General features: G+C 69.9%; 47 protein-coding genes (2 of these 47 cut by a window edge). 12 read left to right on the top strand and 35 right to left on the bottom strand.

Going from position 1 to position 57671, the window contains the following annotated elements; all coding sequences use genetic code 11:
* From miaB to ssb, 4 genes are all read right to left on the bottom strand, one after another.
* Positions 1-1322, bottom strand: the 5' portion of a protein-coding gene (miaB, locus tag K343_RS0113590) for a tRNA (N6-isopentenyl adenosine(37)-C2)-methylthiotransferase MiaB (protein WP_154662570.1). 55 nt of this gene lie to the left of the window's left edge; 1322 of the gene's 1377 nt are visible here — the first part of the coding sequence; its start codon is at positions 1320-1322; its stop codon lies beyond the left edge, outside the window.
* 163 nt (positions 1323-1485) lie between these two features.
* On the bottom strand, positions 1486-1923 hold the full coding sequence (locus K343_RS0113595; RefSeq protein ID WP_028008556.1) for a low molecular weight protein-tyrosine-phosphatase: 438 nt from the start codon (positions 1921-1923) through the stop codon (positions 1486-1488).
* Positions 1924-2083: 160 nt separating this feature from the next.
* Positions 2084-3058 carry an NADPH:quinone oxidoreductase family protein gene (locus K343_RS0113600; protein ID WP_028008557.1) on the bottom strand — a complete coding sequence of 325 codons (975 nt, stop codon included), beginning with the start codon at positions 3056-3058 and terminating at the stop codon, positions 2084-2086.
* A gap of 131 nt (positions 3059-3189) precedes the next feature.
* Positions 3190-3672: a single-stranded DNA-binding protein gene (gene ssb, locus K343_RS0113605; RefSeq protein ID WP_028008558.1), complete on the bottom strand. Its 483-nt coding sequence runs from the start codon at positions 3670-3672 to the stop codon at positions 3190-3192.
* 328 nt (positions 3673-4000) lie between these two features.
* Between ssb and K343_RS0113610 the strand changes: the two genes are divergently transcribed.
* Both K343_RS0113610 and K343_RS0113615 read left to right on the top strand, forming a co-directional pair.
* Positions 4001-4453, top strand: coding sequence for a (2Fe-2S)-binding protein (locus K343_RS0113610; protein ID WP_028008559.1), 453 nt, complete (start codon positions 4001-4003; stop codon positions 4451-4453).
* Between the two features lie 4 nt (positions 4454-4457).
* The gene (locus tag K343_RS0113615) at positions 4458-6695 is read left to right on the top strand and encodes a xanthine dehydrogenase family protein molybdopterin-binding subunit (RefSeq protein WP_154662571.1); all 2238 of its coding nucleotides are present in this window, start codon (positions 4458-4460) and stop codon (positions 6693-6695) included.
* 77 nt (positions 6696-6772) lie between these two features.
* Here K343_RS0113615 and K343_RS22120 read toward each other — a convergent pair whose 3' ends face one another.
* Both K343_RS22120 and K343_RS0113630 read right to left on the bottom strand, forming a co-directional pair.
* On the bottom strand, positions 6773-7951 hold the full coding sequence (locus K343_RS22120) for an MFS transporter (protein ID WP_043112762.1): 1179 nt from the start codon (positions 7949-7951) through the stop codon (positions 6773-6775).
* 183 nt (positions 7952-8134) lie between these two features.
* Positions 8135-8521: a YbaN family protein gene (locus K343_RS0113630; RefSeq protein ID WP_028008561.1), complete on the bottom strand. Its 387-nt coding sequence runs from the start codon at positions 8519-8521 to the stop codon at positions 8135-8137.
* A 151-nt stretch (positions 8522-8672) separates the two neighbouring features.
* Here K343_RS0113630 and uvrA point away from each other — a divergent pair, with 151 nt between their 5' ends.
* Positions 8673-11510, top strand: a complete 2838-nt coding sequence (gene uvrA / locus K343_RS0113635; protein ID WP_028008562.1) for an excinuclease ABC subunit UvrA — start codon at positions 8673-8675, stop codon at positions 11508-11510.
* 196 nt (positions 11511-11706) lie between these two features.
* Positions 11707-12417 (top strand): SIR2 family NAD-dependent protein deacylase, encoded by a 711-nt coding sequence (locus K343_RS22125; protein ID WP_043112764.1) that lies wholly within the window; start codon positions 11707-11709, stop codon positions 12415-12417.
* On the opposite strand, the gene K343_RS22130 is transcribed toward K343_RS22125, so the two are convergent.
* Positions 12407-13309 carry a LysR substrate-binding domain-containing protein gene (locus K343_RS22130; protein ID WP_051278398.1) on the bottom strand — a complete coding sequence of 301 codons (903 nt, stop codon included), beginning with the start codon at positions 13307-13309 and terminating at the stop codon, positions 12407-12409. The genes K343_RS22125 and K343_RS22130 overlap by 11 nt on opposite strands.
* Positions 13310-13422: 113 nt before the next feature.
* On the opposite strand from K343_RS22130, the gene K343_RS0113650 reads away from it, so the two are divergent.
* Positions 13423-14460, top strand: coding sequence for a YeiH family protein (locus tag K343_RS0113650; protein ID WP_043112765.1), 1038 nt, complete (start codon positions 13423-13425; stop codon positions 14458-14460).
* Here the strand turns inward: K343_RS0113650 and K343_RS0113655 are convergent.
* The 7 genes from K343_RS0113655 to K343_RS22135 all read right to left on the bottom strand — a co-directional run bounded on the left by K343_RS0113655 (position 14424) and on the right by K343_RS22135 (position 22875).
* Positions 14424-15461 (bottom strand): hydrolase, encoded by a 1038-nt coding sequence (locus K343_RS0113655; RefSeq protein ID WP_043112766.1) that lies wholly within the window; start codon positions 15459-15461, stop codon positions 14424-14426. The genes K343_RS0113650 and K343_RS0113655 overlap by 37 nt on opposite strands.
* A 160-nt stretch (positions 15462-15621) precedes the next feature.
* Positions 15622-15951, bottom strand: a complete 330-nt coding sequence (locus K343_RS0113660) for a high-potential iron-sulfur protein (RefSeq protein ID WP_028008565.1) — start codon at positions 15949-15951, stop codon at positions 15622-15624.
* Between the two features lie 128 nt (positions 15952-16079).
* Entirely contained in the window at positions 16080-17450 is a 1371-nt protein-coding gene (locus K343_RS0113665) for a heavy metal sensor histidine kinase (protein ID WP_028008566.1), read from the bottom strand.
* Complete coding sequence (locus K343_RS0113670) at positions 17447-18136, bottom strand: heavy metal response regulator transcription factor (protein ID WP_028008567.1); 690 nt, start codon at positions 18134-18136, stop codon at positions 17447-17449. The genes K343_RS0113665 and K343_RS0113670 overlap by 4 nt, the downstream gene beginning before the upstream one ends.
* Positions 18137-18424: 288 nt before the next feature.
* Positions 18425-20044 carry an Aq_1262 family (lipo)protein gene (locus K343_RS0113675; RefSeq protein ID WP_028008568.1) on the bottom strand — a complete coding sequence of 540 codons (1620 nt, stop codon included), beginning with the start codon at positions 20042-20044 and terminating at the stop codon, positions 18425-18427.
* A gap of 5 nt (positions 20045-20049) precedes the next feature.
* Positions 20050-21309, bottom strand: coding sequence for an alkaline phosphatase family protein (locus K343_RS0113680; RefSeq protein WP_028008569.1), 1260 nt, complete (start codon positions 21307-21309; stop codon positions 20050-20052).
* A 150-nt stretch (positions 21310-21459) separates the two neighbouring features.
* The gene (locus K343_RS22135; RefSeq protein ID WP_051278402.1) at positions 21460-22875 is read right to left on the bottom strand and encodes an alkaline phosphatase family protein; all 1416 of its coding nucleotides are present in this window, start codon (positions 22873-22875) and stop codon (positions 21460-21462) included.
* Between the two features lie 385 nt (positions 22876-23260).
* Between K343_RS22135 and bcsB the strand changes: the two genes are divergently transcribed.
* Entirely contained in the window at positions 23261-25504 is a 2244-nt protein-coding gene (gene bcsB / locus K343_RS22140) for a cellulose biosynthesis cyclic di-GMP-binding regulatory protein BcsB (protein ID WP_161628894.1), read from the top strand.
* A gap of 12 nt (positions 25505-25516) precedes the next feature.
* A complete protein-coding gene (locus K343_RS0113695; protein WP_028008570.1) occupies positions 25517-29053 on the top strand; it encodes a cellulose biosynthesis protein BcsC in 3537 nt (1178 codons plus the stop codon).
* Here K343_RS0113695 and bcsG read toward each other — a convergent pair.
* The 9 genes from bcsG to K343_RS0113740 form a co-directional block, all read right to left on the bottom strand.
* On the bottom strand, positions 29047-30624 hold the full coding sequence (gene bcsG / locus K343_RS0113700) for a cellulose biosynthesis protein BcsG (protein WP_028008571.1): 1578 nt from the start codon (positions 30622-30624) through the stop codon (positions 29047-29049). The genes K343_RS0113695 and bcsG overlap by 7 nt on opposite strands.
* Before the next feature lie 7 nt (positions 30625-30631).
* Entirely contained in the window at positions 30632-33175 is a 2544-nt protein-coding gene (bcsA, locus tag K343_RS0113705) for a UDP-forming cellulose synthase catalytic subunit (RefSeq protein WP_028008572.1), read from the bottom strand.
* Positions 33172-33912: a cellulose biosynthesis protein BcsQ gene (bcsQ, locus tag K343_RS0113710; protein WP_028008573.1), complete on the bottom strand. Its 741-nt coding sequence runs from the start codon at positions 33910-33912 to the stop codon at positions 33172-33174. Before bcsQ ends, bcsA begins: the two co-directional genes overlap by 4 nt.
* Positions 33913-33919: 7 nt before the next feature.
* Positions 33920-34135 carry a hypothetical protein gene (locus K343_RS0113715; protein ID WP_028008574.1) on the bottom strand — a complete coding sequence of 72 codons (216 nt, stop codon included), beginning with the start codon at positions 34133-34135 and terminating at the stop codon, positions 33920-33922.
* Positions 34132-35712, bottom strand: a complete 1581-nt coding sequence (locus tag K343_RS23505; RefSeq protein WP_161628895.1) for a BcsE family c-di-GMP-binding protein — start codon at positions 35710-35712, stop codon at positions 34132-34134. Before K343_RS23505 ends, K343_RS0113715 begins: the two co-directional genes overlap by 4 nt.
* Positions 35709-35900 (bottom strand): cellulose biosynthesis protein BcsR, encoded by a 192-nt coding sequence (bcsR, locus tag K343_RS0113725; RefSeq protein WP_028008576.1) that lies wholly within the window; start codon positions 35898-35900, stop codon positions 35709-35711. Before bcsR ends, K343_RS23505 begins: the two co-directional genes overlap by 4 nt.
* A gap of 85 nt (positions 35901-35985) precedes the next feature.
* The gene (locus K343_RS0113730; RefSeq protein WP_028008577.1) at positions 35986-37380 is read right to left on the bottom strand and encodes a TAXI family TRAP transporter solute-binding subunit; all 1395 of its coding nucleotides are present in this window, start codon (positions 37378-37380) and stop codon (positions 35986-35988) included.
* Between the two features lie 315 nt (positions 37381-37695).
* Positions 37696-38343 (bottom strand): Vgb family protein, encoded by a 648-nt coding sequence (locus K343_RS0113735; RefSeq protein WP_028008578.1) that lies wholly within the window; start codon positions 38341-38343, stop codon positions 37696-37698.
* Between the two features lie 44 nt (positions 38344-38387).
* The gene (locus K343_RS0113740; RefSeq protein WP_028008579.1) at positions 38388-39608 is read right to left on the bottom strand and encodes an ATP-binding protein; all 1221 of its coding nucleotides are present in this window, start codon (positions 39606-39608) and stop codon (positions 38388-38390) included.
* A 355-nt stretch (positions 39609-39963) separates the two neighbouring features.
* Between K343_RS0113740 and K343_RS0113745 the strand changes: the two genes are divergently transcribed.
* Both K343_RS0113745 and K343_RS22150 read left to right on the top strand, forming a co-directional pair.
* Complete coding sequence (locus K343_RS0113745) at positions 39964-40731, top strand: DUF899 domain-containing protein (protein ID WP_028008580.1); 768 nt, start codon at positions 39964-39966, stop codon at positions 40729-40731.
* Positions 40732-40738: 7 nt separating this feature from the next.
* Positions 40739-41509, top strand: a complete 771-nt coding sequence (locus K343_RS22150; protein ID WP_043112768.1) for a DUF2182 domain-containing protein — start codon at positions 40739-40741, stop codon at positions 41507-41509.
* 72 nt (positions 41510-41581) lie between these two features.
* Here the strand turns inward: K343_RS22150 and K343_RS0113755 are convergent, their stop codons facing one another.
* Entirely contained in the window at positions 41582-43039 is a 1458-nt protein-coding gene (locus tag K343_RS0113755; RefSeq protein ID WP_028008581.1) for a bifunctional 2-methylcitrate dehydratase/aconitate hydratase, read from the bottom strand.
* A 407-nt stretch (positions 43040-43446) separates the two neighbouring features.
* Here K343_RS0113755 and K343_RS24565 point away from each other — a divergent pair, with 407 nt between their 5' ends.
* On the top strand, positions 43447-43869 hold the full coding sequence (locus K343_RS24565) for a hypothetical protein (protein ID WP_154662573.1): 423 nt from the start codon (positions 43447-43449) through the stop codon (positions 43867-43869).
* Positions 43870-43951: 82 nt separating this feature from the next.
* Positions 43952-44872 (top strand): hypothetical protein, encoded by a 921-nt coding sequence (locus K343_RS22155; protein WP_043112769.1) that lies wholly within the window; start codon positions 43952-43954, stop codon positions 44870-44872.
* A 148-nt stretch (positions 44873-45020) separates the two neighbouring features.
* Here the strand turns inward: K343_RS22155 and prpF are convergent, their stop codons facing one another.
* The 9 genes from prpF to prpB all read right to left on the bottom strand — a co-directional run bounded on the left by prpF (position 45021) and on the right by prpB (position 53681).
* Complete coding sequence (prpF, locus tag K343_RS0113765) at positions 45021-46223, bottom strand: 2-methylaconitate cis-trans isomerase PrpF (protein ID WP_028008583.1); 1203 nt, start codon at positions 46221-46223, stop codon at positions 45021-45023.
* Positions 46224-46229: 6 nt separating this feature from the next.
* The gene (locus tag K343_RS0113770; RefSeq protein WP_028008584.1) at positions 46230-46805 is read right to left on the bottom strand and encodes a DUF6933 domain-containing protein; all 576 of its coding nucleotides are present in this window, start codon (positions 46803-46805) and stop codon (positions 46230-46232) included.
* Between the two features lie 195 nt (positions 46806-47000).
* The gene (locus K343_RS0113775; RefSeq protein ID WP_051278408.1) at positions 47001-47339 is read right to left on the bottom strand and encodes a type II toxin-antitoxin system RelE/ParE family toxin; all 339 of its coding nucleotides are present in this window, start codon (positions 47337-47339) and stop codon (positions 47001-47003) included.
* Positions 47336-47575 carry a type II toxin-antitoxin system ParD family antitoxin gene (locus K343_RS0113780; RefSeq protein ID WP_028008586.1) on the bottom strand — a complete coding sequence of 80 codons (240 nt, stop codon included), beginning with the start codon at positions 47573-47575 and terminating at the stop codon, positions 47336-47338. Before K343_RS0113780 ends, K343_RS0113775 begins: the two co-directional genes overlap by 4 nt.
* Positions 47576-47648: 73 nt before the next feature.
* Entirely contained in the window at positions 47649-48098 is a 450-nt protein-coding gene (locus tag K343_RS0113785; protein WP_028008587.1) for an SRPBCC family protein, read from the bottom strand.
* 115 nt (positions 48099-48213) lie between these two features.
* Positions 48214-50823 (bottom strand): Fe/S-dependent 2-methylisocitrate dehydratase AcnD, encoded by a 2610-nt coding sequence (acnD, locus tag K343_RS0113790; protein ID WP_028008588.1) that lies wholly within the window; start codon positions 50821-50823, stop codon positions 48214-48216.
* A gap of 147 nt (positions 50824-50970) precedes the next feature.
* Positions 50971-52128: a bifunctional 2-methylcitrate synthase/citrate synthase gene (gene prpC, locus K343_RS0113795; protein ID WP_028008589.1), complete on the bottom strand. Its 1158-nt coding sequence runs from the start codon at positions 52126-52128 to the stop codon at positions 50971-50973.
* Between the two features lie 28 nt (positions 52129-52156).
* The gene (locus K343_RS0113800; protein WP_028008590.1) at positions 52157-52765 is read right to left on the bottom strand and encodes a DUF1003 domain-containing protein; all 609 of its coding nucleotides are present in this window, start codon (positions 52763-52765) and stop codon (positions 52157-52159) included.
* Positions 52766-52796: 31 nt separating this feature from the next.
* Positions 52797-53681: a methylisocitrate lyase gene (gene prpB, locus K343_RS0113805; RefSeq protein WP_028008591.1), complete on the bottom strand. Its 885-nt coding sequence runs from the start codon at positions 53679-53681 to the stop codon at positions 52797-52799.
* Positions 53682-53922: 241 nt separating this feature from the next.
* On the opposite strand from prpB, the gene prpR reads away from it, so the two are divergent.
* Positions 53923-55548, top strand: coding sequence for a propionate catabolism operon regulatory protein PrpR (gene prpR, locus K343_RS0113810; RefSeq protein WP_028008592.1), 1626 nt, complete (start codon positions 53923-53925; stop codon positions 55546-55548).
* 339 nt (positions 55549-55887) lie between these two features.
* Here the strand turns inward: prpR and K343_RS0113815 are convergent, their stop codons facing one another.
* Positions 55888-56847 (bottom strand): beta-ketoacyl-ACP synthase III, encoded by a 960-nt coding sequence (locus K343_RS0113815; RefSeq protein ID WP_028008593.1) that lies wholly within the window; start codon positions 56845-56847, stop codon positions 55888-55890.
* A gap of 145 nt (positions 56848-56992) precedes the next feature.
* Positions 56993-57671, bottom strand: partial view of an efflux RND transporter permease subunit gene (locus K343_RS0113820; RefSeq protein WP_028008594.1) — the 3' end only. It continues 2426 nt past the right edge of the window; the window shows 679 of its 3105 coding nt (coding positions 2427-3105); its start codon lies off the right edge, out of view; it ends in the stop codon at positions 56993-56995.

Genomic DNA, 57671 nt, shown 5'->3' on the forward strand with positions numbered 1-57671 from the left:
GTGATCTCGACGTCGACGAGCCGGCCGATCAGCGTCTCCGGTCCTTCGAAGTTGACGACGCGGTTGCACGAGGTGCGGCCGGCCATGCGGCCTTCGCCGCGCCGGGCCGGACGCTCGACGAGGATGCGCTGCGTGGTGCCGACCAGCGCCTGGCGGAAGGCGTCGTCGAACTGGCGGATGCGCGCCTGCAGGATCGCCAGGCGTTGCTCCTTGACCTCCTGCGGTACGGTGTCGCGCAGATTCGCGGCCGGCGTGCCGGGGCGCGGGCTGTAGTTGAACGAGAACGCGCAGTCGAAGCGCGCCTCGGCGATCAGGTCCATCGTCTGCATGAAGTCGTCGTCCGACTCGGTCGGAAAGCCGACGATGAAGTCCGACGACAGCGACAGATCGGGCCGCGCCGCGCGCACGCGGCGGATCTTGTCGAGGAACTGCGCGCGCGTATAACCGCGCTTCATCATGCCGAGGATGCGGTCGGAGCCGGACTGCACCGGCAGGTGCAGGTACGACGCGAGCTTCGGCTGCGCGGCGAAGGACTCGATCAGCGCGTCGGTGAACTCGGCCGGATGCGAGGTCGTGTAGCGGATGCGCGCCAGACCCGGAATCTGCGCGAGGTAGTCGATCAGCAGCGCCAGATCGCAGGTCTCGGCTGTGTCGCCCATGCGCCCGCGGTAGGCGTTGACGTTCTGGCCGAGCAGGGTGATTTCCTTGACGCCCTGCTCGACCAGCTGCGCGCATTCGAGCAGCACGTCGTCGAGCGGACGCGAGACTTCGGCGCCGCGCGTGTACGGCACCACGCAGAAGGTGCAGAACTTCGAGCAGCCTTCCATGATCGAGACGAAGGCAGTCGGCCCCGAGGCCACCGGCTCCGGCAGGCGGTCGAACTTCTCGATCTCCGGGAAGCTGACGTCGACCATCGGCCGCTGCGCGGCGCGCGTGGCGTCGAGCATCTGCGGCAGGCGATGCAGGGTCTGCGGGCCGAACACCATGTCGACGATCGGCGCGCGCTCGGCGAGCGCCTCGCCTTCCTGCGAGGCGACGCAGCCGCCGACGCCGATCACGCGGCCCGGCGCGGCCTGCTTCCAGTCGCGCCAGCGGCCCAGCTCGGAGAACACCTTCTCCTGCGCCTTCTCGCGCACGGAACAGGTGTTCAGCAGCAGCAGGTCGGCTTCCTCCGGCTTGTCGGTACGCGCATAGCCGTGCGACGCGGCCAGGACGTCGGCCATCTTGGCCGAGTCGTAGTCGTTCATCTGGCAGCCCCAGGAAATCAGATACAGCTTGCGCTGCGGGCGGCTCGGCGAAGCGGAGGGTACGGCGTCGGACATCGAAGATCGGCCATCGCGGCCGGCGGACATGAGGCCCGACAGTATAAAGGACGGCCGCCGGCGCAGCGGCGGGCGGGGATTCCACCGGGGCGTCACCCGGCTTTCACGGTGCCGCCCTACGCTGCGCGATCGTCCTGCGCGGCCGTCCCGACCGGCGCGCCGCTCAGCCCAGCTTCTTCAGCCAGTCGTCGACGCCGGCGTCGATGTCCGCCCAGGCCTGCTCGAAGGCTTCCTTGGGCTGGCGGTAAGGATCGGCGACATCGGCGTTCTCGCGCCATTTCAGCAGCTTGTGCACGCGGCCGCGCAACTGCGGATAGCGGGCGTTGATCCAGTCGCTGTGGCCCTGGTCCAGCGTCAGCACCAGATCCATCGACGACAGCAGCGGCAGGGTCGCCTGCTGGGCGCGATGCGCGGAAATGTCGAGGCCGTGGTCGGCCGCGACTTCGACGGCGAGCGGGTCGGCCGGAAAGCCGACGAGCGCGCCGGTGCCGGCCGAGAGGATTTCGATGTCACGGCCCTGCAGGCGCTGGCGGAGCAGCCCTTCGCCGATGGGGCTACGACAGATGTTGCCGGTGCAGACGACGATGATGCGATTGAACATGCGATGGCAGCGGCTCGGCCGCAGCGCGGCGCGGGCCAGTCATGAATGGCGGGGCAAGTGTCCGATTCTACCTGCTCCGACCGGACCGCGATGCGCGGCGGCGCCCGCCCGGTCCGAACGCCGCGGCGCCGCCGGCCCGGCACCGCAGCCGCCGCGCCGCTCAGGGCACGACGACGATCTTGCCGGTGACCTTGCGGTCCATCATGTCGCGCAGCGCCTGCGGTGCCTGCACGAGCGGATAGCGCTTCGACACGTGCGGCCGGATCTCGCCGGCGGCGTACCACGCGAACAGCTCGCGGAAGTTGGCGGCGTTGACCTGCGGCTCGCGCTGCGCGAACGCGCCCCAGAACACGCCGACCGCCGACGCGCCCTTGAGCAGCAGGCGGTTGGCGGCGAGATTCGGAATCGGCCCCGACGCGAAGCCGATGATGAGGTAGCGGCCGTTCCAGGCGATGCACGACAGGCATTCCTCGCCGAGCGCGCCGCCGACCGGGTCGTAGATCACGTCGGCGCCCTGCCCGCCGGTCAGTTCCTTGACCGCGTCCTTGAGGCTCTGCGTCGAGTAGTCGATCAGCGCGTCGGCGCCGCTGGCCCTGGCGAGCGCCAGCTTGTCGGCGCTCGAGGCCGCAGCGATCACGCGCGCGCCCATCTTCTTGCCGAGCTGCACGGCCGACAGACCGACGCCGCCGGACGCGCCGAGCACCAGCAGGGTCTCGCCGGCCTTCAGCTGGCCACGCTGCTTCAGCGCGTGATACGAGGTGCCGTAGACGAGCGGAAACGCCGCCGCCTCGGCGAGATCGAGCCCCGGCGGCAGCGGCAGGCACAGCGCCGCGCTGGCGACGACCTCTTCGGCGAAGCCGCCGACGTTGGTGAACGCGGCGACCGCGTCGCCCGGCTTCAGATGCTTCACCTTGCCGCCGACTTCCAGCACCGTGCCGGCAACGCCGGCGCCCGGCACGAACGGCGGCTGCGCCTTCATCTGGTACTTGCCCTGGATGATCAGCACGTCCGGAAAGTTCACGTCCGCGCCGGCGACCTTGATGCGCACCTCGGACGGTCCGCAGGGCGGCGACGGCAGCTCCTCGACGACCAGTTGCTCGGGCAGGCCCAGCTCCTTGCAGACGACGGCGCGCATGATGCTCCTCCGGATATTGTTTGAGTGCGCAGTGTACGGTGCCGCGCGGCACGCCGGCCCGCCGGCCCGCAAAAACGAACAGGCCCGCACGAAGGCGGGCCTGCGGGTCATGCGCCCATGCGGCGCGGCACTCAGAACGGAATGTCGTCGTCCTCGAACGGCGCATCCATGTCGGCGGCCGGCGCGGCGGCCGGGGCGCCGCGCGCCGGGGCACGCGCCGGGGCGCCGCCGCCGTAGCCGCCGCGGGCGTCATCGCCCATCGGCGCCGAGCCGCCCGGACGGCCATCGAGCATCTGCATGTCCTGCACGCGGATCTCGGTGGTGTAGCGGTCTTTGCCTTCCTTGTCGGTCCACTTGCGCGTGCGCAGCGAACCCTCGACGTAGACCTTCGAGCCCTTCTTCAGATACTTGCCGGCGATCTCGCCGAGCTTGCCCGGGAACACGACGTTGTGCCACTCGGTCGCTTCCTTCTGCTCGCCGCTCTGCTTGTCCTTCCAGCTCTCGGTGGTGGCGATGGTCGCATTGGCGACGGCGTCGCCGCTCGGGAAGTAGCGCACCTCGGGGTCCTTGCCGAGATTGCCGATCAGAATCACCTTGTTGACGCCACGGGCCATGCTGCCTCCGAGAATCCTTGAGAGCTTCGAGAACGATCGCCGCCTACTGTTGCCCCGGTGCGGACCGCGCCGCGGGCGACGACAAAAAGACCGGCGGAATTAGACCACAAACCCGCTGCGGCGACAGGGCGGCGTTCCCGCAGGCCCCGCCACGGCGGGAGCCCGGAGCATCGGCCAAAAATGTCGCGGGCTTGCCTAAAAGTCCACGTCTGCCGGGCCGGCATCCTCGCGCGCGGCGATTTGGGTAAGCTCGGCCGTTCCAGCCCAGCCCGCCGCCGGCCGCCCGCCGCGCCCGGCGCCGCGTCCGCCAGAAACCCAAGGGGGAGAGATGATCACGCTCAAGGTCAACGGCCAGACCCGCGAGGTCGACGCCGATCCGCAAACGCCGCTGCTGTGGGTGCTGCGCGACGATCTCGGTCTCACCGGCACCAAGTACGGCTGCGGCATCGCCCAGTGCGGTGCCTGCACCGTGCATCTGGACGGCGCGCCGATCCGCTCCTGTTCGTTTCCGGTCGCCGCCGCCGCCGGCAAATCGGTGACGACGATCGAGGGACTGCAGTCCAAGGCGGCCAAGGCGGTGCAGAAGGCCTGGGTCGCACTCGACGTCGTGCAGTGCGGCTACTGCCAGTCGGGGCAGATCATGTCGGCGGTGGCACTGCTCGAACAGAAACCGAAGCCGAGCGACGCCGATATCGACGGGGCGATGGCCGGCAACATCTGCCGCTGCGCGACCTATCAGCGCATCCGCGCCGCGATCCACGCTGCCGCCCGGGAGGCCTGAAGCCATGCGCATGCTCGATACGCTGCAGCAAACGCACCTGCGCCAGACGCTCGCCGAGACGACCCCCGCGCCGGCACTGTCGCGTCGCGATTTCCTCAAGTCCGGCGCCGCCGCCGGTCTGGTCGTCGCCGTGCCGCTCGGCTGGTCGGGCGCGGCACTCGCCGATCCGGCCGGCCAGCCCGGCGTGCTCGCCGCCGACGCGTTCATCCGCGTCGCGCCGGACGACACCGTCACGATCATGATCAAGCATCACGAGATGGGCCAGGGCGCGACCACCGGCCTGGCGACCATCGCCGCCGACGAGCTGGACGCCGACTGGAGCCGGGTCGTCGCCGAGTACGCGCCGTCCGACCCCAAGCTGTACGCCAATCTGGCGATGGGCATCCAGGGCACCGGCGGCTCGACGGCGATGGCCAATTCCTGGGAGCAGATGCGCAAGGCCGGCGCGACTGCGCGGGCGATGCTGGTGCAGGCCGCCGCCGACAGCTGGAAGGTGCCGGCCGCCGAGATCAGGACCGCCAACGGCGTGCTAACGCACGCGTCCGGCAAGCGCGCGCGCTACGGCGAGATGGCCGGCGCGGCGGCGCAGCTGACGCCGCCGACGAACGTGCCGCTCAAGGACCCCTCGCAGTTCACGCTGATCGGCAAGGATCGCAAGGGCCGCCTCGATTCGCTCGCCAAGTCGACCGGCACTGCGACCTACACCATCGACGTCAAGCTGCCGGGCCTGCTGACCGCGGTCATCGCGCGGCCGCCGGCGTTCGGCGCCAGACTCAAAAGCTTCGACGCGAGCGCCGCCCGGCAGGTGAAGGGCGTCACCGACGTCGTGCAGGTGCCGGAAGGCGTCGCCGTGGTCGCCACCGGCATGTGGCCGGCGCTGCAGGGTCGCAAGGCGTTGAAGCTGGACTGGGATCTCGCCGGCGTCGATGCGCGTTCGTCGGCGCAGCTGTTCGCCGAATACCGCGAGCTGGCCAAGCGGCCGGGCGTGCCGGCGAGCAAACCGGAGGCCGCGGCCAGCGCCGCCGCGCCGGCGGCGCGCAGCATCGAGGCGGTCTACGAGTTCCCGTTCCTCGCGCATGCGGCGATGGAGCCGATGAACTGCGTGGCCTGGCTGCATGACGGCCGGCTGGAGACCTACAGCGGCCACCAGCTGCAGACCACCGACCAGATGAACGCCGCCAAGGCCGCCGGCTTGCCGCCGGAAAAAGTCACGCTGCACACCCTGGTGTCCGGCGGCAGCTTCGGCCGCCGCGCCAACGCCGAGGCCGACTTCGTCGTCGAAGCGGTGCACGTCGCCAAGGCGATCGGCAGCCGCGCGCCGGTACGCGTGCAGCGCACGCGCGAGGACGACATGCAGGCCGGCTACTACCGCCCGCTGTACGTGCACGGCGTCAGGCTCGACCTCGACGCGCAGGGCCTGCCGGCGGCCTGGCAGCACACGATCGTCGGCCAGTCGATCGTCGCCGGCACGCCGTTCGCGATGATGATCAAGGACGGCGTCGATCCGACCTCGGTCGAGGGCGCCGCCGAGCTGCCGTACGCGATCCCGAACCACGCGCTGACGCTGCATTCGACCAAGGTCGGCCTGCCGGTGCTGTGGTGGCGTTCGGTCGGCAGCACCCACACCGCATACGTGGTCGAAACGCTGATCGACGAGATCGCCGAAGCCGCCGGGCGCGATCCGGTCGAACTGCGCCTGGCCCTGCTCAAGGACCGGCCGCGTCACGTCGCCGCGCTCAGGCTCGCCGCCGACAAGGCCGGCTGGGGCCAGCGCAAGCCGGCGGCCGGCGTCGCGCGCGGCGTGGCGCTGCACGAGTCGTTCAACACGGTGGTCGCACAGATCGTCGACGTGCGCCTCGTCGACGGCCAGCCGAAGGTCGAGCGCGTGGTGGTCGGCGTCGACTGCGGCACGGCGATCAACCCGGACGTGATCCGCGCGCAGATGGAGGGCGGCGTCGGCTTCGCGCTGGCGGCCGCGCTGTACGGCGCTATCGACCTCGAACAAGGCGCGGCGCGGCAGAGCAACTTCAACGACTACCAGGTCCTGCGCATGCCGGCGATGCCGAAGGTCGAGGTGCACATCGTGCCGAGCGCGGCGGCGCCGACCGGCGTCGGCGAGCCGGGTGTGCCGCCGCTCGCGCCGGCCGTCGCCAACGCGCTCTACCGCCTCACCGGCCAGCGCGTGCGCAGCCTGCCGTTCGCGCGCCAGTCGCTGAGCGTCGCCGCGCAGGCCACCACGTAGCGCGGCGGTCGTGGGCAAAAAAGAAGGCGGCCCGCGGGCCGCCTTCTTTCATTCCGCCTTTGGTTCCGGCGGAGTCTCTACGACGAACTCGACTCCAGCCGGTGCAGCGGCGGCGGCGTCAGACTGATCGCGAAGCTGAGCCACAGCAGCGGCAGCAGGCCGGCCGCCGCGAACGCGCCGCCGATGCCCCAGTGCCCGAGCGCGAAACCGCCGATCGTGCTGCCGGCGAATCCGCCGAGGAACTGGCTGCTCGCGTAGATGCCGAGCGCCGCGCCCTTGTGCTCGGGCGGCGCGCGGCGCGAAATCATCGACGGCAGCGTGCCCTCGAGGTAGTTGAAGGCGACGAAGAATGCCAGCAGCGTCAGGCACAGGCCCACCGCGACCGTGTGCAGCTCCGAGGCCGCGAGCAGCGCCACCGCCAGCAGCACGATCGCGCCGAGCAGCGTCGGCTTGAGCAGACCGGCGCTTTCGACGCGGCGGATCAGCGCGAACACCGGCAGCACCGACAGCAGCAGCACCGGCAGGTACAGCTCCCAGTGGCGCGCGGCCGGCAGGTGCAGGGTTTCCTCGATCGCGTGCGGCGCGGCGATGAACAGCGTCGTCATCATCGCGTGCAGCAGGAAGATGCCGCCGTCGAGACGCAGCAGCTGGGTGTCGGCCAGCGCGCGACGCAGGCTGCCCGGCTGGCTCGGCACACGCGGCACGGTCGGCACCGCGAGCAGGATGCCGGGCACCGCCAGCAGCGCCAGCGCGCCGGTCAGCGTGAAGATGCCGTCGACCCCGATCCAGCCGCTGAGCACCGGCCCAAGCACCAGCGCGACGATGAACGACAGGCCCATGCCGGCGCCCATGATCGCCATCGCCTGCGTGCGCACCTGCGGCCGCGTGCTGTCGGCGAGCAGCGCCGACAGTGCGCCGGAGATCGCCCCCGCACCCTGCAGCGCACGGCCGACGAGAATCCAGTGGATCTCCTGCGCGTGACCGGCGACGAAGCTGCCGAACGCGAACAGCAGCAGGCCGAGCACGATCACCGGCTTGCGGCCGACGCGGTCGGACAGCATGCCGAACGGAATCTGCAGGACGGCCTGCACGAGGCCGTACAGGCCGATCGCCAGACCGACCTGCGCCGGCGTCGCGCCGCCGGGCAGATCGCGGGCGTAGAGCGCGAATACCGGCAGGATCATGAACATGCCGAACATGCGCAGGGCTTGCAGCAGAGACAGCGCGGCGGTGGCGCGCCATTCAAAACGATTCATGAGCTTTCGCTGCGGTAACGGAAAACGACGGAGAGCATGATCCGCGCCAGCGCCGGCGAACCGGTGCGGCGCAGGCTCATGGCCGGCGGCGGCGCTGCCCTGGCCTCACCGCGTCGTGAGACCGGCCGGGACCCGCCCGGCAGGCGCTCATGTTACCGCGTCGCGCCGCGAACCGGCGCGGGCTCAGCCGCCGGAACGACAGACCGCGATCGCCGCCTGCGGTTCCGGGCGCAGCCACAGCCAGACGGCGACCGTCGCCATGATGGCCGTCGCCAGTTCGGCGATCCACAGCTGCGGCGCGGTGGCGAACAGGATCGCCGCGCTCAGCGACATCATCGCCGTCGCGCTCCACTTGGCGCGGCGGCTGACGGCGCCGGTCTGCCGCCAGTTGCGCAGCATCGGGCCGAAGCGCGGATGGTTCTCCAGCCAGTCGTGGAAACGCGGCGAACTGCGCGCCGCCGCCCAGCCGGCGATCAGCACGAACACCGTCGTCGGCAGACCCGGCACGAAGATGCCGACGATACCGAGCGCGAGGCTGAGGAACGCGAGAGCGAGCAAGGCGTAGCGCATGAAGAACTGCTGTCAGGACGATGGCGGCAGCTTAGCGGCTGGCGATGGCGCGGCGCTGCGATTCTGCCGCGCTTTTCGACGAACGGCGCTCTTTAATACGCCGACTGCCGCCCCTATAGTGGAGCGTTCCGACTCCCCGCTTCTCCCCCCGATGGACTCCATCCGTATCCGCGGCGCCCGCACGCACAATCTCAAGAACGTCTCGCTCGACCTGCCGCGCGACAAGCTCACGGTCATCACCGGGCTGTCGGGCTCCGGCAAGTCCTCGCTGGCGTTCGATACGCTGTACGCCGAAGGCCAGCGCCGCTACGTCGAATCGCTGTCGGCGTATGCGCGCCAGTTCCTCGGCCAGATGGACAAGCCGGACGTCGATTCGATCGAGGGCCTGTCGCCGGCGATCTCGATCGAGCAGAAATCGACCTCGCACAACCCGCGCTCGACGGTCGGCACCGTCACCGAAATCTACGACTACCTGCGCCTGCTCTATGCGCGCGTCGGCACCGCGCGCTGCCCGGATCACGGCGTCGCGCTCGAAGCGCAGTCGGTCTCGCAGATGGTCGATCAGGTGCTCGCGCTGCCGCCGGAATCGGCGTGGATGCTGCTCGCCCCGGTCGTGCGCGGCCGCAAGGGCGAGCACCTGGAATGGTTCGAGCAGGCGCGCGCGCAGGGCTTCGTGCGCCTGCGCGTCGACGGCCGCGTCTACGAGCTGGAAGAGCTGCCCAAACTCAACCGCAAGCTCAAGCACGACATCGAGATCGTCGTCGACCGCTTCAAGGTGCGGCCCGATCTGAAGCAGCGCCTCGCCGAGTCGTTCGAGACCGCACTGCGCCTGTCGGAAGGCATCGTCTACGTGGCGCCGCACGGCGCCGCCGCGGGCGGCAGCCCGCCTGCCGAAATGACCTTCTCGTCGAAGATGTCGTGCCCGCACTGCGGCTATTCGCTCGAAGAACTCGAACCGCGCCTGTTCTCGTTCAACGCGCCGCACGGCGCCTGCCCGAAGTGCGACGGCCTCGGCACGCTGCAGATCTTCGACGAGGAGCGCGTCGTCGCCCATCCGGAGCTGTCGCTGGCCGCCGGCGCGATCCGCTCCTGGGACAAGCGCAACCCGTACTACTGGCACTTCGTCAGCTCGCTCGCCAAGCATTACAAGTTCGATCCGGAGAAGCCGTTCGAGAAGCTCTCCGCCAAGGTCCGCAACGTGCTGCTGCACGGCAGCGGCGACGAGCGCATCGACTTCCAGTACCCGGACGAGCGTGGCCGCCTGCAGACGCGCAACCACCGCTTCGAAGGCATCATCCCGAACCTCGAACGCCGCTACCGCGAAACCGAATCCGACGCGGTGCGCGAGGAACTCGCCAAGTACCTCAGCGACAAGCCCTGTCCCGAATGCAGCGGCCAGCGCCTCAACCGCGCCGCGCGCAACGTCTTCGTCGCCGACCGCAATCTGCCGTCGATCACCGAGCTGTCGGTGCGCGACGCCGAGGCCTTCTTCAAGGCCATGAAGCTGCCCGGCCACAAGCAGAGCATCGCCGACAAGATCATCAAGGAAATCGGCGCGCGCCTCGGCTTTCTCAACAACGTCGGCCTCGATTACCTGACGCTGGCGCGCAGCGCCGAGACGCTGTCCGGCGGCGAGGCGCAGCGCATCCGCCTCGCCTCGCAGATCGGCGCCGGCCTGGTCGGCGTGATGTACGTGCTCGACGAACCGAGCATCGGCCTGCACCAGCGCGACAACGAGCGCCTGCTGCAGACGCTGTTCAAGCTGCGCGACCTCGGCAACACCGTGATCGTCGTCGAGCACGACGAAGACGCCATCCGTCATGCCGATCACGTCGTCGACATCGGCCCCGGCGCCGGCGTCCACGGCGGCCGCGTGATCGCCGAAGGCACGCCCAAACAGGTCGAGAGGAACAAGGATTCGATCACCGGCCGCTATCTGTCCGGCGCGTCGCGCATCGAGGTCCCGGACCTGCGCACGCCGCGCCAGCCGGACAAGCACCTCACGATCCGCAAGGCGCGCGGCAACAACCTGAAGAACGTCAGCGCCGAGATTCCGCTCGGCCTGATCACCTGCGTGACCGGCGTCTCCGGCTCCGGCAAATCGACGCTGATCAACGACACGCTGTACGCCTACGCGGCGCGCCAGCTCAACAACGCGGCGACCCAGCACGCGATCTGCGACGGCATCGACGGACTCGATCAGCTCGACAAGGTCATCGATATCGACCAGTCGCCGATCGGCCGCACGCCGCGCAGCAATCCGGCGACCTACACGCAGCTGTTCACGCCGATCCGCGAGCTGTTCGCCGGCGTCCCGGAATCGCGTTCGCGCGGCTACGAGGCCGGGCGCTTCAGCTTCAACGTCAAGGGCGGGCGCTGCGAGACCTGCGAGGGCGACGGCGTCATCAAGGTCGAGATGCACTTCCTGCCCGACGTCTACGTGGTCTGCGACACCTGCCGCGGACGCCGCTACAACCGCGAGACGCTGGAGATCAAGTACAAGGGCAAGTCGGTCGACGAAGTGCTGAACATGACGGTCGAGGAGGCGCTCGAATTCTTCAAACCGGTGCCGGCGCTGCGCAAGAAACTCGAAACGCTGATGGATGTCGGCCTCTCGTACATCACGCTCGGCCAGAACGCGACGACGCTGTCCGGCGGCGAGGCGCAGCGCGTCAAGCTCGCCAAGGAATTATCGAAGCGCGACACCGGCCAGACGCTCTACATCCTCGACGAACCGACCACCGGCCTGCACTTCCACGACGTTGCGCAGCTGCTGAAAGTGCTCGAACGCCTGCGTGACCACGGCAACACCGTGGTCATCATCGAGCACAACCTCGACGTCATCAAACGCGCCGACTGGCTGATCGACCTCGGCCCCGAGGGCGGCAGCGGCGGCGGCGAGATCATCGCCACCGGCACGCCGGAAGAGGTGGCGAAGAACCCGCGCTCGCATACGGGACGCTTTCTCAAACCGCTGCTGAAGCGCTAGGCGAACCTTGAACTGCCCGGGACGTCATGGCGATCACAGCGCAGCCATCTAGTGTGCGGCCCGATCCGGCCACGCCGCCGGAAGGCTGCGCCACCATGCGCCTCGCCCGTCATACCGACCGCGGAATGATGGACATCGCTGAGCCGTCGACCGCGCCAACGACGCGCTCCGCAACGCGGCAATAGCCTCCACGCGCATGGACGACACCCACATCCGCCTCGCCGACTTCCGCTCCGCCGTGTTCTTCATCGGCGCCGGCATGTCGGCCGAGAGCGGTGTGCCGACCTATCGCGGCCGCGGCGGCATCTGGGCGCAGTACGACTACGGCGAGTACGCCTGCCAGCGCGCGTTCGATCGCGATCCGCAGAATGTGCTCGATTTCCACGAGCTGCGCCGCCAGACGGTGCTCGGCTGCCAGCCGCATGCCGGCCATCACGCGCTCGCGGCGCTGCAGGCCGCGCATCCGCAGCTGCACGTCGTCACGCAGAACATCGACGGCCTGCTGCAGCGCGCCGGCGTGCAGGTCGCCGCCGAGCTGCACGGCTCGCTGTGGCGCGTGCGCTGCGCGCGGCACGGCGTGCGCGAGGATCTCGCGGCGGCGACGTACGCGACGCGCGCCTGCCCTGACTGCGGCGCGCCGCTGCGGCCGGACATCACCTGGTTCGAGGATCCGATCGACGAGGATGTGTTCACGCGCGCCGGCGAGCGGATCGCGCAGTGCGAGCTGTTCGTCGCGGTCGGCACCTCGGCCGTCGTCTATCCGGCCGCGAGCTTCATTCCGCTCGCGCAGCGCCATGGCGCCATGATGGTCGAGATCAACCCGGAAACGACCGAAGCATCGAGCCTGTTCATGCGCACGCTGCGCGTGCCGGCGAGCGCGGCGCTGTCACAGCACTTCAGCGCCTGAGGCGCGCCGGCACGACGCCGGGCGCCAGCGCGTCGAGCAGCGCACGCAGGCCGGCGCCGACGTAGGCGTCGCGCCGCAGCACCACCATCAGCGGCCGGCGCAGGTCGAGAAACGGCGCCGGCAATTCGACGAGATCGCCGCGGCGCAGCGCGTCGCCGACCACCAGCCGCGACATGCAGCCGAGCCCGGCGCCGGCCGCCACCGCGCGCACCACGGCCTGCGGCGCGCCGAGTTCCAGCGCGACATCCGGCACGAAGCCGGCGAGCTGGGCGGCGTGCTCGAACATCTCGCGCGTGCCGGAGCCGCGCTCGCGCATGATCCAGCGCGCCGCCGCGAAACGTTTGACGGTCGGGCGCTGTGCGACGAGCGGATGTGAGGGCGCGGCGACGACGATCATCGCGTCGTCGCTCCAGCGGTGCGCGACGACGTCGGCGCGATGCACGCTGCCCTCGACGAAGCCGGCGACCGCGCGCAGCGAAGCAACCTCGTCGACCACCGTCTCGGTGTTCATCACCGCCAGCTCGATGCGCGCGTCCGGCTGCGCCTGCAGATAGGCGGCGAGCCGCTCCGGCAGCAGATAGCCGCCGACCGTGCGCGACGCCGCGATGCGCAGCGTCGGCGCCACGACCGTGGTGCCGCGCAGCGTGGCTTCGATCGTCGAGGCGCGTTCGAGCAGTTCGGCGGCCTGCGCGCGCAGCTGCTCGCCGCGCTCGTTGAGCAGCAGGCGACGGCCGATGCGCGCGAACAGCGCGCCGTCGAGCGCCAGTTCCAGCTCGGCGAGCGCCTGGCTCGCCGCCGACTGCGACAGGTTCACCGCCTGCGCGGCGGCGGTGACGCTGCCGAGCCGGCAGACCGCGTCGAATACTTCGAGCTGGCGCAGGCTGATGCGCATCGAGCTCGCCTCTCTTATCCAGAAAACCGATTCATCTTATACGATAAATCCGTTGGATCGATTGATATCCGCGCCTTAGCCTGCATCCGTTCTCCTCGCCCGCAGGCCGCGCCATGATCCATCACGAACGTCCCCGCTCGCCGTCCGCCGCGCTGCGCGCGACGCTGCCGGGCCTGCTGATCGTCGCCGCAATCGCCGCCGCCGCCATCGTCCTCGACCGCCTGCCCGGCCTCGCTTCGTCGGGCATCGGCGCACTGACGGTGGCGATCGCGCTCGGCATGCTCGCCGCGCATCTGGTGCCGGCCGCGGTGCACGCACGCGCCGGCGGCGGCGCCGCGTTCGCACAGCGCACGCTGCTGCGCGCCGGCGTCGCGCTCTACGGCCTGCGCCTGACCTGGCACGACGTCGCCGCCTGCGGCGTGCGCGGCTTCGCGGCCGACGTGACGATGATCGCGCTGGTGCTGGCGACGGCCTGGTGGGTCGGCACGCGCTGGCTGAAGCTCGATCGCGACACCGCGCTGCTGGTCGGCATGGGCAGCGCGGTCTGCGGCGCCGCCGCGGTGATGGCGACCGAACCGGTACTGCGCGCGCCGCCGCACAAGGTGGCGATCGCGGTCGCCACCGTCACCGTGTTCGGCTCCTGCGCGGTGTTCCTCTACCCGGCGCTCTATCCGCTGCTCGGCTTCGACCCGCAGCAGTACGGCATGTTCGTCGGCTCGACCGTGCACGAGGTCGCGCAGGTCGTTGCCGCCGGCAAGGCGGTCAGCGCCGCCGCCGGCGACGAGGCGGTGATCGTCAAGCTGATGCGCGTCGCCCTGCTCGCGCCGCTGCTCGTGCTGCTCGCGCGGCGCTGCCCGGACGGCGCCGCCACGCAGGGCCGGCGCACGCCGCCGGTGCCGGGCTTCGTGCTCGGTTTCGTCGCGCTGGTCGTCGTGCACTCGCTGGGCCTGCTGCCGGCCGGACTCGAAGCGGCGCTGCTGCAGCTCGACGCGCTGCTGCTGGCGCTGGCGATGGCCGCGCTCGGCTGGTCGGCACGCCTGAGCATGCTGCGCGCCGCCGGCCCGCGGCCGCTGCTGCTCGGCGCGATCCTGTTCGCGGTACTCGGCGTCGGCGGCTACGCCGTCAACCGCGCGCTGGCACTGCTGACCTGAGCCGGCATGGTCTGGTCGAGCCAGGCGGCGATGCGCTGCTCGAGCCAGTACGAGAAGCCGCCGTCCGGGCCGGCGGCGACGAAGCCGACATGACCGCCACGCCGCGACAGCTCCAGCGTCACCGGTGGCGCGAGCTGCTCGGCGCTGGGCAGGATCGAGCGCACCATGAACGGATCGTCGATGGCATTGATCACCAGCGTCGGCCGCGCGATCGTGCCGAGAAAGTGTCCGCAGGAGCAGCGCTCGTAGTAGTCGCGCGCGTTGGCGAAGCCGTTGAGCGGCGCCGTATAGGCGTCGTCGAATTCGACGAAGTCGCGGGCGCGCAGCACGGCGCCGACGTCGACGCCGGCCGCCGCGAGCAGATCGCGCTTGCGCCCGACCATCGCCCGCAGATCGCGGATCAGGCGCGCCTGATAGACGCGCGCGAAGCCGCTGCGCAGCTTGTGCGCGCAAGGTTCGAGCAGGAACGGCGCGCTGGCCGCGACCGCGGCCTCGACCGGCGCGTCGGCGCCGGCCTCGCCCATCGCCTTGAGCACGACATTGGCGCCGAGCGACCAGCCGACCGCGGCGATGCGCACCGCCGGATCGCGCTCGCGCAGGCCCTGCCAGAACAGGCGCAGGTCGGCGGTGTCGCCGTGGTGGTAGCTGCGCGCGACGCGATTCGGGGTGTCAGCGCCGCCGCGCAATTCGAGCGCGGCGACGCGCCAGCCCGCGTCGCTCAGCAGGCGCGCGAGTCCGCGCAGGTATTTGGAATCGAAGCCGCCGGTCAGGCCGTGCACGAGCACGGCGACGCGTCCGCCGGCCTGCGCCGCGCCGGTCCAGCCGACGCGCACGAAATCGCCGTCCGGCAGCTCCAGCGTCTCGATCTCGAAATCGACCAGCGGCGGCGGACGCAGCAGCGTCGGCAGCAGGGTTTGCGCGTGCGGGCCGCGCAGCCAGGGATGCGGACGAAATTCGCTGCGGAGGATGCGGCCGTGCGCGGCCGCGACGGGAGCGTTCATGGCGCCATTATGCCGGCGCCGGCGCGCACATCAGGTCAGCCGGGACGGGTGGCGCGAGGCGAACGACGGCGGGGCCGGTTCGCGGAGGCGGAACGACCGGCGGGCCGTCAGGGCCCGCCGGCGATGGCGCGGCGCGCGACGCGCCGCGCCGTTTCCAGCTTCAGGCCTTGGCGGCCCAGGCGGCGCACCAGCCCTTGCCGGCGACCAGACGTCCGCCGAAAGCGCCGCACGGTGCGTAGTCACCCTTGGCGGCAGCGGTCTGGTACAGCGCGCAGTTCGCGCAGTGGCTGCCTTTCTTGAAGGTCGGCGCCTTGGCCGGATCGACCTTGGTGGCGTCTTCCGTGTAGTTCAGCGCCTTGGCGGTCGGATCGCTCAGCGACAGCTTTTCCTGCGCGACGGCCGGCATCGCGAACAGGCCGCCGGCAGCAACGGCGGCCGCCGACGTGGCGGCGGTCTTCAGGAAATGGCGGCGATCGAGGGTGTGCTTCATGACCCGTCTCCTCGGGGTGGGAGCCCCAGAACGTGGTGGTGGTTGAACAAGGGGACCGATGATGCCGGAGCGCGCGGCGCCCTGGCGGAAGCGTTCTCATTTTTCTTTGCGCAGGCGCAGACACTCGCTCAGGCCGGACGCGCAAGGGTGAAGCCGATGGTGTTGATGCCGTCGCGGCTGCGCGCAAAGACCGTGCCGCCGTGCATCGTCGCCACCGCCTTGACGATCGCCAGGCCCAAACCGTGATTGGCGCCGCCGCTGCCGCGCGAAGGGTCGACGCGATAGAAACGGTCGAACAGGCGCCCGAGGTGCTCCCCCGGGATCGGCTCGCCCGGGTTGGCGACCGCGACCTGCACCGCCTGCTCGCGCGGCTCGATCAGCACGCGGATTTCGGCGCCCGGCGCCGAGTACTGCACGGCGTTCTGCAGCAGGTTGGTGATCGCGCGGCGGAACAGCGAGGTCTCGATGCCGGCGCGCGCATCCCCTTCGACTTCCACGCGCATGCCGGCCTCATCGAGCACCACGTCCATGAACTCGACGGCCTTGCCGACTTCCTCGGCCAGCGACACGCTGGCGCGCGTCTCGGCCTGCGCACCCTGATCGACGCGGGCGAGGAACAGCATGTCGTTGATGATCGCGCGCAGGCGGTCCAGCTCCTCGAGGTTGGACTGCAGCACGTCTTCCAGCTCCTCGGGCGCACGCTTCTTGGCGAGCGCGACTTCGGTCTGGCCGATCAGATTGGTCAGCGGCGTGCGCAGCTCGTGCGCGACGTCGGCGTTGAAGGCCTGCAGCTGCATGTAGGCGCGCTCCAGGCGATCGAGCGCGCCGTTGAACGAAGCCGCCAGCTCCGACAGCTCGCGCGGCAGCGGCTCCAGCACGAGACGCTGCGAGAGGTGCTGCGGACTCAGATGCTGCGCCTCGCGCGACAGGCGGTCGAGCGGCGCCAGACCGAGGCGCGCGACCCAGTGCCCGAGCAGCGCCGCGAGCGCGACGCCGAGCGCCGAGATCAGCGCCAGCGCGATCGCGAAGGTGCGCTCGGTGTGCAGGTACGGCGAGGCGTCGATGGCGACGATGAAGCGCACGTCGGGGCGCTCGCCGCTGGCCGCGATCGTGCGCGCGAAGCTGCGCAGCGGCGCGCGGTGGCCGCTCAGTTCGAGGCGGCTGAAGCCGTCCGGCACCGAAGGATGCAGGCTGTCGAGGCGGCCGAGATCGCCGAAGCGGAAGCGCGGGTCCGCGCTCTGCGCCCAGAACTGCGTGCTGTCGTCGCCCGGCGACAGGCCGGCCAGACGGCCGGTCACGAACTCCCACTTGGCGTAGGTCGTGCAGTGCTCGATCAGCTGCTCGCCGAGGCCGAACTTGGTCGACAGCTCGTTGAGCTGCTGACGCTCCAGCTCGGTGCGCAGCACCTGGTACAGGGCGACGCCGACCAGCGCAAAGATCAGCACGGCGACGGTCGCGAACATCAGCGACAGGCGCCGCGCGATCGACGTCGATGTCACGCGGCGCCGTCCTCGCCGTCGCGCGATTCGAGCACGTAGCCCATGCCGCGGATGGTGTGCAGCAGCTTGTGCTTGAACGGGTTGTCGATCTTGGCGCGCAGGCGCTTGATCGCCACCTCGACGACGTTGGCGTTGCTCTCGAAATTGATGTCCCAGACCTGTTCGGCGATCACCGTCTTGCTGATGATCTCGCCCTGGCGGCGCGCCAGCGCGGCGAGCAGCGCGAACTCCTTGGCGGTGAGGTCGAGGCGGCGGCCGTCGCGCCAGGCGCGGCGGCTGAGCAGGTCGATCTGCAGGTCGCCGACGTTGATCTGCATCGGGTCCTGACCGCGGCCGCGGCGCGTGATGGCCTGAATGCGGGCGACCAGTTCGAGGAACGAGAACGGCTTGACGAGATAGTCGTCGGCGCCGTCGCGCAGGCCCTTGACGCGGTCGTCGACGCGGTCGCGCGCGGTCAGCATGATCACCGGCGTCTGTTTGACCGCGCGAATCGCGCGCAGCACCGCGAAGCCGTCGGCGCCCGGCAGCATCACGTCGAGGATGATCAGGTCGTAGTCGTACTGCAGCGCGTAGTGCTGGCCGTCGGGGCCGTTGTTGGCGACCTCGACGACGTAGCCCTGCTCGGTGAGGCCGCGCTGCAGGTAGTCGGCGGTCTTGCTTTCGTCTTCGACGATGAGGATCTTCATCTGGGGCGAGTCTCGGTTCAGGCGCCGGCCACGAAGGCAGGCACGCCCGCGCGCCGCATCATATCGAGGCGGCGCCGCGGCCGGCACATGGCGGGAGTGCAGCACTGTAGCCGATGCCCGCCGGTCCACCGCTGACGACAAGCTGACGGCGGCGTCACTCGCGCCCGTCGCGCAGCCGTTGGACGGTCGCAAAGACGGCTGGACGCGCGCCGCGGCGGCGGCTCGGCAAACAGCGGCGGCCCGCGGCCACCGGCGCCAGGCGACGCCGGAGCGCGAAGGCGGGAACGCTCAGCCGCCGGCGTTCCAGTCCAGCCACAGGCGGCCGTCGCGGTAGACGGTGCCGTCGGTCTCGCGCAGGCCGGTTTCGGCGCCGTCGATGTGGCGCAGCACGTTCGCCATCGGCGCCAGCACGGCGTCGCGGCCGTGCACGAAGTCCTGCGTCGTGACCAGCGCGCGGTAGGCCTTGTCGAGCGCCAGCGCGCGCTCGCGCGACGGCAGCAGCAGCGCCGGCAGGCTGGCGGCGCGGACCTTGGCCGCGTCAACGCGGCCGTCGACGAACCAGCGCGCCAGCATTTCGTCGTTGGCCCGGTACTCGTCGCCGCCGTGCGCACGGCGCAGGTAGCGCAGGTATTCCGGCTCGTCGCTGCCGGCCTGCGGCGCGTCGACGAGGTCGGCGAGCCGCGCGTAGCCCCAGCCGGCCGCGCCGGGCGGCTTGCGCGGCAGGCTGAAGCTGCCGTCGACGGTGACGCCGGCGCCGCTGTGGCAGCCCATGCAGTACATCTGCTCCTCGCGCGTCTGCAGCCGCAGCCGGCCGTCGGCCTGCTCGATGTAGGCCTGCAGCTGCCAGCCGTACTCGCTGAAGATGCCGCTGAAGGCATCGCCGCCGAAGTACGGCCAGCCGCCGGTCTGCTGATCGCGCGCGTCCTTCTCGTACTGCAGCGCGAGGTGCGCGTCGTCGAGTTCGAAGATCTTGCGCGCGTAGCGCAGTTCCTTCAGGCGCCGCGCGCGCATCTCCGGCGCGTCCGGATCGAGGTAGTAGACGCCGTGCATGAACTCGGTGCCGAGCGGATACGCATAGCGCTTCACCGCGATGTCCTGCGCGGCGCCGGCGTAGTGCGCCGGCAGCGCGGCGATGCGGCGCGCCGTGCCGAGGCGGCCGTCGCCGTCGAGATCGAAGCCGGCTGCGGTCTCGTCGAGCGGCTCGGTCGGCAGCGCCAGCGCGGCATCGCCGCGCGTGTCCGGCACCGCGACGGCGGCCTCGACGATCGCCAGGTTGACGCGGTAGACCGCATCCGCGTCACGGCCGGCGGCATCGCGGCGAAAGGCCGGCGGCAGGCGGACCATGGCGTCGTCGGCGCTGCCGTTGGTGGGCCAGAAGGTGCCGGGGAACGGCTTGTAGCGGTACGCGCGCCAGCCGCTGCCGTCGCGCGCGAAACCGTCGTCGGCGAAGCCGCGCGCCAGATCGAGATCCGGCTGCCAGCGCGGACGCTGCGCCGCCGGCAGGCGCGCCAGCGCCGCGCGCAGCGGCGCGTAGTTGTCCTCGCGCACGTAGCGCAGCGTGTCGGCATCGGCCTGCGCGGCGATCGCCGCGCGGCGGTCGGCGTGCAGGTTGGTCCAGTGATTGACGCGCCCCATCGGGTTCAGCTGGTACTGCGCCTGCAGTTCCCAGTCGTCGGCGCCGTTGCGGTTGTTCTTCGCCGTGTGGCAGACCCAGCACGGATTCGCGCCGCCTTCGGTGGCGGTGTAGCACTGCGGCGGAATGTGCGCGAGCACGTTGCCGACGCGGCCGCGCGCCTTCTCGGCGGCGGCCGCGGCGGTCGGCTCGTAGGCCGGGCCGCAGGCGGCAAGCGTCGCCGCCGCCGCGAGCGTCAGGGCAGCGGCGCAGCGGCGGCGCAGCAGGAACCGCAACGTGCTCAGTCCGCCGGGCGCGCCGGGAAGCTCGGCATCTGCCGCGTGTAGATGTCGGTGCCGAAGCTGCACGGCTGCTTGTCGTGCTCGCAGGGCGAAACCGAATTCGCGGTGTTGCCTTCCTTGGCGTGGCCGAGGTAGTCGAGGCCGAAGATGTCCTCGACGCTGCGCAGCAGCGAATAGTGGTTGTAGGCGAGCGTCGACACCGTGCCGGGCTTGATGAACGGCGAGATCAGCACGGCGCCGACGCGGCCGCCGCCCGGGCCGAGGATGCCCGGCTTGAACAGCAGCTGCCAGCCGGTGCCCTTTTCGCCGCAGCAGGCGTCCATGTCGCCGGAATTGCTCGCGCTGTTCGAGGATTCGTCGTAGGTGACGATGATCAGGCCGTCCTTCTGGTAGGCCGGCGAGGCCATGATGATCGGAATCCACTTCTGCAGGAAGCGGTCGATGCCGGTCAGGCCGCCGACTTCGCCGTCGGCGCAGCTCGAATCGTGGCCGTCGTCGCAGAGATTCGGCGTGATGAAGCTGAACGCCGGCGTCGTGTCGATGCGCTTGAGGTCTTCGGCGAAGGCGTCGTCGAGATTGACGACGTGCTCGTCGCAATACGGCTGGTCGTCGATGACGCTGTGGAAGTACATGAACGGGTTGTGCCGCATCGCGTACTGGTCGTCGGCGGTCGCCGACTGCGTGTTGTCGACGCCGCCGATCGCCGCGTGGCCGCAGGTGCGCGGGCCCTGCGGACGCGTGTCCGAGGCGGCGAGCGCCGAGTCGTAGCGGCTCGGATCGTTGCCCATGTCCTGCATGTAGCCCTTCCAGCTGATGCCGGCGGCGCGGAACTGGTCGGCGAGCATCGGCACGGTGTCGGGATACATGCAGCTCAGGCCCTGGATCTGGCCGTCGCTGTCGATGTTGCTGAGGAAGCTGTCGAAGACGACCGCGCAGTCGGCCTGCGTGTCGGCGTTCGGCCCCTGGCCGCTGACCATCGAGATGTAGTTGTCGAGACTGGCGTGACCGGTCGCGTAGTAGTTTTCGAGCAGCGCGCCCATCTTCGGCAGCTGCGTGGCGAGATACGGCGCCGCGGTATCGGGGCCGAAGGTTTTGTCGTAGCTCTTGTTCTCCATCACGATGACGAAGACATGGCCGACATTGTCGGTCTGCGGCGTCGAGCCGCCACCGGCACCGCTGCTGCCGCCGCAGGCGGCGAGCCCGACCAGACCGAGCGCTGCCAGCAGCGTGCGCAGCGCCAAACCAAACCGCTTGTCCATTCGCTGATTCCCGAAACGACGCAGGGCCGCCTTCATGGCGGCTGTACGGGGCCGGCGCCGTGCGTGCGGCGTCCGGTCCCCTTCCGAACGCCGCACTTTAGCTGACGCGCATGTCAGCCGTTTGACAGCAGACGCCAAGCCGCGCCCCCCTCAGTTCGGCGGCACCAGCCCCGCGTCGAGCGCCGCCTGCACCAGCCCCTGCCACTCTTCGATGTGCTCGGCGTGGCGGCGCTGCACTTCCGCGTAGCGCTCGGGCGTCATCGTGGACTTGGCCGAGGACAGCTGCGAGGAGCAGGACTGGCCGTAGGACGCATCGTCCGGCACGTTGAACGCCGGCGCGTCGAGATTCGGCGCCGACTTGAAGTCGAGAATGTGCGCGAAGTTCATCGACGTGGTGCCGCGCGCGCCGAGCGGCGCGAAGCCGAAGCGCCAGGCAATCATGTTGAGGATCGAGTTCGGATCGATCTGCTGCTTGGCGATGTGGCCGCGCTTCACGCGCGGGCCGATCGCCATGCACGGCACGCGGAAACCCAGGCGGCCGTCGTTGCCGGTGGCCTGGTATTCCTCGTACGTGACCGGCGCGAACGGCGGCTCGACGTGGTCGTAGAAACCGCCCCACTCGTCGTAGTTGATGATCAGCAGCGTCTTTTCCCAGGCCGGGCTGCTGCGCAGCGCGTCGTAGATCTCGTTGAGCAGCACCTGGCCCTTGCGGATGTCGGCCAGCGGATGATCGTCGTTCGAGGTGCCGGCGCCTTCGCCGAGCATCGACGGATCGATGTAGGTGACGTCGGCGAGATCGCCGCTGGCCGCGTCGGAGAGGAACTGCGAGTACGGACGGATGTTGGTGACGCCCGGGTTGTGGCCGGCGAATTCGAGGCTGACCAGCGCCCAGCCGGCGAGGTCGCCGTAGTAGTAGCGGCCGCTGCGGCCGACGCCCTTGAGGCCGTCCCAGACCGTCGGCTGCGAGAAGAAGGTGATGTCGTTGCTCTTCTTGTCGGTCTGGCCGGCGTGCATGTAATAGCGGTTCGGCTGCGTCGGGCCGAGGATGCCGGTGAAGTAGCGGTCGCAGAGCGTGAAGTTCTCGACCACGCCCTTGTAGAACGGCAGATCGTCGGCCGTGTAGAAGCCGATCGGGAAATCGTCGCCGACCGGCTGGGTCAGCAGGAAGCCGTCCATCTTGCCGCCGTTCAGATGCGTGCGGCCGCCGTCGTAACCGTGGTCCGGATCGGCGAGCTGGCAGTTCTGGTAGTCGGTCAGGTGCCGACCCGAAACCGTGCCGCCGTCGCTGTCGAGCAGCTTGAGCTTGGACATGTTGGCCGTCGTCGCGCCCGGCACCCAGCTGAAGTAATGGTCGAACGAACGGTTCTCCATCATCACCACGACGATGTGGTCGATGCCGGAAGCCTCGGGCTCCGGCAGCGGCTGCGTCGCCGAGTCGTCGCTGGAGTCGCCCGAACTGCCGCAGGCCGCCAGACCCGCCGCGCCCGCCGTCGCGGCGATGCCGGCCAGCACCTTGCGCCGCGTCAGATCCACCGGCTTGCCGGCCCCGTTGTCGTTGTTGCCCATCGCGCGTTCCGCCTTGATTCCCGAAAACAGCCAAGCGTAGGCATATCGCTTGTCATGGCCGTGACAGAAGACGCCAGCTTCGCTAGTAAAAATGAATCAGCACGCCGCGATGGCGGCGAACGCGAGCGACGGCGCCCTCGGCCGCGACATCCTCGCGCACGCCGTGCCCGCCGGCAGCGGATCGCGACGCTGCCAGGGCCGCGCGCGCAGCGCCCGCCCGCGGTCCGTCGCAGCGGCGACCGGCGGCGGCGCACGCGCGCCGCAGCGCCGGCGTCTCGCCACCGCCGGTCCGCCGGCATCGGCCTGCGGCTACGGATATGCCGGCGGCTTGGCTACACTGCTGCGACGACGTCGTCCGACGTCCGAACAACAACAGGGGGAATCCATGCCGACCACGCGCCGCGCCCGCTGGCGATCCCCGTTCCTTGCCGCCGCGCTGGCCGGCGTCGTCATGCTCGCGGCGGCGGCGGCGCCACCGGTAACGGAGCCGCCGGCGGCGGAGCTGCCGGCCCGCGACGTGCAGATCGGATTCCCCGAACTCGGCGTCAGCGATCCGCTGGAACTGCGCGGCGTCGAGGGCATCGCCGGCGTGCCGCTCGGCATCCGCCTCGACGAGGTGGCGACGGCGGCCAGCCTGCACCTGCGCTACACCTACTCGCCGGCGCTGCTGCCGGACCTGTCGCACCTGCGCATCCGCGTCAACGACGAAGTCATCGCCGCCGTGCCGCTCGACCATGAGCACGCTGGCGTGGAGGTGGAGCGCGAAATCCCGATCGACCCGGCGTATTTCAGCGACTTCAACCGTCTGCGCTTCGATCTGATCGGCCACTACACGCGCGATTGCGAGGACCCCGCGCACAGCAGCCTGTGGGCGACGATCAGCACCGGCAGCCGCCTCGACCTGCGGTTGCGGCCGCTGCCGCTGGCGCCGGACCTCGCGCTGCTGCCGGCACCGTTCTTCGATCGCCGCGACAACAAGCGGCTCGACCTGCCGGTGCTGCTGCCGGCCAAGCCGTCGAAGGAACTGCTGCGCAGCGCCGGCATCGTCGCCTCGTGGTTCGGCGCCTTGGCCGGCTACCGCGGCGCGCACTTCCCGGTCTCGCTCGACGCGCTGCCGGACGGCCACGCGCTGGTGTTCGCCACCAACGCCGAGCGGCCGCGCGGCCTCGATCTGCCGGCCGTGCAGGCGCCGACTCTGAGCATGCTGCGCAGTCCGCAGCAGCCGCAGTCCCTGCTGCTGGTCGTGCAGGGCGCCGATGCCGCGCAGCTGGCGCTCGCCGCCGAGGCGCTGGTGCTCGGCCAGGCGGCGCTGAGCGGGTCGCAGACCACGGTGCAGAAAGTCGAGCTCGGCCAGCGGCGGCCGGCCTACGACGCGCCGAACTGGGTGCGCGGCGACCGCCCGGTCAAGCTCGGCGAGCTGGTCGACGATCCCGAGGACCTGCAGGCGCACGGCCACGCGCCGGCCCCGGCCCGCGTCAACCTGCGCCTGCCGCCCGACCTGCTGTTCTGGGATCGCGGCATCCCGCTCGACCTCTACTACCGCTACACGCCGCCGGCGGTACGCGGCAATTCGATGCTGTCGCTGAGCCTCAACGATCAGCTGATCCGCTCGTACGCGCTGCGCGAGGCGCCGGTGCCGGGCCAGGACGGCAATCTGCTCGGCAGCGTGCTCGGCGACGGCAGCGTCGTCGATCACCGTCGGCTCGAAATCCCGGCGTTCGAAATCGGCAGCGACAACCAGCTGCAGTTCCAGTACGCGATCGAATACGACAAGCAGGGCCTCTGCCGCGGCACCTTCACCGACCTGCTGCGCGCCGGCATCGACGCCGATTCGACGATCGACATCAGCGGCTTCGCGCACTACACCGCGCTGCCCGACCTGGCCCTGTTCGCCAACGCCGGCTACCCGTTCACCACCTACGCCGATCTGGCCGAAACGGCCGTCGTGCTGCCCGACGCGCCGGGCGCGCACGACCTCGCAACGATGCTGTTCCTGCTCGGCCGCATGGGCCGCATCACCGGCGCGCCGGCGCTGCGCGTGCGCATCGCCGACAGCCGCGACCTGGCCGGCCTGCACGACGCCGATCTGCTGGTGATCGGCCGCGGCCGCAACGGCGACCTGCTGTCGCAGTGGGGACACGAACTCGGCCTGACGATGCAGGACGCGAAACGGCAGTTCAAGGACGCGCCGGCGACGCCGTCGATGAAGGCCGACGCGCTGCAGCCCGATCCGTACCGCGAGACCGACCGCCGCGTCAGCCTGACGACGACCGGCAGCCTCGCCGCCTTCCTCGCCTTCGAGTCGCCGCTGCGCGCGGGCCGCAGCGTCGTCGCGCTGGTCGCCAACACGCCGCAGGCGCAGGACGCGCTGGTCGAGGCGCTCGACAAGCCGGGCATGATCCGCCGCATCCGCGGCGATACCGCCATCGTGCGCGGACAGGAGGTGGCCAGCTTCGCCGGCGAACGCCCGTACTACGTCGGCAACCTCAGCCTCTGGCGCCGCATCTGGTTCCACCTCGCCCGGCATCCGGGGCTGCTGCTGCTGCTCGCGCTGGTCGCCGGCTTCCTCTCCGCGTTCGGCATCTACGGCTACCTGCGCAAGCGGGCCGAGGCGCGCCTGCGCGGCTGAGTGCGCCCGGACATGCGCCGACTGCTGGCCGTCGCCCTGCTCGCCGCGAGCGGCAACGCGCTGGCCGCCGACAGCGCGGACGCGGTGCTGTGGCGCAGCGCCTGGGTCTGGGAGGCGCACGGCCGCGGCGATCTGGCGCTGGACTCCCTGACCAAGCTGCAGCGCTCGCGCCCGGACGACCTCGACATCGCACTGCAGATGGGCCTGCTGGAGCTGCGCTCGGGCCGCTTCGAGGACGCCAACCGGCGCCTCGCCGCGATGCGGGCGCAGGCCCCCGACGCGGCGGCGACGCATGAGCTCGACACCGCCTATCGCGTGTTGACGCGCGACCGCATCAAGCTCGCTTCGATCCGGCGCCTGCTCGAAATTTCCGAATATGAGCAGGCGCTCGCCGCGCTGCGCGAACTGTTCCCGGACGGACCACCGGGCCACGATCTCGGCATCGAGTACTACCGGGTGATCGGCCGCACGCCGAACGGCTGGAACGCCGCCCGCGACGGCTTCGAAAAACTCGTCGCCGACAATCCCACCGATCCGCGCTACCTGCTGGCGCTCGCCGAGCATCTGGCCACGCGACCCGCCACACGGCCGCGGGCGCTGGCCCTGTTCGCCGAGCTCGCCGAGCGCGACGACGTCCGCCACGAGCCGGTGATGAACGCCTGGAAGGAGGCGCTCGAAGACGCCGGCCCCGGCGAAGTCACGCCGGCGATGCGGGCGCGCTACGCGCGTCTGGCGCCGGACGACGCGCCGGCCTTGCAGGTGCCGAGCCGCGCCGCGGCGGCACCCGCCGCCGCAGAAGCGGCCAGCGCCGCCGCGCCGGCGGAAACCGCCGCCGAAGCCGAGGCGCGCAAGGCGAACGCGCTCGCCGAGGCCGAAGCGCGGCAGCGCGCCGCAGCGCAGGCCGCGGCCGAAGCCGAAGCGCAGCGGGCCCGCCGGCAGGCGCAGGCCGAAGCGCGCGCCGCCGCCGACGAAGGCGACCGCCTGCGTGAAAGCGGCGCGCTGGCCGAGGCGCTGGCCGTCTACGAGCAGGCGGCAGCGCGCGAACCGACGCTCGCGCGCACCCTGCTCGGCCGCGTGCGCACGCTGGCCGCGCTGCGACGCTACGACGAAGGCTTCGCGGTCGCCGACGCCTTCCTGGCACAGGCGCCGGACGCGAGCACCGACGTCAGCCGCGCCCGCGCCGTGCTCTACGAAGCGCGCGGCGAGCAGGCGCTCACCGAAGGCCGGACCGAGGCCGGCGTCGCCGATCTCGCCCAGGCCCTGCAGGCCACGCCCGACGATCCCTGGCTGCGCTACGCGCTGGCGCGCGGCTACGCACGGCTCGGCCAGGCCGAGCGCGGCCGCACCCTGATGGCCGAGGGCACCGCGCTCGCGCCGGCCGATGCCGACAGCCGTTACGCGCAATCGCTGTACCTGTCGGCGATCGACGCCGACGCCGACGCGCTGCAGGCCCTGCAGGCGGTGCCGGCGGCGCAGCGCAGCGCCGGCATGCAGCGCCAGTACGCGAGCCTGCAGGTCGCCGTATCCGGACGCGCGGCCGTCGAGGCGCAGCGCGGCGGCGATCTGGCGGCGGCGCAGAACCATTTGCTCACCGCGCAGCTGGCCGCCGGCCATGACCCCGCCCTGCTCGGGCAACTGGCGCAGTACTGGGTCGCGATCGGCGATGCCGAAGCCGCGCTGGCGGTGCTCGACGCCCCGCAGGCGGCGACCGACGCCGCCGGCCGCGCCGAACTCGGCGTGGCGCGCCTGCGCGTGCTCGAAGCCGCCGGTGACGACGCCGCCTTGCGCAAGGCGCTCGATGCGCTGCCGGCCGACGCGCCGGCCACGGTCGCCGCCGCGGCCGCCTCGCTGCGCCGCGGGCTCGTGCAGCGCGAGGCCGACGCCGCGCTCGCCAAGGGCGATCCGCAGGCGCAGCTGGCCGTCTACGAGCAGGCCCTCGGGCAGAGCGGCGACGCCGGCCTGCGTCGCCTGTACGCCGACGCGCTCGCCGCGCAGCAGCGCTGGCCGCAGGCCGAGAGCCAGTACGCGCAGCTGCTCGCCGGCAGCCCGGACGACGCCGGCCTGCGTCTCGACCATGCGCGCACGCTCGAGGAAAGCGGGCAGCGCAAGGCGGCGCGCGCCGAGATCGACGTCGCCCTGCAGCACGCCAGCGGCGACGCCGCGGTGCTGCGCAGCGCCGCGCGCCGCCTGCAGGCGCTCGGCGACTACGAAGCCGCGCGCCGCGCCCTCGATGCGGCCGGCGCCGCCGGCCCGCGCGACGCCGACTGGCTCGCGCAGTCGGCGCGGCTCAGCGAGCTGTCCGGCCACGACACGCGCGCGGTGCGCGAATACCGCGCGGCGCTGGCGCAGCGTCCCGACGACGCCGCGCTCAGCGCCGCGCTCGCCGGACTCGCCGCGCAGCGCCATGCCGAAGTGATCGCCGGCCTCGACTGGCAGAGCAAGGCCGGCGAGCCCGGCTACTCGGACACGCGCAGCCTGCAGCTGCCGGTCGAGATCAGCTGGCCCTGGCGCTACGACGGCCAGCTGTTCGCGCATGCCGACGTCGTCGATCTCGACGCCGGCCGCCTGCCCGGCAATTACGACGACGCCTCGCTCTTCGGCAGCGTGCAGGCGAGCGGCCCGGACGCGGTCCTGGCGTTCCCGTCCGGACTGGAGCAATCGGCCACCGGCGTCGCGCTCGCCGTCGGCTACACCAGCGGCGGCCTGCGCCTCGATCTCGGCACCAGCCCGCTCGGCTTTCCGGTGCAGGACCTGCTCGGCGGCATCCGCTACGACGGCGAGCTCGGCCCGCTCGACTACTCGATCGACCTCGCGCGGCGCCCGGTGACGAGCACGCTGCTGTCCTACGCCGGCACGCGCGATCCGGTCACGCACGAGATTTGGGGCGGCGTACGCGAGAACGGCCTGACGCTCGGCCTCGCGCAGTACGGCGGCGCGCTGAGCTGGCGCGCGTCGCTCGGCGCGTCGTATCTGGACGGCCGCAACGTCGCCGACAACCGTTACATCGGCGGCAGCGCCGGCGCCGACTACCGGCTCTACGACCGCAATGCGCAGCGCGTCTACATCGGCCTCGGCGTCCGTTACTGGGACTACGAGAAGAACCTGCGCTACTACACGCTCGGCCACGGCGGCTACTACAGCCCGCAGCGCTATCTGTCGCTGAGCCTGCCGCTCGAATGGCAGGGCCACAGCGAGCGCTGGAGCTATCAGCTGCAGGCGGCGCTGTCGCACACCAACAGCCGCGAGGACGACGCGCCGTTCTATCCGGACGACGCGGCGCTGCAGGCCCGCGCCGCGCTGTCGCCGCTGCCGCCGCATTACACGCGGCCGGTCTACGACGGCGGTTCGAGCAGCGGCTGGGGCCGCAGCCTGCAGGCGCGCATCGAATACGCGCTGGATGGCGACTGGGCGATCGGCCTGCGCGGCGCGCTCGACCGCTCCGACTACTACGAGCCGAATTTCCTCACGCTCTACGTGCGCCGCCTGCTGCTGCCCGGCACCGTGCTGCGCGCGCCGCCGGAGCCGCCGCGCCCCTACGCCGACTACTGATCGCTGCGGGTGTCGTAGCGCGTCCAGGCGCCGTCCGGCGTGCGCATCTGGTAGTCGCTGCCGACGCGCATCAGCACCGTCTGCTCGTTCTCGGACACCGCTTCGGTCTGCGGCAGGTTGGCCGCCGCCGCGGCGAGCGCCTCGCCGCCGGCAAACGGCGCATCGGCGATCAGATTCTCCAGCAGCTGCGCCACCGCGAGCAGCGCCGTCGGCGTCTCGACGGCGCGCTGCGGCTGCGCGGCATAGCCCGGGCCGATCAGCTTGACGCCGACCGGCGCCAGCGTGATCGCCGGCGTCGGGATCTCGCGCAGGCCGGAAATCTGCATGCGGTCGCCGCGCACCGCGGCGCCGTGCTCGGGCACGACGACGACGACCGCGCGCCGCCCCGACTGCGCAACCAGATCGAAGAAGCGGCCGATATCGTCGAGGAACATCGTCACGCGCCGCTGGTAGCTGTCGTGCGAGTTCGCCGGACGGTAACCGTCGATGCGGTTGCCGTCGTGCAGCGTCACCGTGTTGTAGAACAGCGCGACGCGCGACGCCGGCAGGGCCTGCCGCTTCTGCCACCAGCGCGACAGCACGTCGTAGTCGTCGTAGATCGGCGAGCCGTCGAAAGCGTGCATCGCGACGCGCGCGCCGGGGTCGACGTCCTGGCTGGCGGCGACGCCGAGGTTGGCGCGCACATCACCGACGAAATCGCCGAAATGGCCGTCGTGGTTCATCGTCCAGTGCGGCTCGAAGCCGGCCGCCGCGAGATCGGCCATCAGGTGACACTCGGGCGGGTCCGGCTTGTACAGCGCTGCGTGCGAGGTCTGCCCGCAGGCGCTGCGCAGCACGCGAATCGCCGCCGGCCCGCTGTAGCTCGCCGCCGTATTGAAGTTGCGCAGCAGCAGGTCGAAGCGCTTGATCAGCGCATGGTCCTGCGCGCCGACGTACTGCAGATCGTCCCAGGCCAGCGAGCAGACGTGCACGATCAGCACGTCGAACGGTGCGCTGTCGGCCGGCGGCGGCGTGAAGCGCACGCGGCGCGGCGCTTCACTGGCGTAGAAGGCCTGCAGGCGGGCCGTCAGCGAGGCATCGGTCAGCGGCTCGGTCGCGCCGGCCGGCGCGGCGACGCCGGGCGCGCCCGACGTCGCCACCGCCGGCGCCGCGACGCGCAGCTGCTGCAGCGCGCCGACCGCCGGCACGCTCAGAATGCCGATGACGGCGAACGTCGCCATGCGCAGGCGGTGCGCGAGCAGCAGCCAGACCAGCAGCAGCGCGACGAGCCCCAGCGCCACGTGCGGATTGAAGAAGCGCGACGCCAGCTCCAGCAGATAGGCGCCGGAGAACGTCATCACGTCGCCGGCCGTGGCCAGCACGCGACGGATCGGCGGCAGGAAGGAGTCGTAGTAGAGCAGCGAAAGGCCGAGCGGCACGGCGAGCACCTGGCGGCTCACGCGCAGCCAGCGCCGCCGCAGCGGCCACGCCGTCAGCGCCGCGAAGCCGAGGTTGTAGAGCACGTGAAAGCCGATGTCGCCGCGGTAGTACAGCAGCAGCTTGGCGAAGAAGTAGAAGCTCCAGAATCCCATGGCACCCTCAGGCCGGCTGCGGCGCCGTGGCGGCGCGGCGCGTCGCGACGGCACGCCGCAGACCGCGCAGCAGCGATTCGAACAGGCGCACGTAGCCCAGGCCGCCGAAGCGGATGATCTCGGCGAGACTGGCCAGCGGCCGGTCCGGCGTCGTCTGCTCGTTCCAGTCGAGCCAGGCATCGGCACGGCCGAAGGTGCAGAGCAGCAGCCGGCTCTCCTGCTCGACGCTCATTTCGTCGAGCAGCACGCCGAGATGCTGGCCCTGGACGGCCGCCACCTGCGCGCCGAACGAAAACTCCTGGTCGCCGTGCCGCAGCAGCACCCGCACCGGCGTGCCGCGCGCCAGCTCGACCGGCGCGGAGGCAACCAGACCCAGGCCCTGGATCGAGTAATCGCTGGTCGTGCAGGCCAGCGCGCAGCCGTCCGGCAGATAGAGCGAGGCCGGCACGCGCAGCGGCACGCGCGAGGCGACGCGCACCTGGCGCATTTCCGCCGCCACGCCGAGCGCCGCGCCGAGCATGATCAGGCTGTACGCCGCCCAGGCCATGTTCATCAGCACCGTCGCCGGTTCGAAGCGGTTCCAGTCGACCAGGCGCACGACGCCGAGCGCCACGCCGACGACGTTGGCGACCATCAGCACGAGATACGGCATGGCGATGCGCCAGTCGAAGTAGTCGCGCTCGACGAGGCCGCCCTTGGCGGTGACGTTGAAGCTGCCGGCATGCGGGCGGAACAGCGCCACCGTGGTCGGCCAGGCGATGTACCAGGCCAGCACCGTCTCGTAGGCCTCGGCCCAGAACGAGTGCCGGTAGCGGCCCTGCACGCGCGAGTTGGTGAGATTGGCGAGGAACAGATGCGGCAGCGCGTAGGTGACCAGCGTCGCCGCCGCCGCGTTGATGACGTGCATCTCGAAGTACAGATAGGCCAGCGGTGCGGTCAGGAAGACCAGGCGCGGCAGGCCGTTGAAGAAATGCAGCATGGCGTTGCTGTAGCAGAGCCGCTGGAAGAACGTCAGGCCCGGGCCGAACAGCGGATTGTCGAGACGGAAGATCTGCGCCATGCCGCGCGCCCAGCGGATGCGCTGGCCGACGTGGATCGACAGGCTGTCGGTGGCCAGGCCGGCGGCCTGCGTGAGGCGGATGTAGGCGGTGTTGTAGCCGCGGCGCTGCATCTTCAGCGCCGTGTGCGCGTCCTCGGTGACGGTCTCGATGGCGATGCCGCCGACTTCCTCCAGCGGCTTGCGGCGCAGCACCGCGCAGGAGCCGCAGAAGAAGGTCGCGTTCCACAGGTCGTTGCCGTCCTGCACGAGGCCGTAGAACAGGCTGCCCTCGTTCGGCACGCGGCGGAAGGTGCCGAGGTTGCGTTCGAACGGGTCCGGCGAGAAGAAATGATGCGGCGTCTGCAGCATCGCGCACTTCGGATCGGCGAGCATCCAGCCGACCGTGGTCTGCAGGAACGAGCGCACCGGGATGTGGTCGCAGTCGAAGATCGCGATCAGCTCGCCGTCGGTCTGGCCGAGCGCGTGATTGAGGTTGCCGGCCTTGGCGTGGGCGTTGTCCGGCCGCGTCAGGTAGCGCGCGCCGCACTCGGCGGCGAAGGCGCGGAACTCGTCGCGCCGTCCGTCGTCGAGGATGTGGACGCGCAGCTTGTCGCGCGGCCAGTCCATGCCGAGCGCGGCGAGCACCGTCGGCCGCACCACGCGCAGCGGTTCGTTGTAGGTCGGCACGAAGACGTCGACGGTCGGCCACAGCGCGGTGTCGGCCGGCAGCGACACCGGCTTGCGGTGCAGCGGCCAGCAGTACTGCAGATAGCCGAGCGCGAGGATGAGCCAAGTGTAGCACTCGGCCGCGATCAGGCCGTAGCCGAACAGGCGGTCGAAGTCGGTCTGCAGATCGAGCGTGTGGGTCAGACGCCACCAGATGTAGCGGCTCGACGCGATCAGCGAGAAGGCGATCAGCACCAGCGTCGGCAGATTGCCGGGCAGGCGCCGCAGCATCAGCGCGCTGGTCCACATCAGCGCGCCGAGCAGCAGCTGCTCGGCGTAGCCGAGCGGCGTGGTCGCGCAAACCCACAGCAGGACGGCGCACAGCACGCCGGCGACGACGCGCAGCGGCACGGGCACGGCGTCGACGCGATCGGCGAACCGGTGCAGGCGCCGGCTCGCCGGCCGGAAATCGTAGCGATCGAGCAACTGCTCGAAGCGCCGGAACGGCCACAGCAGCAGATGCAGCAGCGCCGCACAGGCGCCGCCGAGCTCGTGCAGCGCGCGCAGCAGCGGCGCGCGCGGGGCGGGCATCGGCGCGGCGTCGAGCGGCAGACGGAACAACAGCAGCGCCATGATCCAGTCGCGCGCCGAATCCGGCTGCGCGACGCCCAGTTCACGCGCGGCCAGACGCAGCGGCGGCGCGGCCAGCAGCACCAGCCAGGCCGGCCACGGCCGCGTCTGCTCGGCCGGCAGCACGAAGAGGTTGCGCAGCCATTCGCGCAGCACGCGCGGATGGCGCACGCCGAGCGGCGCCGCGAGCCGGCCCAGCAACGCGTCGGCGTTCACGCCGTCACGCCCAGCGAGCGCAGCAGCCACGACGCCAGCAGTTGCAGGTCGGCGGCGGCCTGGCTGCCCGGCGCGTCGACGAGCAGCGCGCGGTTGCGCGCCAGCGCGTCGGCGACGCTGCCGTCGCGGTGCACGGCGTAGGGCGCCAGGCGCTCGCCGAGTTCGCGGCGCAGCAGCACGCGAATGTCGTTCTGCAAGGGGCGATTCGGCTCGAAGCCGTTGAGCACGTAATGCACGCGATCCGGCTGCAGGACCTCGGTGCGTGCCAGCCCGCCGAACGAAATCGGGTCGGCGCCGAGAACCGCGAGCACGCGGTCGGCGACGGCCGCCACCTGCGCGGCCAGCCGCGACGGCAGCGACGGCGTGTCGACCAGGACGATGGCGCTGTCCTGCCATTCGCCGACGTCGAAGCGGCTGCGCAGCCCCTCGGGATCGGCGCCGAGCGCGACCGCGCAGGCCGAGGCCAGATCGTCGCCGGCGGCGCCGGCCGGCACGAACTGCACGCCGTCCGAATTGGCCAGCGCGGTCTCGCGCCAGTCCGTGCCGTCGCAGATCGCCGCGAGGAAGCCGCGCTGCGGGCGCGCCGTCGCCCCCAGGTGCAGGGCCAGATCGTTGTGTGGATCGCAGTCGATCGCCAGCACCGGATGCCCGCGTCGCTGCAGCGCATCGGCGAGCGCGGCGGTCAGCATGCTGCGCCCGACACCGCCGCAGGGCGAGACGACGGCCACGAGTTTCATGCCGGCCTCACGGGCGCGCCGCGCCGGAATCCGGCGGCGTCCATGGTTCGAGCAGCACCGGACGCCAGGCGCGGCCGAGCAGGCGGCGGCGCAGACGGCGCAGGCGCGGGCGCCAGCGCGGCGGCGCCTGTCGCCAGGCGGCGAAGAAGACGCCGAGCAGCACGCCGGACAGCAGCAGCGCGGCCCCGGCCAGCTTCACGGCGAGCACGGCGGCACCGCTCATGCCGCGCCCCCTGCGCGGCGCGGCGCGGCATGCACCGTGCGCGGCACCGGCGCCTCGACCGGAGCCGGCTCGGCCTCCTGGCGCAACGGAATCCGCAGCAGCGCGGCGCTGAAATCGACCGGCGGCTGCGCCGCCGCGCGCGCGCGCAAGCTGCGCATCGCCTCGCCGATCGGGCCCGCTCCGACCTGGAGCAGATAGCCGAGGAACAGGTCGCCGGGCGCGCGCGTGAAGATCCGTTCGAGCACGGCCTCGATCTCCGTCGCTGGGCAGCCGGGCAGGAACAGATACGCCTCGCGCTCGTCGGCGCTGAAGCAGTCGCCGGGGCGGCGCGGCTGGCAATAGCGCAGCGCGTCGACCAGCGGCAGATCGGGCAGCGGCACCAGGCGGACCAGCACGCTGTCGTCGCCAACCACGGTGCGCATCGCGTGCTCGACCTCGTCGGCGAAGGCCGGCAGCGGCAGATAGCCGCCGCGCAGCGGCATCGCCGCGGCGAGGGCCTGCTCGACGTCGAGTTCCAGCGGGCGCTCGTAGATCCGGCCCTGCAGCGCCGCCACGCGTTCGACCAGCATCGCCGGCGCCGCCCCGCCGTCGACGACGGCGTTGGCGCCGAGCGCCAGCAGCAGCTGGATCTGGCCGTGACGCAGGCGCAGGCCGCAGGCGCGGACCACGATCTTCAGCGCGCGCCCGGCCTGCTCGCGCAGGCGATGCACGCGCCGGGCCAGCGCCGCCTGGGCCTGCAGATCGGCGTAGTCGAGAATGCAGCAGGCCGCCTGCGCGCCGGCGGCCGCGGCTTCGAGCGCCGCGCCGTCGTCGACGAGGGTCCAGTCCGCCGGCCATGCGCCGTGACCGTCGGCCGCACGCTCGGTGATGAACACGTGCGTGCGATCCGCCGCCGTCGTCGCCACCTGCATCCAGCGCGCCCGCTCGGCGGCGTCGTCGAGGATCACCGTCAGCGCGCCGTCGTCGCCGAGCTTCAGTTTTTGTTCGGGCAGCGCCGGTTCGGGGTGTCCGGCGGGGCTGTTCCAGCGGCTCAGGCGCAAGACCCACTGCTCGTCGCCGGCGCGCATCACCGCGTCGCCGTCGAGCGCCGCGCGCGCCGCCGCGGCCTCGTCAACGCCATCGGCGACCAGCAGCAGCGAGGCGCGCCGCGCGCGTGCCCACGCGGCGCAATCGGCGGCGGACGCCGACGATGGCAGGCTATGCAGCCCCCAGACGACGACCAGCGTGCCGTCGGCGCAGCCGTAGTGATCGAGCTCGTCGAACAGCTGCAGCGGCCCGGCGCGGTTGCCGCGGGCCACGGCGTCCGCCTGCCATTGCAGCCAGCGCAGGCTGCCGCGCTGATGCGCGCGGCGGATTTCGATGCCCTGCCCCGCCAGCTCCGCGGCGAGCGCGGCAGGCTCGGCGCAGAGCACGAGCACGGGACGCTTGGCGCCGGCCGCCGCGCGCACGAGGCCGAGCAGCAGCGCCGACGGCGGATGCGGATCGCAGGCAAAGCCATAGCAGGCGCCGGGACGCAGCGCGCCGGCTGCGGGCGGCAGACCGGCGATGCCCAGCGGCGTCGCCGCCGGCGCCGTCAAGCCGCGGCCTCCGGCCCGGCGTTCGCCGCGCATCGCTCCGCCTGCAATGCGCTCAGCAGCGGCCAGCGCGAGCGCGCAAGCGCCACCGCATCGAGCTCGCGCTGGTCGACATAGCGCAGGCTGCCCGGCGCCCCCAGATGCGCCTGGAGTCGGGCGATGTCGTTGTCGGCGGCCGGTTCGTCGTTCACGCGGACAGCATGCGCAATGCCACAGACCCGCGCAACAAAGCGCGGCGCCGTGTTGCGCCGCTTTCGAGACCGGCCGTCGGCCGGCTCAGCGCAGCAGCGCTACCTCGTCGTCCTCGCGCGGCGCGCCGGCGTTCAGGCCGTCGCGCACGAAATGGATGTGGCGGCGCAGGATGTAGGCCTGGTCGGCGAACGCGCCGGGCATCTTGGTGCCGACCACCGACTTCTCGATCCTGTCGAGCTGAGCGAGCAGCGCGGCGCGCTGCTCCGGCGTCATCGGCTCCAGCATCGCGCGCTCCAGCGCCATCAGCTCGCCGTAGTGCTTGTAGATGCGGCGACGGATACGCCAGCCGTACAGATACGGCGCGAAGCGCAGACCGGGGATCAGCACGACGACGATCGGCAGCAGCACCACCGCGGCGCGATTGACGAGGCTGGCGAGCCAGAACGGCAGATAGCGGTACGCCAGGCCCTTGCCGGACTTGTAGTAGCGCGCCGCGTCGTCGCTCATCGGGTAATCGTGCTCGATCGCGTGCGGGAACTCGCCGGGGTTCTGCATCAGCGTGCCGCGGCCGTGCACTTCCTGCGCGGCCTCGACCAGCAGATCGGACAGCGCCGGATGCAGGTCCGCGTGCGCGAGCAGCTCGACGGTCGGCGCCAGCATCGTGATGCGATGGTCCGGCAGGTTGGCGCCGAGATCGAAGGCGCCCGGCGGCAGCTCGAAGCGGTTGAGATAGCGATAGCGGCGCTCGTAGGCCTCGCCCTGCGCGAAGTCGAACAGGCGGATGCCGGCGGCATGCAGCAGATCGCGCACGGCGCCGAGGTTGGCCGAGTCGCCGGACAGGAACGCCGCGTCGATCTTGCGCGCCAGCAGCGCCGCCGCCGCGTCGCCGCCTTCGAGATCGAAGAACTGCGTCGCGCCGCCGGGCTCGATGCCGTTGCCGTCGAGCAGCGCCATCGCCAGCACGCGCGTGCCGCTGCCCTCGTGGCCGACGGCGATGCGCTGGCCGGCCAGCTGCGACAGGCGCTCGATCGGCTTCGGCGCGCGGTAGAAGATCGTCACCGGCTGGCGGAACATGGTGCCGAGCGAAACGATGTCCGAAACGTCGCCGTCGCGCGTCACGCCGGACTGCACGAGCGCGATGTCGACCTTGTTCTCCGCCAGCATGTCGAGGTTGTCCGCCGAGCCGTGCGAGGACAGCACCTGCAGCTCGATGCCGTTGCGCGCGAGGATCTGCCGGTAGCGCTCGGCGACCGCGCGGAAGTTGCTGCCGTCCGGGCCGCCGGCCATGAGCAGATGCAGCGGCGGCGCCGGCCGCACGAAGTGCAGGGTCGCGAAGATCGCCGCGGCGCTGAGCAGCACGATCGGCGTCAGCGTCGCGATCGCGTCGCGCCACGACACCAGCGACACCGGCCGCAGGCCGAGCAGGCGGCGGCGCACGCCTTCGATCTTGCCGTTCTTCCCGGCTTCAGCGTTGGTCACAACGGGGCTTCCTGCAAGGTTCCGGCGCGCAGCTTGCCAGAACGGCGGCGACGATCAATGCCGCGCCGGCCGCGAGCGCGGTGCTTCGCGGCGCATCACGGCGCATCGCGGCGCCGACGATCGCGCGGCGCTCGGCAGGCGCTCGTGCGCCGGCGCGCAGTGAACTGCTGAAAACGTCGCACCTCGTCATGGCGAGGCGCCGGTGGCGACGACGCCCGCCCGCGGCGCACGTCGCCAGTGACGTCTCAGCATCGCCACGGGGCGCCATCGCCACGGTGCGCCGGCCTCGCGACGGCGGCGCCATTCGGATCGGCGCTAGCTCGCCGCGCCGCGCTTCGGGCGGCGCACCGTGCGCAGCTTGCCGCTGTTGCCGCCGCCGCAGAAGAAGCGCTCGCCGCCGTCGGACTCGAGTCCGGAGACGCCGACGCCCGGCGGCAGTTCGAGCGCGTCGTAGACCTCGCCGCTGCGCGGATCGATGCGCCGCAGTTCGCTCTGCTCGCCTTCCCAGGTGCCGTGCCACAGCTCGCCGTCGACCCAGGTCACGCCGGTGACGAAGCGGTTCGACTCGATCGTGCGCAGGATCGCGCCACTGTCCGGATCGATCTGATGGATCTTGCGTTCGCGGTACTGCCCGACCCACAGCGAGCCTTCCGCCCAGGCCATGCCGGAATCGCCGCCGCCGCCCGGCGCCGGGATCGTCGCGACGACGCGGCCGCTGTGCGGATCGATTTTCCGGATGCGGTCCTCGGCGATCTGGTACAGGTGCGCGCCGTCGAACGCGGTGCCGGCATGCGCAGCAACGTCGAGCGCGCGCTGCATTTCGCCGCTGTCCGGATCGAGCGCGGCCAGTCGGTCGCCGCCGGCGATCCAGACCGCGCGGCCGTCGTAACTCACGCCGTGCACCTGGGCGATGCCCGGAAACGGCCCCTGCTCGCGAATGATCTCGGCTGCCTGTCGTTTCATGCGGTCGTCCTCCGTCGTCGGGCGCGATCGGCGCCGGACTCACCTTAATCGCCCGGCAGCGGCGCGGGGAGTAACAAGCTCGTCGCGAATCCGGGCAGCGGCGGCGTCAGCCAGCGTCGCGCGCGGCCGCGGCCGAAGGCCTGCACCTTGCCGTCGGCGGCGAGCGCTTCGAGCGCGCGCTGCACGCTGCGCTGGCTCGTCGCCAATGCCAGCGCCAGCGCCGAGCTCGACCAGGACTCGCCGTCGGCGAGCAGCGCCAGCACGGCGGCGTGGTTCTCGTCCCGCGGCCGCGCCAGCACGACCACCTCGCGCGCCCGGTGCGGGCGCAGCGCGAAACCCGCCGGCGTGGCATGCACCTCGGCGAGCGGCCGCAAGGCCCGGCGCAGGCGTCCGATTTCGACGCGCAGGCGCGCGCGGTACGACTCATCGAGCTGCCGCGCACGAAAAGCCTGCGCGGCCAGATGGTCGCGCGAGGCGTCGGCCGGCCAGGCCTCGGCGAGCACGCGCACGAGCGTGAACAGCACCGGGCGCCGCGCCAGCGAGACCTGCACGCCCGCATCCCGCACCGCGTAGCGGCAGGCGTCGACGACGAAACGGCGCGAGGCGAACAAGGCCTCGACCTCGGCGAGCCGCAGGCTGCGTTCGCGGCCGCGCGCGATCAGCCGCGCCGCCGGCTCGTGCAAGGCGCGGGCCGCGTGCTCGACCTCCGCGCCGAGCGCCGCAACGCGCGCCTGCGCGGCCGCCTGCGCCGCGGCGGCCAGCGCGCGCTGCGCCGCATCCGTCCGCAGGCGCCGCAGCGCGATGCCGGCGACCAGCAATCCGTGCACGGCGCGCAACGCGGGCGGCAATGACGCCGCCGCGCAGCCGTCGAGCGCCTGCTCGGCTTCGTCGAGGCGGCCGAGCAGCAGCAGGCGGCGCACGTCGAGCAGCTGCGCGTGCGCGGCATTGACGGCATCGCCGTGCGCGGCCAGCGTCGCGCGCGCCAGATGCAGCGACTTCACCGGCCAGCCCAGCTCGCGCGCGGCGAGCGCGATCTCGGCTTCGGCGACGACGCAGCGTGCGCGCGACACCGGCGCGCGGGCGCCGAACGCCCGCGCCGCACGCCGCACGAGCTGGCGCGCGCGCGGCAGATCGCCGAGCTGCGCCATCGCGATGCCGCGCAGCGCGAGCGCCGGCGCGTCGTCGCGCAAGGCCACGCGCTGCAGGGCGCCGAGCGGATCGCCGGCGGCGAGCGCGCGCCCCGCGGCCGTGATCAGCGAATCCATCGCAAGCGCTCACCGCAATCGCGACACACTTGTCACTCCCTGCGTTGCCTGGCCCGTTCCTAATCTAGCGCAAGGCCGACGACCGTCGTCGCCGGCGACGACGCAACGACCGAGACGCGCAGGAGCCGAAGCCAGTGGAAGCCATCGCGACCGAAAGACTCCTGCGCACCGCCATGTCGGCGCTGCGGCGCGCCGCAGGTGTGGACGCAAGCCCCACCCGATCCGCTCGCAGACGCCGGCCATCCTTCGCCCGCGGTCCGGATGCACGGCACATACACCGGCCCAGCCGCCCGTCGTGGCGACCTTGAATGCCTGTACGGCACAAACCTTCGCAATCCCACCCAGGAGTCCCGTCATGGAAAAGCACGAAACCGCCACCCGCGCGCAGTGGCTGCAAGCGCGTCTTGATTTGCTCGCCGCCGAGAAGGAGCTGACGCGGCGCAGCGACGCGCTCGCCGCGCAGCGCCAGGCGCTGCCCTGGGTCCGCGTCGATCAGGATTACCGCTTCGACACCGAGCAGGGCCCGGCGACGCTGGGCGAGCTGTTCGGCGGCCGCTCGCAGCTGATGGTCTATCACTTCATGTTTGGTCCGGACTACGCCGCCGGCTGTCCGTCGTGCTCGGCGATCGCCGACGGCTTCAACGGCATCGCCGTGCACCTCGCGAACCACGACGTCGCGCTGACCGCGGTCTCGCGCGCGCCGCTCGAAAAACTTCAGGCCTACAAGAAGCGCATGGGCTGGACCTTTCCGTGGGCGTCCTCGCGCGGCAGCGACTTCAACTTCGACTTCAACGTCGCCTTCACCGAGCAGCAGCAGCGCGACGGCAGCATCGAATACAACTACCACCGCGCCGGCCACACCATGGACGCGACGACCGCGGTGCCCGAGCCGGTCGCCATCCAGGCGGCGATGAGCGGCACCGACGCGCCCACGTACGCGCGCGACCGGCCGGGGCTCAGCACCTTCGTGCTCGAAGACGGCGTCGTCTACCACACCTACTCGGCGTACTCGCGCGGCGTCGATCGGCTGTGGGGCATGTACCAGTGGCTCGACCACGCCCCGAAGGGCCGCAACGAAAGCGGCGTCTGGTGGCGCCGCCACGACGAGTACGGCTCGCGCTGAGCGGCGTGTGGACGCGTCGCGACGCGCCTTCTTCGGCGGCGCGGCCCTGCTGTTCGCCGGCAGTGCCGCGCTGACGGTCGCGTGGAGCCTGCCGGCGCCGCCTTTCCCGGCGCTGCCGATGTGCGGCGGCGGCGCGATGAAGACGATGTGGCTGCCGGAGCGCGGCTGGCCGGGCGCTGCCGCCGCGTTCATCGTCATGTGGATCGTGATGATGGCGGCGATGATGCTGCCGGTGGCATCGCCGCCGCTGTGGCGCTACCGGCAGGCGCTCGCCGCGGCGCGCGTGCCCCGCGCCGTGCGTCTGACCGCGCTCGCCGGCCTCGGCTACTGCAGCGTGTGGACGGCGACCGGCGCGCTGGTCTTTGCGCTCGGCGTTGCGCTGACGGCGGCCGAATGGCGGCTGCCGGCGCTGGCGCGCGTCGAACCGCTGGCGAGCGCCCTCGTGATCCTGATCGCCGGCGCCCTGCAGCTCGGCACCTGGAAGCGGCGCCGTCTGGCCTGCTGCCGCGAGGCCGATGCGTGCGCGCACGCCGCGCCCGGTGCCGGCGCCGCGTGGCGCCACGGCCTGCGCCTCGGGCAGCGCTGCGTGGCCTGCTGCGCCAACCTGACGGCGGTGCTGCTCGTCACCGGCCTCATGGACCTGCGCGCCATGCTGCTGGTGAGCGCCGCGATCAGCGCCGAGCGGCTGGCGCCGCGCGGCGTACGCATCGCGCAGCTCGTCGGCCTCGGCCTGATCGGCGCCGGGCTGGTGTTCGTCGCGCGCGCGGCCGGCTTCTGAAGGCCGCGCACGCAGACCGTTCCGCGTACGCGCCGGCTTGCGTGCGTCCGGCGTGCGCTCGGGCCGCGCCGCTCAGAGCGCGTACAGATCGACGTACTCGTGCACCGGCAAGCGCTCCAGCGTGGCCTGCTCGAGCGAGGCGTCGAGGATGCGCTGCTGCTGGCGCGGCGCGAAACGGCGCGCGAGATTGCTCCGGAACTTGGCTTCGAGCAGCGGCAGGCCCTCGGCACGGCGCCGGCGATGGCCGATCGGATATTCGACGACGACCTCGTCGAGCGCGCTGCCGTCCGTGAACTCGACGCGCAGCGCATTGGCGATGCTGCGCTTGTCCGGGTCGTGATAGTCCTTGGTGAACTGCGGGTCCTCGATGCAGACGATCTTCTCGCGCAGCGCGTCGATGCGCGGATCGGCGGCGACCTCGTCCTCGTAATCGTCCGCCGTCAGGCGGCCGTAGAGGATCGCGACGGCGACCATGTACTGAATGCAGTGGTCGCGGTCGGCCGGATTGTCGAGCGGCCCCTGCTTGTCGATGATGCGCCGGCAGGCTTCCTGTGTGCGGATCGTGATGCGGCGGATGTCTGCGGCCGTCCTGCCGCTGGCCTTCAGCAGCGCGTGCACCTGCATCGCCGCCTCGGCGCCGGTCTGGCCGTGGAACTCGGCGGGGAAGCTGATCTTGAACAGCACGTTCTCCATCACGTACGAACCGTACGGGCGCTGGAAGCGGAACGGCTGGCCGCCAAAGCTGACGTCGTAGAAACCCCAGGTCCTGGCCGTGAGCACCGACGGATAACCCATCTCACCGGTGCGCGCCATCAGCGCCAGCCGCACGCCGCGACTGGTCGCGTCGCCCGCCGCCCAGCTCTTGCGCGAGCCCGTGTTCGGCGCGTGGCGGTAAGTGCGCAGCGACTGGCCGTCGACCCAGGCCAGCGACACCGCGTTGAGCATTTCCTCGCGCGACAGGCCGAGCAACTGCCCGACCACCGCCGTCGTCGCCACCTTGACCAGCACCACGTGGTCGAGGCCGACGCGGTTGAACGAATTCTCCAGCGCGATGCAGCCCTGGATCTCGTGCGCCTTGATCATCGCCGTGAGCACCGCGCGCATCGCCAGCGGCGTCTTGCCGGCGGCGACCGCCTCGCGGCTCAGCCAGTCGGCCACGGCGAGAATGCCGCCGAGATTGTCGGAAGGATGCCCCCACTCCGCCGCGAGCCAGGTGTCGTTGAAGTCCAGCCAGCGGATCATCGTGCCGAGGTTGAACGCCGCCTGCACCGGATCGAGCCGGAACGGCGTGCCCGGCACCTTCGCGCCGTTCGGCACCACCGTGCCCGGCACCAGCGGCCCGAGCAGCTTGGTGCAGGCCGGATACCCGAGCGCCTCCAGCCCACAGCCGAGCGTGTCGATCAGGCAGTGGCGCGCGGTCTCATAGGCCAGCGCCGAGCGCACCTCGTAGCGCTCGACGTAATCGACGATGTCGACGAGCGCCGCATCCCATTCGGGGCGGGCGGCGGATGGCGTATCGGGAGAAGACATGGCGGCGGCTCCTCGCATGGGATAGGCGCCGCCATGATGCGCCTTCGGACGGCGTGCGCCAGCTCGGCGACGGGTGACCTCCGGTCGAACGCGTGCTGATCGTTGTTGCCAGACCGGCAGGCCCAGTCCGACGCCGACCCGAGCGCGCACGCGTTTCGTTGTCGGCGCTCAACCCAAAGCGGTCAATCGCGTTGCCCAGATCGGCGTGCGCCAGTTCTCAGGATCGTGGGACATCCCGCTGTGCGATACGGCATCATGAGGCGGGGATTGCTCGGCGCGCTTATGCCGCATCGCAGGGGGAACGGGACATGGGAACCAGTCGCTTATCTGGATTTACAGCCGTGGCCGGCGGAATGAATAAGCTGACCCCAGCATCCGTCTATTAGCTGCTGGGCCTCAGAGATACGATGATGATTGATCCTGTGATCGCATGGTGGGGCGCCGGTCTCTCAACATTGCTGGCAACGGTAAAGCTCTACGAGCTCTGGCGAGATCGCTTCAGGCTCGATGTCACATATAAGTTCACCAGCGATGTCGGTCGGGGGAACGACGTCCTTATTCGAAACCTCTCTGGAAGACCGGTCATACTCGAGCACTGGGAGTTGTTCTATCGCGAGGGGCGTTGGCCTAGACACAAGGAAGAAGACATCGCGTATGCGGAGCATGATTCCAACGACAAGAGAATCGATGCGTACAACACACACACCCTGCACTTCAGCGACGAGAACTATTTTTCCTGGGGGCATAGTGCGCTGAACGGACGGCGCATCTTCATTCGGCTGCACCTAGCAGGTCGAGGCGCTCAGTGCCGAAAGGTGTATCCGGCATGAGGCCCAACAATGCGTTCAACTCGACGCCCACGCCTCCGCTTCGCTGCGGCGTGACCGCGCGTTAACGCGGGCGTTATGTCTCATGAGTGATCGACTGCCAAGTCATCGACGTGTAAACGCTGAAGCATTTCGATCCCTGTTTGAGGGCATGTCTCAGGAGGATTTGCGCCTGCAGAATGAGCAGGATTCAGCACGAAGCAAGGCGGAGCACGAGCGTTTCGTTGAAGCCTATTCTCGTGAGGAATGTTATCTATGCGGAAAGCCATTGAAGACCATAAGCAAATCGGAGCCATGCGTACATTGGCTTCTTCGCCAGTGCAAGTTTAAGAAGAAGGATTTTCCACTAATTTACGCACGGTTCGGATACACACAGATCGCCGCCTTCCTTCGCTGGTCTGCGAATCAGGAGCGTTTCCTGAGTAGCATCAACGACCTTGAAGCGGAGCGAAACGATCGAAAGGTTTTCGAATACACCATTAGGTGGCGGAACATTGAGTGGACATTTGACTGCTCAGAAAACGACTACACGGGGCACAAAGGCATGTCATCGAGCCATCCCCATTATCACTTTCAAATGCGTATTGATGCGCGACCCTTCATAGATTTTGGAGACTTTCACGTTCCATTTTCGGAAGAGGATTTGTTCAGTTTGGATCTTTCGCGGACTTTTCCAGAGCATTTCCATCACTCTTTCGGGGAGGCCGGCGCTGGTATGCAGGCGGCGGTCGAGTTTGATCCGGAGCTTATCGTTTCGGAGTCAAGCCACACCGACAACGAGGATGAGGCAACATATCGTCTGCAGACGATAATTGTTGGCTCAAAAGAAAAGCCAATCACCAAGGAGCAGCTCAGCGCTATGTTTGAAGAAAGCGAGCGTACCGGGCAGACGCTTGCTCACTTGGCTCGGAAGCATCTGCCTGACGCGGAGACTATCAAGACAATAGTGTCTGCTGCTGACTCCATCCCAGAGATCGCAAAAAGAACGGAACGGGATCGTAGGTGAGTTGCAGAGGGACGCCCTCGCCTTCGGTGAGGCCGCCCCTGACCTGAGCATTAAAGACCGCACCAAGCCGCCACAGCACTAGATGCAGAAAGGCCCGGACGTCGCCGTCCGGGCCTTTTCTTTACGCACGCATCATGAGCGCAAGCGCTTAGAACGCATCGCCCGGCACGCGCACCCAGCCTTCCATCAGCACGCGCGCGGAGCGCGACATGATGGCTTTCTTGACGACCCACTGAGCCCCCCCGTTCGGCAATGGCTCCTGCACGGCCGCGGCGCCGACGCGCAAGGAGCCGGACGGATGGCCGAAGCGCACCGCTTCGCGTTCGCCGCCGCCGGCGGCGAGGTTAACCAGCGTGCCGGGGATCGCCGCGGCGGTGCCGATCGCCACGGCTGCGGTGCCCATCATCGCGTGGTGCAGCTTGCCCATCGACAGGGCGCGCACGTTGAGGTCGATGTCGCTGGCCTTGATCTCCTTGCCGCTCGACGCCTTGTAGTCCTTCGGTGGCGCGACGAAGGCGACCTTCGGCGTGTGCTGGCGCTTGGCGGCTTCGCTGACGTCCTTGATCAGGCCCATGCGCAGCGCGCCGTAGGCGCGGATGGTCTCGAACATCGCCAGCGCCTTGGCATCGCTGTTGATCGCCTCGCGCAGCTCGGTGCCGGTGTAGCCGATGTCGGCGGCGTTGATGAAGACGGTCGGGATGCCGGCGTTGATCATCGTCGCCTTGAGCGTGCCGACGCCCGGCACTTCGAGATCGTCGACGAGATTTCCGGTCGGGAACATCGAGCCGCCTTCGTCGCCCTCCTCCGCCGGATCGAGGAATTCGATCTGCACTTCGGCGGCCGGGAAGGTCACGCCGTCGAGTTCGAAGTCGCCGGTTTCCTGCACCTGGCCGTTGGTGATCGGCACGTGGGCGATGATGGTCTTGTTGATCTGCGTCTGCCAGATGCGCACGACGCAATGACCGTTCTGCGGAATGCGCGCGGCATCGACCAGACCGTTGTTGATCGCGAACGAACCGACCGCGGCGGTGAGGTTGCCGCAGTTGCCGGACCAGTCGACGAAGGCCTTGTCGATCGACACCTGGCCGAAGCGGTAGTCGACGTCGTGGTCGGGCTTGGTGCTCTTCGACAGGATCACGGTCTTGCTGGTGCTGGACGTGGCGCCGCCCATGCCGTCGATCTGCGCGCCGTACGGATCCGGCGAGCCGATCACGCGCAGCAGGAACTTGTCGCGCGCCTCGCCGGGCACGCGGCAGCGCTCCGGCAGGTCGTCGAGCTTGAAGAACACGCCTTTCGACGTGCCGCCGCGCATGTAGGTGGCGGGGACTTTGATCTGTGGGACGTGGGTCATGGCGCTTTAGTGCACGGTCTGTGTTTGAGGTTGAGGGGCGCCCTGCGCGAGAAATCGCGCATGGACGAGGTCCAGTGGTCGTTTCCAGTCCTCGTAACCGTAGCGACGGCCGGGGGCTGCAAAAGACGGGTGACGGAACAGGCCTTCCCACTGCCGCGACGCGGCTTCCGGCAGCGAGCGGTTGTCGTGGGCAAAGTGCAGCCAGGCGGTGTCCTTGAACTGGTTCATGGAGCCGAGCAGGCTGCGGTCGCGGGTGTTGGCGTAAACCGGCGGCTGTTGCCAGGCCAGAATTTCTGCGCCAGCCAGCGGGTATTCGTTCAGATCAAATCGGTAGTGCATGAACAGCTTGAACAGTTGCTGCCCGGCATGGACGTGCAAGTTGCGCAGTTCGGCCGCACGGCCAGGCAGTACCATGCCGGCGCCGGTGGCGGCATTGAGCAACAGCACAAAAGGTTCGCGGTCGATGAAATCGATGTCCGCATACCACTCGCCAAGCGGATTGTCGGCCGGCGGCGGCTCGGGCAGCTTCGGCGGCTGCCGCAGACGCTTGAGCAGCTTGGCGGTGCAGCGCAGGACGGTCATGGCTGGCTCACTGAATGATCTCCATCAGCGACTTCACTGCCTTGAACAGCCGGCTCGTCCACGTTTCCGAGCGGATATTCAATGCGGCACATCTGCCGCGGCCATGCGCCGCCGCACGGGCTCTGGCAGGCGGAACGGTGCATCCTTGTGGCGGGTGACGATGGCGTCGTTGCCGATGCAGTTGAGAATGGGCATTCAGTATTCTTCGCTCTGATCGGACGGTGTCATCCAGGCTGGAATGTCGCGCTGGGCGTGCAGGATGCGCCAGATCTCGATCCGGGTTTCGTGTTCAACGTAGAACAGCAGATAAGGAAACTTTTCCAGCTTGCGGAACCGCAGCCCCGGCAAGTTCAGGCTGACGGCATAGCGGCTGGAGCCGAGGCGTGGATTTTCGCCGATCTGGCGCATCGCCTTGCGCATTGCCTGCACCCATCGGTCCGCTAGCGCAAAGCCGCCTTCGCTTGCGTACCAGCGGATGCCCTCCTCTATGTCGTGCTCGGCGCCTGGCAGAACGATGACGGGCTTTACCGTCACGCCTTGCTCCGCTGCCGGGCGCGTTCGCGCATCTCCTCAAAGAAGGCATCGTCCGCCAAACGGCCCGACCCAGAGTTGGCGCCTTCGAGCAGCATGCCCCGCAGCTTTTCGATATCGCGCTGCTTGCGGATTAGGTCGCGCAGGTATTCGCTGGTCGAGCCGTAGGCATGCTCGGCGACCTGTTCGTCGATGAACGCCTTGAGTTCATCCGGCAGGGAGATGTTCATCGTGGCCATGCTGTTCATCCGTCTTGGCAAAGATTGCCAATACGCTAACGGGCCGCCGGCACTGACGCAAGACAGCCCGACATCACGCGCCGTCTGGGATATCGGGTTCGACGAGCTTGGCGAGCATCGCCAGCGATTCCTGCCAGCCGAGGTAGCAGAACTCGGTCGGGATCGCGTCGGGGATGCCTTCCTGGACGATCGTGACTTCGGTGCCGCAGGAAACGGCCTTCAGGTCGACGGTGACCTGCATCTCGCCGGGCAGGTTCGGGTCTTCGAACGCGTCGACGTAACGCAGTCGCTCGCCGGGCTTCAGCTCCAGATACTTGCCGCCGAACGAATGCGTGTGGCCGGTGCCGAAGTTGGTGAAGGACATGCGGTAACTGCCGCCGACGCGCGCGTCCATGCTGTGGACGGTGGCGGTGAAGCCGTACGGCGGCAGCCATTTGCACATCGCCGCCGGATCGATGAACGCACGGTAGATGCGCTCGGCCGGCGCGCGAAGGACTCGGTGGAAGCGGACGGTACCGGTCATGGCAGTTCTCCTTCAGAAAATCTCATCCGGGGACAGCACCCCTTGTGCTGTCCTCCTGTCGATACGTCGAACGGGCGCCGGCGAAATCGACAACCGGATGAGATTCTGACCGCGCTCAGGCCGCCTTGCTGGACTCCAGGAAGTCCTGCGCGAAGCGCTGCAGCACGCCGCCGGCTTCGTAGATCGAGACTTCCTCGTCCGAGTCCAGGCGGCACAGCACCGGCACTTCCAGCTTCTCGCCGTTCTTGCGGTGGATGACCAGCGTCAGGTCGGCGCGCGGCTTGCGCTCGCCGATCACGTCGAAGGTCTCGGTGCCGTCGATGCCCAGCGTGAGGCGCGTCGTGCCCGGCTTGAACTGCAGCGGCAGCACGCCCATGCCGATCAGGTTGGTGCGGTGGATGCGCTCGAAGCCTTCGGCGACGATGGCCTCGACGCCGGCCAGACGCACACCCTTGGCCGCCCAGTCACGCGAGGAGCCCTGGCCGTAGTCGGCGCCGGCGACGATGATCAGCGGCTGCTTGCGCTCCATGTAGGTTTCGATCGCTTCCCACATGCGCACGACCTTGCCTTCCGGCTCGATGCGCGCGAGCGAACCCTTCTTCACCTTGCCGTCGACCACCGCCATCTCGTTGACGAGCTGCGGGTTGGCGAAGGTCGCGCGTTGCGCGGTGAGGTGGTCGCCGCGATGCGTGGCGTACGAATTGAAGTCCTCTTCCGGCAGACCCATCTTGGCCAGGTACTCGCCGGCCGCGCTGTCGAGCAGGATCGCGTTCGACGGCGAGAGGTGGTCGGTGGTGATGTTGTCCGGCAGCACCGCGAGCGGCCGCATGCCCTTGAGCGTGCGGGCGCCGGCCAGCGCGCCTTCCCAGTACGGCGGACGGCGGATGTAGGTCGACATCGGGCGCCAGGCGTACAGCGGGCTGGACGCGCCTTCGACGGCCTTGAAGTTGAACATCGGCTCGTAGACGCGGCGGAAGAATTCCGGCTTGACGCTCTGCGCGACGATGGCGTCGATCTCGGCGTCGCTCGGCCAGATGTCCTTGAGGCGCACTTCCTTGCCGTCGCGGTCGACGCCGAGCACGTCCTTCTCGATGTCGAAGCGCACGGTGCCGGCGATCGCGTAGGCGACGACCAGCGGCGGCGACGCGAGGAAGGCCTGCTTGGCGTACGGATGGATGCGGCCGTCGAAGTTGCGGTTGCCGGACAGCACGGCGGTCGCGTACAGATCGCGGTCGATGATCTCCTGCTGGATCTTCGGATCGAGCGCGCCGGACATGCCGTTGCAGGTCGTGCAGGCGAACGCGACGATGCCGAAGCCGAGCTGTTCCAGCTCCGGCAGCAGCTTGGCCTCTTCCAGATACAGCTGCACGGCCTTGGAGCCGGGCGCCAGCGAGGTCTTGACCCAGGGCTTGCGCGCCAGGCCGCGGGCGTTGGCGTTGCGCGCCAGCAGGCCGGCGGCGATGACATTGCGCGGGTTCGAGGTGTTGGTGCAGCTGGTGATCGCGGCGATGATGACGGCGCCGTCCGGCATCAGGCCCTCGGCCTCCTGCTGCAGCGCCTTGTCGAGATCGACGGCGATGCCGCGCTCATGCAGCGCGCTGGTCGGCAGGCGGCGGTGCGGGTTCGACGGACCGGCCATGTTGCGCACGACGGTCGAGAGATCGAACTTCAGCACGCGCTCGTACTCGGCGGTCTTCAGCGCATCGGCCCACAGGCCGGTCTGCCTGGCGTAGTTCTCGACGAGCTTGACCTGCGCGTCGTCGCGGCCGGTGAGCTTGAGATAGTCGAGCGTCTGCTGGTCGATGTAGAACAGCGCGGCGGTCGCGCCGTACTCCGGGCACATGTTGGAGATCGTCGCGCGGTCGCCGATGGTCAGCGCCGCGGCGCCTTCGCCGTAGAACTCCAGATACGCGCCGACGACCTTCTCCTTGCGCAGGAACTCGGTCAGCGCGAGCACCACGTCGGTCGCGGTGATGCCGGGCTGCGGCTTGCCGGAGAGCTCGACGCCGACGATGTCCGGCAGGCGCATCCACGAGGCGCGGCCGAGCATGACGTTCTCCGCTTCGAGGCCGCCGACGCCGACCGCGATGACGCCGAGCGCATCGACGTGCGGCGTGTGCGAGTCAGTGCCGACGCAGGTGTCCGGGAAGGCGACGCCGTCCTGCACGTAGATCACCGGGCTCATCCGCTCCAGATTGATCTGATGCATGATGCCGTTGCCCGGCGGAATCACATCGACGTTCTCGAACGCCGTCTTGGTCCAGTTGATGAAGTGGAAGCGGTCGTCGTTGCGGCGATCCTCGACGGCGCGGTTCTTGGCGAACGCGTTCTTGTCGAAGCCGCCGTACTCGACGGCCAGCGAGTGGTCGACGATCAGCTGCACCGGCACGACCGGATTCACCTTCGCCGGATCACCGCCCTTGTCGGCGATCGCGTCGCGCAGGCCGGCGAGATCGACGAGCGCGGTCTGGCCGAGGATGTCGTGGCAGACGACGCGCGCCGGGAACCACGGAAAATCGAGATCGCGCTTGCGCTCGATGAGCTGCGACAGGTAGGCGTCGATCCTGCCCGGTTCGGCACGGCGCACGATGTTCTCGGCGTGCACGCGCGCGGTGTACGGCAGCTTCGCCCAGGCGCCCGGCTGGATGGCATCGACGGCCGCACGCGCGTCGTAGTAGTCGAGCTGCGTGCCCGGGAGGTTCTTGCGGAAGGCGGTATTTGTCATGGCTTGCACTGAACGCTGGCTGCAACAGAAGAAGACAATGGTTTCGCAACGATCGGCGCCTCGCTATCGCGAGACGCCGATTGCGCTGACTCGTAACGCTAGGATCCCCACGCTTTCGCGTGGGGGCCCGCCACGCTACTCGCAGCGCTACTTTCTGTCCTTCAGCGGCACGAACTTGAGGTCTTCCGGGCCGACGTAGTTGGCGGACGGACGGATGATCTTGCCGTCGATGCGCTGCTCGATGATGTGCGCGCTCCAGCCCGAGGTGCGGGCGATGACGAACAGCGGCGTGAACATGTCGGTCGGCACGCCCATCATGTGGTAGCTGACGGCGCTGAACCAGTCGAGGTTCGGGAACATCTTCTTGATGTCCCACATCACCGTTTCGAGACGCTCGGCGATGTCGAACATCTTCGTGCTACCGACTTCCTTGGACAGCTCGCGCGCGACTTCCTTGATGACCTTGTTGCGCGGATCGGCGATCGTGTAGACCGGGTGGCCGAAGCCGATGACGACTTCCTTCTTCTCGACGCGAGCCTTGATGTCGGCTTCCGCCTCGTCCGGATTGTCGTAGCGCTTCTGGATCTCGAACGCGACCTCGTTGGCGCCGCCGTGCTTCGGGCCGCGCAGCGCGCCGATGCCGCCGCAGATCGCCGAGTACATGTCGGAACCGGTGCCGGCGACGACGCGGCAGGTGAAGGTCGAGGCGTTGAACTCGTGTTCGGCGTACAGCACCAGCGAGGTGTGCATCGCCTTGACCCAGCTCTCCGGCGGCTTGACGCCGTGCAGCAGGTGCAGGAAGTGGCCGCCGATCGAGTCGTCGTCGGTTTCGACGTCGATGACCTTGCCGTTGTAGGCGTAGTGGTACCAGTACAGCAGCATCGAGCCGAGCGAGGCCATCAGCTTGTCGGCGATGTCGCGCGCGCCCGGATGGTTGTGGTCGTCCTTCTCCGGCTTGACGCAGCCGAGCACCGAGACGCCGGTGCGCATCACGTCCATCGGATGCGCCGAAGGCGGCAGCTGTTCGAGCGCGGTCTTCACGGCGGCCGGCAGGCCGCGCAGCGACTTCAGCTTGGCCTTGTAGGCGGCCAGCTCGGCGACGTTCGGCAGCTTGCCGTGCACCAGCAGGTGGGCGATTTCTTCGAACTCGCACTGCGCGGCGACATCGAGGATGTCGTAGCCGCGGTAGTGCAGGTCGTTGCCGGAGCGGCCGACCGTGCACAGCGCGGTGTTGCCGGCGGCGGTGCCGGACAGGGCTACCGATTTCTTCGGCTTGAAGGTCGGGGCCGTGGTGTTGTCGCTCATGACTCTCTCCAGGTGTCGCGTGTTGAATTCAGGCGTCCGCCGCCGGTGGCGCGGACGTACGGGTGGCTTTCTCGAGCAGCCGCTCCAGCATCTCGATCTGCCGGTTCTGCAGATCCACCAGCGTCGCCCAGTCCTGCTCGCGCAGCTGGTTGAGCTTCTCGTGGACCTGCAGGATTTCCAGCTCCGACTTGATGTTGACCTCGTAGTCGTTCTCGGCGCGCAGGCGGTCGATCGCCGCCTGGCGGTTCTGGCTCATCATGATGACCGGGGCCTGGATCGCAGCCAGGCACGACAGGCACAGATTGAGCAGGATGTACGGATACGGATCGAAGGCCCTGGCGAGCATGAAGCTGTTGATCGCCATCCAGATCACGATGCACACGCCGAAGCCGATGATGAAGTTCCAGCTGCCGCCGATCTCGGCAACGCGGTCGGCGACGCGCTCGCCGAGCGAACGCTCACGGGCGTAGTCGCGCGCGACGTTGCGCGAGACGCGGCGCTGGTGGACGAAGCGCTCCACCACCCGGTGTTCCTCCGGTGGCAGCTTGTCCAGATCGGCCTGCAGCAGACGGCGCGCCGTGGCGCGCCGGTCGATGCGGCTGCTTTGCGGATCAAGGGCGGCACGCTTCTGGCTCATCGTCGGAACTCTCGCGGAAAAACCGCGCCGATCATGCTCCCTTGGCGGCGAACAGCGCATCCAGGCGCTGCTCGAAGGCGTGATAGCCGATGCGGTCGTACAGCTCCTCGCGCGTCTGCATGGTGTCGATGACACTCTGCTGATGACCGTCGCGACGGACCGCCCGGTAGACGTTTTCGGCGGCCTTGTTGGCGGCGCGGAAAGCGGACAGCGGGAACAGCTGGATGCCGACGCCGACCGAGGCCAGCTCGTCGCGCGTGAACAGCGGCGTCTTGCCGAACTCGGTGATGTTGGCGAGCACCGGCACCTTCACGGCATCGACGAACTTCTTGTAGGTCGGCAGATCGTAGGCCGCCTCGGCGAAGATCGCGTCGGCGCCAGCCTCGACGCAGGCGATCGAGCGCTCGATCGCGGCGTCGACGCCTTCCATCTGGATCGCATCGGTACGCGCGATCAGGAAGAAGTCCGGATCGGTCTTGGCATCGGCCGCCGCCTTCACGCGGTCGACCATTTCGCCCTGCGTGACGATCTCCTTGCCCGGACGGTGGCCGCAGCGCTTGGCGCCGACCTGGTCCTCGATGTGGCAGGCGGCGGCGCCGGCCTTGATCAGGCTCTTGATCGTGCGCTCGATGTTGAACGCGGAAGGACCGAAGCCGGTGTCGATGTCGACGAGCAGCGGCAGATCGCAGACGTCGGTGATGCGACGGACGTCGGTCAGCACGTCGTCCATGGTGTTGATGCCGAGGTCCGGCAGGCCCAGCGAACCGGCGGCGACGCCGCCGCCCGACAGATAGATGGCCTTGAAGCCGGCGCGCTGGGCGAGCAGCGCATGGTTGGCATTGATGGCGCCGATGACCTGCAAGGGCTTTTCGGCAGCGAGGGCGGCGCGGAAACGCGCACCAGCGGAAGACGTCATGACGGCTCCTCAGTGATCGGCGGACGAAAAGCGCCGCCGCGAGGGTCGGGCATCCGCCGGTGAATGGTGCGCCCTTGTACTCAAAGGCCGTGCCAGCCGGTGCCGAACCGCCAGGAACCTCACAGATCACTGATTCAAAAGAAATATCCTCAGGCTCCGGCAGACCGGCCGCGATGCGATGGAACACGTGACGTTTCAGATTGACGTTTCATGAAACACGTGAACGCCGACTTGGAACATAATGTCCGCCATGCAAACCCCGGATGGCTTCCTGCCGACGATCTGGACGGTCAGCGTTACGCGACTGTCGAGCCTGCTGCGCGACATCACCCCGGAGTTCGACGGCCGCGCCCATATCGAGACGCTGGATGTCGGCTTCGAGGAAGCGGTCACGCGCATCCGCGAGCGCCTGCGCACCGAAGACTGCGACGTCGTGCTGTCGGCCGGCAGCAACGGCGAGTATCTGCGCAACCGCATCGACAAGCCGATCGTCCTGATCCGCCCGGACGGCTTCGATCTGATGCAGGCGCTGACGCGCGCGCGCCATCACTCGCCGCGCATCGGCATCGTCACCTACGGCGGCGATCTGCCCGCGTTCAGCGCGTTCAAGCAGCAGTTCGGCCTGCAGATCGAGCAGCGCTCGTACAGCAACGCCGAGGAAGCGCGCGACGCGGTCGCCGAGCTGGTCGCGCTCGGTTGCGGCGCGATCGTCGGCACCGGCTACATCTCGGAGCTGGCCGACCGCGCCGGCGTCGCCGGCATCCTCATGTACTCGCCGGCGTCGATCCGCCGCGCCTTCGAGCAGGCCATCGACCTCGCGCGCCTGCTGGCCGGCGCGCGCAGCGGGCCGCGCCGCAATCCGGCCGCATCCGACGCGCGCTACAGCCTGCGCCGCCTGATCGGCAACAGCGAAACGATGGTCAAGCTGCGCGATCAGGTCCGTCTCTACGGCGCCTCCGACCGCACCGTGCTGATCACCGGCGAGACCGGCACCGGCAAGGAACTGGTCGCGCAGGCGCTGCACGGCGCCAGCCCGCGACGCAACGCGCCGTTCGTCGCCGTGAACTGCGGCGCGATCGCCGAATCGCTGCTCGAATCCGAGCTGTTCGGCTACACCGAGGGCGCGTTCACCGGCTCGCGGCGCGGCGGCCGCGTCGGCCTGATCGAGGCGGCGAACGGCGGCACGCTGTTCCTCGACGAGATCGGCGAAATGCCGCTGCCGCTGCAGACGCGCCTGCTGCGCGTGCTCGAAGAGCGCGAGGTGCTGCGCGTCGGCGCGACGCGGCCGACGCCGGTCGACGTGCGCGTGATCGCCGCCACGCACTGCGCGCTCGACCGCCTCGCCGCCGACGGCCGCTTCCGGCGCGATCTCTACTATCGCCTCAACGTGCTGCGCATCGCGCTCGCGCCGCTGCGCGAGCACCCGGACGACATCCCACTGCTGCTGATGAACTTCCTGCGTGCCGCCGGCGCCGGCGCGATGACGCTCGACGATCCCGCGCAGACGCTACTGCAGCAGTACGTCTGGCCCGGCAACGTGCGCGAGCTGCGCAATCTCGCCGAGCGGCTTGCCGTGCTCGCGCACGCCGAATCGCCGCTGTCGGCGCTGACGCGGCCACTGCTGCTGCGCTGCGCACCGGAGTTGGCCGATGCGGCTCCCCACGCGCTCGATCACCCCGTGTCGGCGACGCGACCCGCGCCCGCCGCCGTGGCCGCAAAGCCCGCGCGCGTCGCGCTCGATCCGGCGACGATCGCCGACGCCCTGCGGCGCCACGGCGGCGACCGCCGGCGCGCCGCCGACGCGCTCGGCGTGTCGCGCACGACATTGTGGCGGCACTTGAAGGCGCCGAACCCGCAAGCCCGCTGAGCAAACGCCGCACCCGCCCGATCGTCCTCGCCGGTACCGCGAAGCGATCCGGCAGCGATGGCGGACTGGCGGTGCGGCCGTGGAGAGCTTCGCCGCTGCGCGCCTCGCCACGAGAAATTTGCGTACGCCCGAGCGCGCCGAAAGAGCAAGCGCCCGGCGCCACCCGAAACCGCCGGCGCGCACGCAGTGCCGCGCCATGCGGCCCTCGGCTCGCCGCGCGAAGAAGTCGCCGTTGCGCGCCGCGCCGGGATCGCGAGCCCCGCGTGCAGCCGCAGGCCTGTCAGCGCACCGCGGGCACGGCGCTCACGAGATCGGCCTGCGACGCAGGCGGATTCGCGCTCAGAAGACCAGCAGCGCAGCGCCCCAGGTCATGCCGCCGCCGACCGCTTCGAGCATGACCTTGTGGCCGCGCTGGATGCGGCCGTCGCGCACCGCGGCGTCGAGCGCCAGCGGCACCGAAGCCGCGGAGGTGTTGCCTTGCCGCTCGACCGTGGTGACGATGCGCTCGCGCGGCAGGCCGAGCTTGTCGGCGGTGGCCTGGATGATGCGGATGTTGGCCTGGTGCGGCACCAGCCAGTCGAGGTCGCTGCCCTTCAGGCCGTTGGCGTCGAGCGCCTCGCGGCAGACCTCGTCGAGTACCTTGACCGCGAACTTGAACACCGCCGGACCGTCCATGTAGACGAAGGCGCGGCCGTGGATCTCGCCGTTGTGGACCGAGCCCGGCACGTTGAGGATGCCGCTCTGGCTGCCGTCGGCGTGCAGATGCGTCGACAGGATGCCCGGCGTGTCGCTGCGCTTGAGCACCACCGCGCCGGCGCCGTCGCCGAACAGCACGCAGGTGCGGCGGTCGCTCCAGTCGAGCAGGCGCGAGAACACCTCGGCGCCGACGACCAGCGCGCATTTGCACTGGCCGCTGGACACGAACTTGTCGGCGATCGCGAGCGCGTAGACGAAGCCGGTACAGACCGCCTGCACGTCGAGCGCGGCGCAGCCCTTGATGCCGAGCTTGTGCTGCAGCAGTGCCGCGGTCGACGGGAACATCATGTCCGGCGTCGTCGTCGCAACGACGATCAGATCGATTTCGGAGGCTTCGATGCCGGCCGCGTCGAGCGCCTGGCGCGCGGCGTTCAGCGCGAGATCCGAGGTCTTCTCGTCCGGCGCCGCGACGTGGCGGCTGCGGATGCCGGTGCGCGAGAAGATCCACTCGTCGCTGGTGTCGATGCGGCTCTCCAGCTCCTGGTTGCTCAGGGCCTGGGCAGGCAGGTAGCTGCCGGTACCGACGATACGGGAATACGCCATCTCTTTCTCGCAGGGGATATGAGGACTTGTCGTCCGGGGGCCGTGCGTTGCGGCCGGTCCGCCATCTTAGCGCGGCGCGCGGGCCAAACGAAAAAGCCCCGCGGCGAGCCGCGGGGCCAGATCCGACGCGGGAGCGCGGCGCGCCTCAGGGCACGCCGGGTGCCGGACGGACCGCGTCGACGTCCTCGTCGGCGCCGACTTCCTTCTGGCGATGCTCGGCGGCGAGCCACAGGTACATCGCCGGCACCACGAACAGCGTGAACAGCGTGCCGATCGAGATGCCGGTGAAGATCACCAGACCCATGTGGTTGCGGCCGACGGCGCCGGCACCGGTGGCGATCACCAGCGGCACGACCGACAGCACCATCGCCGCCGTCGTCATCAGGATCGGACGCAGACGGATGCCGGCCGCGGCCGTCACCGCGTCCCACTTCGAGCGGCCGGCTTTCTGCTCGTCGTTGGCGAACTGCACGATCAGGATGCCGTGCTTGGCGATCAGGCCGATCAGCGTGACGAGGCCGACTTCCGTGTAGATGTTCAGCGTCGCCTTCTTGACGCCCCAGAAGATGAACACCATCGCGCCGAAGATCGCCATCGGCACCGACATCATCACGATCAGCGGATCGCGGAAGCTGCCGAACTGCGCGGCGAGCGCGAGGAAGATGATGATGACGGCGAACGCGAAGGTCAGCGCGAACGAGCTCGACTCCTGTATGTACTGCCGCGACTGGCCGGCGTAGTCGACGGTATAGCCGAGCGGCGCCATCTCGTCGGCGAGGCCGCGCAGGTACGTCAGCGCATCGCCGAGCGTGACGCCGGCGAAC

Source organism: Solimonas flava DSM 18980 (assembly GCF_000426685.1).
In the GTDB taxonomy this organism is placed as follows: domain Bacteria; phylum Pseudomonadota; class Gammaproteobacteria; order Nevskiales; family Nevskiaceae; genus Solimonas; species Solimonas flava.

Excerpts from the sequence above, each read along its gene's own strand:
- K343_RS0113600 (WP_028008557.1), bottom strand. The coding sequence starts at position 3,058 with ATGCGCGCCGTCGTCTGCAAGGAGCTGGGCCTGCCCGAGCAACTGGTC.
- K343_RS24565 (WP_154662573.1), top strand. The coding sequence starts at position 43,447 with ATGATGATTGATCCTGTGATCGCATGGTGGGGCGCCGGTCTCTCAACA.
- K343_RS0113740 (WP_028008579.1), bottom strand. The coding sequence starts at position 39,608 with ATGGATTCGCTGATCACGGCCGCGGGGCGCGCGCTCGCCGCCGGCGAT.
- K343_RS22125 (WP_043112764.1), top strand. The coding sequence starts at position 11,707 with ATGGACGACACCCACATCCGCCTCGCCGACTTCCGCTCCGCCGTGTTC.
- K343_RS0113680 (WP_028008569.1), bottom strand. The coding sequence starts at position 21,309 with ATGGACAAGCGGTTTGGTTTGGCGCTGCGCACGCTGCTGGCAGCGCTC.
- K343_RS22120 (WP_043112762.1), bottom strand. The coding sequence starts at position 7,951 with ATGAATCGTTTTGAATGGCGCGCCACCGCCGCGCTGTCTCTGCTGCAA.
- K343_RS0113650 (WP_043112765.1), top strand. The coding sequence starts at position 13,423 with ATGATCCATCACGAACGTCCCCGCTCGCCGTCCGCCGCGCTGCGCGCG.
- K343_RS0113800 (WP_028008590.1), bottom strand. The coding sequence starts at position 52,765 with ATGAGCCAGAAGCGTGCCGCCCTTGATCCGCAAAGCAGCCGCATCGAC.
- K343_RS0113770 (WP_028008584.1), bottom strand. The coding sequence starts at position 46,805 with ATGACCGTCCTGCGCTGCACCGCCAAGCTGCTCAAGCGTCTGCGGCAG.
- K343_RS0113715 (WP_028008574.1), bottom strand. The coding sequence starts at position 34,135 with ATGAGCGGTGCCGCCGTGCTCGCCGTGAAGCTGGCCGGGGCCGCGCTG.
- prpB (WP_028008591.1), bottom strand. The coding sequence starts at position 53,681 with ATGACGTCTTCCGCTGGTGCGCGTTTCCGCGCCGCCCTCGCTGCCGAA.
- bcsB (WP_161628894.1), top strand. The coding sequence starts at position 23,261 with ATGCCGACCACGCGCCGCGCCCGCTGGCGATCCCCGTTCCTTGCCGCC.
- K343_RS0113660 (WP_028008565.1), bottom strand. The coding sequence starts at position 15,951 with ATGAAGCACACCCTCGATCGCCGCCATTTCCTGAAGACCGCCGCCACG.
- prpF (WP_028008583.1), bottom strand. The coding sequence starts at position 46,223 with ATGACCCACGTCCCACAGATCAAAGTCCCCGCCACCTACATGCGCGGC.
- K343_RS0113735 (WP_028008578.1), bottom strand. The coding sequence starts at position 38,343 with ATGAAACGACAGGCAGCCGAGATCATTCGCGAGCAGGGGCCGTTTCCG.
- K343_RS0113780 (WP_028008586.1), bottom strand. The coding sequence starts at position 47,575 with ATGGCCACGATGAACATCTCCCTGCCGGATGAACTCAAGGCGTTCATC.
- K343_RS22130 (WP_051278398.1), bottom strand. The coding sequence starts at position 13,309 with ATGCGCATCAGCCTGCGCCAGCTCGAAGTATTCGACGCGGTCTGCCGG.
- prpC (WP_028008589.1), bottom strand. The coding sequence starts at position 52,128 with ATGAGCGACAACACCACGGCCCCGACCTTCAAGCCGAAGAAATCGGTA.
- K343_RS0113670 (WP_028008567.1), bottom strand. The coding sequence starts at position 18,136 with ATGAAGATCCTCATCGTCGAAGACGAAAGCAAGACCGCCGACTACCTG.
- bcsG (WP_028008571.1), bottom strand. The coding sequence starts at position 30,624 with ATGGGATTCTGGAGCTTCTACTTCTTCGCCAAGCTGCTGCTGTACTAC.
- K343_RS0113655 (WP_043112766.1), bottom strand. The coding sequence starts at position 15,461 with ATGAACGCTCCCGTCGCGGCCGCGCACGGCCGCATCCTCCGCAGCGAA.
- K343_RS0113815 (WP_028008593.1), bottom strand. The coding sequence starts at position 56,847 with ATGGCGTATTCCCGTATCGTCGGTACCGGCAGCTACCTGCCTGCCCAG.
- K343_RS22155 (WP_043112769.1), top strand. The coding sequence starts at position 43,952 with ATGAGTGATCGACTGCCAAGTCATCGACGTGTAAACGCTGAAGCATTT.
- bcsQ (WP_028008573.1), bottom strand. The coding sequence starts at position 33,912 with ATGAAACTCGTGGCCGTCGTCTCGCCCTGCGGCGGTGTCGGGCGCAGC.
- uvrA (WP_028008562.1), top strand. The coding sequence starts at position 8,673 with ATGGACTCCATCCGTATCCGCGGCGCCCGCACGCACAATCTCAAGAAC.
- ssb (WP_028008558.1), bottom strand. The coding sequence starts at position 3,672 with ATGGCCCGTGGCGTCAACAAGGTGATTCTGATCGGCAATCTCGGCAAG.
- K343_RS0113785 (WP_028008587.1), bottom strand. The coding sequence starts at position 48,098 with ATGACCGGTACCGTCCGCTTCCACCGAGTCCTTCGCGCGCCGGCCGAG.
- K343_RS0113695 (WP_028008570.1), top strand. The coding sequence starts at position 25,517 with ATGCGCCGACTGCTGGCCGTCGCCCTGCTCGCCGCGAGCGGCAACGCG.
- K343_RS0113610 (WP_028008559.1), top strand. The coding sequence starts at position 4,001 with ATGATCACGCTCAAGGTCAACGGCCAGACCCGCGAGGTCGACGCCGAT.
- K343_RS0113595 (WP_028008556.1), bottom strand. The coding sequence starts at position 1,923 with ATGTTCAATCGCATCATCGTCGTCTGCACCGGCAACATCTGTCGTAGC.
- K343_RS0113630 (WP_028008561.1), bottom strand. The coding sequence starts at position 8,521 with ATGCGCTACGCCTTGCTCGCTCTCGCGTTCCTCAGCCTCGCGCTCGGT.
- K343_RS22135 (WP_051278402.1), bottom strand. The coding sequence starts at position 22,875 with ATGGGCAACAACGACAACGGGGCCGGCAAGCCGGTGGATCTGACGCGG.
- K343_RS0113615 (WP_154662571.1), top strand. The coding sequence starts at position 4,458 with ATGCGCATGCTCGATACGCTGCAGCAAACGCACCTGCGCCAGACGCTC.
- K343_RS0113745 (WP_028008580.1), top strand. The coding sequence starts at position 39,964 with ATGGAAAAGCACGAAACCGCCACCCGCGCGCAGTGGCTGCAAGCGCGT.
- acnD (WP_028008588.1), bottom strand. The coding sequence starts at position 50,823 with ATGACAAATACCGCCTTCCGCAAGAACCTCCCGGGCACGCAGCTCGAC.
- K343_RS0113755 (WP_028008581.1), bottom strand. The coding sequence starts at position 43,039 with ATGTCTTCTCCCGATACGCCATCCGCCGCCCGCCCCGAATGGGATGCG.
- prpR (WP_028008592.1), top strand. The coding sequence starts at position 53,923 with ATGTCCGCCATGCAAACCCCGGATGGCTTCCTGCCGACGATCTGGACG.